Source organism: Neolewinella antarctica (genome assembly GCF_011927835.1).
Lineage (GTDB): Bacteria > Bacteroidota > Bacteroidia > Chitinophagales > Saprospiraceae > Neolewinella > Neolewinella antarctica.
The window spans coordinates 173,014-230,684 of record NZ_JAATJH010000005.1; the positions used below are offsets into that span (position 1 = coordinate 173,014).

General features: G+C 54.9%; 41 protein-coding genes (2 of these 41 only partly in view). 14 read left to right on the forward strand and 27 right to left on the reverse strand.

The window, feature by feature from the left end:
* From GGR27_RS14840 to secA, 8 genes are all read right to left on the reverse strand, one after another.
* Positions 1-831 carry the start of a SusC/RagA family TonB-linked outer membrane protein gene (locus GGR27_RS14840; RefSeq protein WP_168038694.1) on the reverse strand. It extends 2,130 nt beyond the left edge of the window, so 831 of the gene's 2,961 nt are visible here — the first part of the coding sequence; the start codon lies at positions 829-831; its stop codon lies beyond the left edge, outside the window.
* Between the two features lie 377 nt (positions 832-1,208).
* A complete protein-coding gene (locus GGR27_RS14845) occupies positions 1,209-2,375 on the reverse strand; it encodes a DUF4097 family beta strand repeat-containing protein (protein ID WP_168038696.1) in 1,167 nt (388 codons plus the stop codon).
* Complete coding sequence (locus GGR27_RS14850; protein ID WP_168038698.1) at positions 2,365-3,069, reverse strand: hypothetical protein; 705 nt, start codon at positions 3,067-3,069, stop codon at positions 2,365-2,367. Before GGR27_RS14850 ends, GGR27_RS14845 begins: the two co-directional genes overlap by 11 nt.
* 11 nt (positions 3,070-3,080) lie before the next feature.
* Positions 3,081-3,644 carry an RNA polymerase sigma factor gene (locus GGR27_RS14855; RefSeq protein WP_168038700.1) on the reverse strand — a complete coding sequence of 188 codons (564 nt, stop codon included), beginning with the start codon at positions 3,642-3,644 and terminating at the stop codon, positions 3,081-3,083.
* A gap of 217 nt (positions 3,645-3,861) precedes the next feature.
* Entirely contained in the window at positions 3,862-5,283 is a 1,422-nt protein-coding gene (rodA, locus tag GGR27_RS14860) for a rod shape-determining protein RodA (protein WP_168038702.1), read from the reverse strand.
* A gap of 139 nt (positions 5,284-5,422) precedes the next feature.
* A complete protein-coding gene (locus tag GGR27_RS14865) occupies positions 5,423-5,824 on the reverse strand; it encodes an SPOR domain-containing protein (RefSeq protein ID WP_168038704.1) in 402 nt (133 codons plus the stop codon).
* Positions 5,825-5,835: 11 nt separating this feature from the next.
* A complete protein-coding gene (deoC, locus tag GGR27_RS14870; RefSeq protein ID WP_168038706.1) occupies positions 5,836-6,471 on the reverse strand; it encodes a deoxyribose-phosphate aldolase in 636 nt (211 codons plus the stop codon).
* A 310-nt stretch (positions 6,472-6,781) separates the two neighbouring features.
* On the reverse strand, positions 6,782-10,123 hold the full coding sequence (secA, locus tag GGR27_RS14875; protein ID WP_168038708.1) for a preprotein translocase subunit SecA: 3,342 nt from the start codon (positions 10,121-10,123) through the stop codon (positions 6,782-6,784).
* Positions 10,124-10,997: 874 nt separating this feature from the next.
* On the opposite strand from secA, the gene GGR27_RS14880 reads away from it, so the two are divergent.
* Both GGR27_RS14880 and GGR27_RS14885 read left to right on the forward strand, forming a co-directional pair.
* Positions 10,998-11,825 carry an NAD-dependent epimerase/dehydratase family protein gene (locus GGR27_RS14880; RefSeq protein ID WP_168038710.1) on the forward strand — a complete coding sequence of 276 codons (828 nt, stop codon included), beginning with the start codon at positions 10,998-11,000 and terminating at the stop codon, positions 11,823-11,825.
* 257 nt (positions 11,826-12,082) lie between these two features.
* Entirely contained in the window at positions 12,083-14,293 is a 2,211-nt protein-coding gene (locus GGR27_RS14885) for a DUF5916 domain-containing protein (protein WP_168038712.1), read from the forward strand.
* A 34-nt stretch (positions 14,294-14,327) separates the two neighbouring features.
* On the opposite strand, the gene GGR27_RS14890 is transcribed toward GGR27_RS14885, so the two are convergent.
* On the reverse strand, positions 14,328-14,780 hold the full coding sequence (locus tag GGR27_RS14890) for a rhodanese-like domain-containing protein (protein ID WP_168038714.1): 453 nt from the start codon (positions 14,778-14,780) through the stop codon (positions 14,328-14,330).
* Positions 14,777-15,139 (reverse strand): rhodanese-like domain-containing protein, encoded by a 363-nt coding sequence (locus GGR27_RS14895; protein ID WP_168038716.1) that lies wholly within the window; start codon positions 15,137-15,139, stop codon positions 14,777-14,779. Before GGR27_RS14895 ends, GGR27_RS14890 begins: the two co-directional genes overlap by 4 nt.
* A 63-nt stretch (positions 15,140-15,202) precedes the next feature.
* Here GGR27_RS14895 and GGR27_RS14900 point away from each other — a divergent pair, with 63 nt between their 5' ends.
* Complete coding sequence (locus tag GGR27_RS14900; RefSeq protein WP_168038718.1) at positions 15,203-17,320, forward strand: ComEC/Rec2 family competence protein; 2,118 nt, start codon at positions 15,203-15,205, stop codon at positions 17,318-17,320.
* Between the two features lie 610 nt (positions 17,321-17,930).
* The gene (locus tag GGR27_RS14910; protein WP_168038720.1) at positions 17,931-19,046 is read left to right on the forward strand and encodes a COX15/CtaA family protein; all 1,116 of its coding nucleotides are present in this window, start codon (positions 17,931-17,933) and stop codon (positions 19,044-19,046) included.
* A gap of 88 nt (positions 19,047-19,134) precedes the next feature.
* Here the strand turns inward: GGR27_RS14910 and GGR27_RS14915 are convergent, their stop codons facing one another.
* Positions 19,135-19,512, reverse strand: coding sequence for a hypothetical protein (locus tag GGR27_RS14915; RefSeq protein WP_168038722.1), 378 nt, complete (start codon positions 19,510-19,512; stop codon positions 19,135-19,137).
* Positions 19,513-19,814: 302 nt separating this feature from the next.
* On the opposite strand from GGR27_RS14915, the gene GGR27_RS14920 reads away from it, so the two are divergent.
* The 8 genes from GGR27_RS14920 (at position 19,815) to GGR27_RS14955 (ending at position 33,472) form a co-directional block, all read left to right on the forward strand.
* Entirely contained in the window at positions 19,815-23,189 is a 3,375-nt protein-coding gene (locus tag GGR27_RS14920) for a DUF4175 family protein (protein ID WP_168038724.1), read from the forward strand.
* Positions 23,190-23,403: 214 nt separating this feature from the next.
* A complete protein-coding gene (locus tag GGR27_RS14925) occupies positions 23,404-23,826 on the forward strand; it encodes an ATP-binding protein (protein WP_245184684.1) in 423 nt (140 codons plus the stop codon).
* A 1-nt stretch (position 23,827) separates the two neighbouring features.
* Positions 23,828-24,268: an rRNA maturation RNase YbeY gene (ybeY, locus tag GGR27_RS14930; RefSeq protein WP_245184685.1), complete on the forward strand. Its 441-nt coding sequence runs from the start codon at positions 23,828-23,830 to the stop codon at positions 24,266-24,268.
* Between the two features lie 250 nt (positions 24,269-24,518).
* Positions 24,519-26,978: a bifunctional aspartate kinase/homoserine dehydrogenase I gene (gene thrA, locus GGR27_RS14935; protein ID WP_168038726.1), complete on the forward strand. Its 2,460-nt coding sequence runs from the start codon at positions 24,519-24,521 to the stop codon at positions 26,976-26,978.
* A complete protein-coding gene (locus GGR27_RS14940; protein WP_168038728.1) occupies positions 26,978-27,922 on the forward strand; it encodes a homoserine kinase in 945 nt (314 codons plus the stop codon). The genes thrA and GGR27_RS14940 overlap by 1 nt, the downstream gene beginning before the upstream one ends.
* A 23-nt stretch (positions 27,923-27,945) precedes the next feature.
* Positions 27,946-29,277 (forward strand): threonine synthase, encoded by a 1,332-nt coding sequence (gene thrC / locus GGR27_RS14945; protein WP_168038730.1) that lies wholly within the window; start codon positions 27,946-27,948, stop codon positions 29,275-29,277.
* Positions 29,278-29,764: 487 nt separating this feature from the next.
* Positions 29,765-32,101 carry a M1 family metallopeptidase gene (locus GGR27_RS14950; RefSeq protein ID WP_168038732.1) on the forward strand — a complete coding sequence of 779 codons (2,337 nt, stop codon included), beginning with the start codon at positions 29,765-29,767 and terminating at the stop codon, positions 32,099-32,101.
* A 276-nt stretch (positions 32,102-32,377) separates the two neighbouring features.
* Positions 32,378-33,472: a diphosphomevalonate/mevalonate 3,5-bisphosphate decarboxylase family protein gene (locus GGR27_RS14955; RefSeq protein WP_168038734.1), complete on the forward strand. Its 1,095-nt coding sequence runs from the start codon at positions 32,378-32,380 to the stop codon at positions 33,470-33,472.
* Positions 33,473-33,570: 98 nt separating this feature from the next.
* Here the strand turns inward: GGR27_RS14955 and GGR27_RS14960 are convergent, their stop codons facing one another.
* The gene (locus GGR27_RS14960) at positions 33,571-34,440 is read right to left on the reverse strand and encodes a glycosyltransferase (protein WP_168038736.1); all 870 of its coding nucleotides are present in this window, start codon (positions 34,438-34,440) and stop codon (positions 33,571-33,573) included.
* 124 nt (positions 34,441-34,564) lie between these two features.
* On the opposite strand from GGR27_RS14960, the gene GGR27_RS14965 reads away from it, so the two are divergent.
* Both GGR27_RS14965 and GGR27_RS14970 read left to right on the forward strand, forming a co-directional pair.
* On the forward strand, positions 34,565-35,098 hold the full coding sequence (locus tag GGR27_RS14965; RefSeq protein WP_168038738.1) for a rhodanese-like domain-containing protein: 534 nt from the start codon (positions 34,565-34,567) through the stop codon (positions 35,096-35,098).
* Between the two features lie 79 nt (positions 35,099-35,177).
* A complete protein-coding gene (locus GGR27_RS14970; protein WP_168038740.1) occupies positions 35,178-36,446 on the forward strand; it encodes an aminotransferase class I/II-fold pyridoxal phosphate-dependent enzyme in 1,269 nt (422 codons plus the stop codon).
* 101 nt (positions 36,447-36,547) lie between these two features.
* Here GGR27_RS14970 and GGR27_RS14975 read toward each other — a convergent pair whose 3' ends face one another.
* The 15 genes from GGR27_RS14975 to GGR27_RS15045 form a co-directional block, all read right to left on the reverse strand.
* A complete protein-coding gene (locus tag GGR27_RS14975) occupies positions 36,548-37,411 on the reverse strand; it encodes a DUF58 domain-containing protein (RefSeq protein ID WP_168038742.1) in 864 nt (287 codons plus the stop codon).
* 103 nt (positions 37,412-37,514) lie between these two features.
* The gene (locus tag GGR27_RS14980; protein ID WP_245184686.1) at positions 37,515-39,287 is read right to left on the reverse strand and encodes an SLC13 family permease; all 1,773 of its coding nucleotides are present in this window, start codon (positions 39,285-39,287) and stop codon (positions 37,515-37,517) included.
* Positions 39,288-39,433: 146 nt separating this feature from the next.
* A complete protein-coding gene (locus tag GGR27_RS14985; RefSeq protein WP_168038459.1) occupies positions 39,434-39,730 on the reverse strand; it encodes a P-loop NTPase family protein in 297 nt (98 codons plus the stop codon).
* Positions 39,621-40,091: an ATP-binding cassette domain-containing protein gene (locus GGR27_RS20630; protein ID WP_168038744.1), complete on the reverse strand. Its 471-nt coding sequence runs from the start codon at positions 40,089-40,091 to the stop codon at positions 39,621-39,623. The genes GGR27_RS14985 and GGR27_RS20630 overlap by 110 nt, the downstream gene beginning before the upstream one ends.
* On the reverse strand, positions 40,081-40,437 hold the full coding sequence (locus GGR27_RS14995) for a hypothetical protein (protein ID WP_168038746.1): 357 nt from the start codon (positions 40,435-40,437) through the stop codon (positions 40,081-40,083). The genes GGR27_RS20630 and GGR27_RS14995 overlap by 11 nt, the downstream gene beginning before the upstream one ends.
* Positions 40,438-40,644: 207 nt before the next feature.
* Positions 40,645-41,799: a prolipoprotein diacylglyceryl transferase gene (locus GGR27_RS15000; protein WP_168038748.1), complete on the reverse strand. Its 1,155-nt coding sequence runs from the start codon at positions 41,797-41,799 to the stop codon at positions 40,645-40,647.
* Between the two features lie 88 nt (positions 41,800-41,887).
* A complete protein-coding gene (locus GGR27_RS15005; RefSeq protein WP_168038750.1) occupies positions 41,888-43,093 on the reverse strand; it encodes a thioredoxin family protein in 1,206 nt (401 codons plus the stop codon).
* A 103-nt stretch (positions 43,094-43,196) separates the two neighbouring features.
* Positions 43,197-43,457, reverse strand: a complete 261-nt coding sequence (gene yidD, locus GGR27_RS15010; protein WP_168038752.1) for a membrane protein insertion efficiency factor YidD — start codon at positions 43,455-43,457, stop codon at positions 43,197-43,199.
* A 280-nt stretch (positions 43,458-43,737) separates the two neighbouring features.
* Complete coding sequence (locus tag GGR27_RS15015) at positions 43,738-45,933, reverse strand: S9 family peptidase (RefSeq protein WP_168038754.1); 2,196 nt, start codon at positions 45,931-45,933, stop codon at positions 43,738-43,740.
* 423 nt (positions 45,934-46,356) lie between these two features.
* The gene (gene mnmG, locus GGR27_RS15020) at positions 46,357-48,222 is read right to left on the reverse strand and encodes a tRNA uridine-5-carboxymethylaminomethyl(34) synthesis enzyme MnmG (RefSeq protein WP_168038756.1); all 1,866 of its coding nucleotides are present in this window, start codon (positions 48,220-48,222) and stop codon (positions 46,357-46,359) included.
* A gap of 685 nt (positions 48,223-48,907) precedes the next feature.
* Entirely contained in the window at positions 48,908-49,984 is a 1,077-nt protein-coding gene (gene recA / locus GGR27_RS15025; protein WP_168038758.1) for a recombinase RecA, read from the reverse strand.
* A gap of 402 nt (positions 49,985-50,386) precedes the next feature.
* A complete protein-coding gene (locus tag GGR27_RS15030) occupies positions 50,387-54,799 on the reverse strand; it encodes a T9SS type B sorting domain-containing protein (protein WP_168038760.1) in 4,413 nt (1,470 codons plus the stop codon).
* A 321-nt stretch (positions 54,800-55,120) separates the two neighbouring features.
* Positions 55,121-55,729 carry a tetratricopeptide repeat protein gene (locus tag GGR27_RS15035; RefSeq protein WP_168038762.1) on the reverse strand — a complete coding sequence of 203 codons (609 nt, stop codon included), beginning with the start codon at positions 55,727-55,729 and terminating at the stop codon, positions 55,121-55,123.
* 113 nt (positions 55,730-55,842) lie between these two features.
* Positions 55,843-56,721 (reverse strand): twin-arginine translocase subunit TatC, encoded by an 879-nt coding sequence (gene tatC, locus GGR27_RS15040; RefSeq protein WP_168038764.1) that lies wholly within the window; start codon positions 56,719-56,721, stop codon positions 55,843-55,845.
* Between the two features lie 160 nt (positions 56,722-56,881).
* Positions 56,882-57,671, reverse strand: partial view of an SDR family oxidoreductase gene (locus GGR27_RS15045; RefSeq protein ID WP_168038766.1) — the 3' portion only. 65 nt of this gene lie beyond the right edge of the window; 790 of the gene's 855 nt are visible here — the last part of the coding sequence; its start codon lies beyond the right edge, outside the window — the gene reads right to left on this strand; the stop codon is at positions 56,882-56,884.

The following is a 57,671-nucleotide window of genomic DNA, read 5'->3' on the forward strand; positions in this document are numbered from 1 at the left end:
AATGATGGTGTTGAACCCAATGTCTTGGTTAAAACTAATTTCCGTCTTTCCCCCTTTCCCCTGTTTCGTAGTAATAATAATTACCCCCGCGTTGGCTCGGGTACCGTAGATGGCAGCGGCGGAAGCGCCCTTAAGAACTTCCATAGTAGCGATATCATCCGGATTAATATCCGCCAAACGATTGGATGCCCCTTCTTCAGTCGGGTCGTTCGCTCCGGAAGCGTTACCGCTGCCATTCGAAATCTCCACGTTAGAAATATAAACCCCGTCCACAATAATCAGCGGCTGGTTGTTACCCGACAGCGAAGACACCCCGCGTAGGCGGATCGCGTAACCACCACCCGGTGCGCCGGACGTCTGGGTAATGTTCACGCCCGTCATCTTGCCGTAGAGCGCGCCGTCAACGGTCTGCTGGCTGGTCGCGCCGGTGAGTTCTTCACCGCTTACGGTAGATACGGCGTTGGCGAGGTTGGAGCGCTTGATCGAGCTGGCCAGGCCGGTAACGACGACCTCGTTGAGGTTCGTCACGTCTTCTTCCAGCACGATATTTACGGTACTCATCGTGGAGTTAACCTTTACGCGCTGGGTGGCGAAGCCGGTGTAGGAAAGGATGAGTTGCTCGGCGTTGGCCGGAACGGTCAGCGTGAACCGGCCGTCGATGTCCGTCACGGTACCACTACTCGTGCCGGCGGCCAGGATGGAAACACCAATGAGGGGCTCGCTCGTCGCATCGGTGACGGTGCCACTGAGGGAATACTGGGCCACCAGCGAGGCGGAGGCAAAAAGGGCAAAAGCTACCAGGAGGCCCGCCCGTTGCAGAAGAAAACGCATGGTAAATGATCTAGTGAGGAAAAGGTAGATGAAGAAACGTAAAAAACATCCACGCGCTGGCTTACGTTACGCGTTACCACAAATTAACGCATAAATATTTTGCCGATAGATTGCCGGTCGTTCTTTTATTTTGAACTTAATCGCAAACGCCACCCGTTCCACCCTTCCTGCATTGGTTTCGCACCTACTTTAGGCTTGCGGCATCACGCAATTTCGAAAGAACTATCTTTCCAATCGCTACTTCCCACTCCCCCAAATACCCCTTGCACCCCCGGATAGCTATCGGGGGGACCGCGTAAAAAAAGCGCTCCTCCCCATCCCAATTGAATTAGGATGGAAGGAACGCTTGAATTCTTTTCCAAAAATAACTTGAGTATTTACCGCAACACCACGTCCCCGTAAGCGGTAACTACCCGAATCGTTCCGGCCCCGGTACCGTTTACTTTGCCTTTTACCGACGCTGAAGAGCCTTCACTCGTGCGGTTCAGCGAACCTTTTCCGTTCGCCGAGATGTCGCCGTAGCGCGTACTGAGGTCGAGGTCGTAACCCCGCCCGGCGGGCATGCCGATCGTGACGTCGGCGTAGCGCGTCGTAATGTCGATTTTACTGAAATTACTACCGAGTTCATCGATATCGATGTCACCGTAACCACTGTTTCCCATGATGGATTTATTGATGCGGCGGAAGGAATAGTCCGTGTAACTACCGTCGAAATCGACTACGTCGACTTCACGGATGTCGATATCGTTATAGTTACCGCGCAGGGTCACTTCCGTTGCCTTCTCGATTTCTATTTCTTCGTAGCCGGCGTCGATTTTGATGACGTTCGCCGTGCCGATCATGCTTTCACTGTACCGGCCATCGTAGCTCAGCACGTCGGCCTTGCGAATCGTGGACTTGCCGTAGCGGAGGCGCAGGCTACTCGTCTTACCCAATTCATCAGCGCGGACGGAGCCGTAGGATACCTGGACGGTATTACTGCCGGATAATTTACCGCACACCACGTCGCCGTAAGCGACCTCCGTCGTGTTGTTACCACTCAGGTTGGGCAGGCGGACGTCGCAGTACTTGGCGACGGTTTCCAGGGTTGCCGCGGCGGGCATTTTGACGTTGTAGTGGACCTTGAAGTCGCTGGAGTTATTACTGCTGCCAAAGTTGATGACAATATCATCCCCGAAAAGCTTATTCCAGAAACCACCGCTTTCGGCGTTGCCGATGGTCGTGGTGGCCGTCGCGCGGTTGCTACTGCCGGCAAAGTTGATGGTGATCCGGTCGAACGTCTTGTTGGCTTTTTCCAGGCTCGTGGCCTCGACTTTGATGACGACGTCGATCTGTACGCGGTCGCGGTCCCAGGTTTCCACGTTGATCTCGCCGTAGCGATTTTCCAGGCGGACGGAGCCGCGGCCGTTCACGTCGAAGGACTCGGAGAATTTGCGTTCGTAATCCTGGTCCGGCGCGGGTGGGGTGAGTGGGTCGGCGCGCAGCCCCGCGCCCTGGCCGAAGATCAGCAGCAGGGGGAGCAGAAGGGTGATTTTATAATTCATGTTCGTTTGCTTGGTTGGCGGCGGCTTTTTTGCTGCCGGAGGGGAACTGGCGCTGTACGCGCAATAGGATGTCGAGCTTCGTCCGGTAGATCCGGATCATTTCTTCGACTAATTCGGCGCGCTGACTTTCCGGGACATCCAATAAGGAAGCACGAATCTCGGCGGTGGCCAAATCTATTTCTTTAAGGTCGGCAACGAGTTGGGGGTCGTTGTTGACTTGCTTTACTTTCGTGAACTGGGCTTCGATCTCGCGCTGGTAGAACTGCTCCGTTTCGAGGTAGTCTGGGCTGATGCGTTGCAGTTCGGTGGCGACGAGGTCATGCTCGGCCGTCCGGTAACCCTGGCTGTTGCCGAGGAGGAAAGCCGCCACGATCAGGACCAGTGCGGAGGCGGCCACGCCCATCATCGGCAACAATCGCTTGCGGCTGTGACTGACCCGGAGGGGTGGTGCGGTGGAGGCACCGGCGCGGGCGCCCCGGAGCTGGGCGAATATTTGCCCCTCCAGCCGGGGCGGGGGGGTGGCGTCGTCGAAGGCATCGCGGTTGGTAGCCACGAAGGTGTCAAACGCGTCCGGTTCGTCGTCTTCGGGGGCAATGGCGCCTTCGATGCGGCCCCAGAGGTTATCGGGGGGCGAGGCGTCGTCGAATTTTTCTCGGTTGTTGAGGAGGAAATCCTCTAGCTTATCGTTGGCCATGGGTAGGAGGATTATTGTTTGTTATTTAAAATCTGCGCGAGCCGTTTTTTGGCGCGGCTGAACTGTGATTTGCTCGTCCCGACGCTGATGCCGAGGATGTGGCTGATCTCTTCGTGGTCGTAGCCCTCAAAAATGTAGAGGCTCAGTACGACGCGGTAGCCTTCGCTTAGTTGCATCATGCCCTTGCGCACGCGGTCCACCGTCATGTTTTGGGCGCTGAACGCGGGTGCCGGGTCGGGTTCTTCGGAAGCAATGTCGTGTTGGCGCGCGTCGTAGTCCGTGGTGAGGAGCCGGCGCTTCTTAAGGTGATCGATGCAACGGTTGACGATGATGCGCTTGATCCAGGCACTAATCGAGGCGTCGAAGTTAAACGTATCGATCTTGCGAAAAATATCGACGAACGCCACCTGCATGACGTCCTCCGCATCGTGGGAATGCTTCAGCATGCGCAGGCAAATATTATACATCGGTTTGGCGTAGTGCCCGTAGAGCTCGCGTTGACACTTACGGTCTTTTTGCTGGCAGCCCAGCACTAGTTCGCGGTGCGTATCGCGGTAGTCGGCGGCGGTTGGCATAAGTGATTTGTGTAGAAGGAGTCCCAAAGTGTGGTTGGTGTGCTTGTTTGGGGGGAAAGACGACGCACGGTCACCGGGGTTGCACGGGAACGGTCCCGTTACTGCTATTTGCATATAAACCTTGCACCCGCGACCGCGACAAAATAGTCTGTGGTCTAGGGTCTGTGGTCTAAGGTCTAGAGTGACGACCACAGACCACAGACCATAGACCCTCTCTCTACACCACCCCCCGCATCCGGTCAAACTTAAGCACCACCGCAATCATCAGCGTAAAACTCAGCAAGGAACTACCGCCCTTCGAGATGAACGGCAGCGGAATCCCGATCACCGGCATCAGCCCCATCGTCATCCCGATGTTGACCAGCACGTGGAGGGTGATGATGCCCGCCACGCCGTAGGTAAACGCCCGCGCGAACGTTCGCGTCTGCCGCTCGGCGATCACGCTCAGCCGCCAGAGCAGAAACAAGAAGCCCAGGATGATCGAAAACGACCCCACGAACCCCTGCCCTTCGCCGATGGCGGAAAAGATGAAATCCGTTTCCTGTTCGGGCACGTAATCGTACTTCGTCATGATGCCCTCGAACATCCCCCGCCCGGAGAAGCCGCCGCCGGCGATCGCCAGTTTCGACTGGATGATGTTGTACAGCGCGCCCCGCTCATCCATCCCGTCGGGCCGCAACCAAGCGTTGATCCGATCCTGCTGGTGTGGCATGAGAACGTTGTTGAAAAAGAAATTGGCCAATGTCGCCAGCGCCCCGCCCCAGACCAGCGTCACCAAACTCGTCACCGCCACCTGCGTCCGTTGCCGCACCAGTAAATAACCGGCCAGCACCAGGAAATTCAGCGTTAAAACACCCAGTATTGGCCACCCCAAGTCAAGTTGCAGGTGGCTCCAGATTGCCAGAGCGCTCACGCCCAACGTCCCCAACACCCACCACCGCGATTTTTGCGGGACCGAAAAACTCATCGCCAACGAGAGCAGCACCAGCAGCGCGCCCGCCAGCACTTTCGGGTCCTGCACAATCCCCAACAGAAACATTGCCGCCGTGAAGAACCCGAACAGGAGTAAAATCCCCGGCAGCCCCTCCCGGTACATCACCAACAGAAAACTGGCGAACACCAGGGCCGAGCCCGGGTCGGGCTGGAGGACGATGAAGATCGCCGGGATCACCCAGATCATCGTCCCCGTCAGGATGTTCCTCACCTTTTCCATCTTACCCGTGTACTGGCTCAGGAAGGCCGCCATCGCCAGGCACGCCCCGAATTTTGCCAGCTCACTCGGCTGAAACGTAAAGCCGGCCACACTGAACCACGACCGCGCGTTGTTAATCTCCTTACCGATCAGCAGCACGAGCACGAGCAACACCACCGTCCCGATGTAGATCGGGTACGCCCCCACCACCCAGGTCTGGCGGTCGATGAACAGGTCCACCAGAAACCAGGCCCCCAACGAGATAACCAACCAGATGAACTGCTTGCCGGCGAAGGAATTGAGCAGCGACGCCACGTCACCCGCCGCGTACCCCTCCGGCGGCCGGCCAACCGCGTACAGCGTGCTGATGCCGGTCAGGACGAGGAAAAAGTAGATTACTACCGTGACCGGGTCCACCACGTGACGGTTACTAATGTTCGAGATCATACCCGCTGGATCATTACTTCGTAAATTGAAAAGTGACCACCTCCGCTTGGAAACTGGTCACCTATTCCCGGTCGGGCGTTTACCGTGGTGAGGAGATCTTTCCCTCGCTATTCTTCATAATCTATTTCATCCCGCCCCGCTAGTACATCCTCAGCAACTCCGATTTATTGACGTCCGCCTTCACCAAGTAAACGCCTTCGAACTGGCGGTTCAGCGTAAACTTCAGCCGCTCGGCCTCCTGCTTGGTCAGGAAAGCACCGGCCCGCAATTTGTAGTAGGGCTTCGTGTGGACCCAGTCCACGGGGATGTTCGGGTAGTTAACTTTAAAGTCCGTTTCGACCGTCTCCAGGCGCGCCCGGTCGGTCGTCGCGAGGATTTGCACGCGCCAGCCCGACACCTTGGTGTTGGCTTCGTTGGTGCGCACGAATAATTCGGTTAGGTCTTCCACCTTCGGGTCCACGTCGACGGTAACGCTGGTTTGGGCGCGGACGCCGGTGCCGAGGAGAACCGTAAAAGCAAGGAAAAGTAAGCTACGTAGCATGGTAAGTCATTTTAGTCCACCAGGGCGATGCCGGAGGAAGTCCCGAGGCGGTCGGCACCGGCTTCCACCAGCGCGTTGGCGAAGGCTTTGTCGCGGATGCCGCCACTAGCCTTAATCTTAATATCGGCGTGGAGGTTCGCCCGCAAATACTGAACCTGCGCCACGGAAGCCCCCTCCCGCGTGCCGGTGGATGTTTTAACGTAGGTTGGCTTGACGTCATTACAAATGCCGCAAATTTGTTGCAACTCCGTTTCGCTGAGGGTGCCCGCCTCGACGATGATCTTACAGACTTTGCCCTTCAGACGGGCCGTCGTCGTTACGGATTCCAGGTCGGACCGCACGTAAGCCCAGTCACCGGACTTCACCGCGGAGATGTTGACAACGATGTCTAATTCATCGGCTCCCTCGTCCATGGCCCGGCGGATTTCCTGCACCTTGACGGCCGTTTCCTGATAACCGTAGGGGAAGGAGATAACGGTAGCCAGCACGACGGCCGTGTCGTTCAATAATTTATGCGCGCGGGTAACGAAATAGGGGGGTATGCAGACGGCATAAAAACCGTGCTCGATCGCTTCCCGGCACACGCGGTCTACGTCATCGCCGGTGCAGTCCGCCGCTAAATAGGTATGGTCAATCAGGTCTTTCAATTATTCTTGGTCTAATGCACCCAGTAGTGGTGTAGCCGTAAGATTCAGCGCTGGAGACTACCGGTAAAAGCCAGCCATAACCAGACTAAACAAAGGTTTGTAGAGAAACAAAGCGTGAGCTCGGAAAGACGCGGTGACAAGAACTGGGAATGCCGCCACCGGGCCGGGCCACAAGATAGGTTGGAATGTAGTTAGGTAAGTCAGAAAGGGGGGATTAATCTGTGGGGCCGGGCAAACGTAAAATGGCTCCCAACCACGCGTTCGGACGGTCAGGAGCCAGCTACTTAATCATTATAACCGAGCCACGCAGTTACTTACCGTGGCACTGTTTGAACTTCTTACCGGAGCCACAGGGGCAGGGGTCGTTACGCTTCACTTTTTGGCCGTCCCGCTGAAACGTCTCTACCTTCTGCCGCTGTGCCTGCCCGGCGGATTCAGCTGCCTTCCGGGCGTTGTCGGTATTTTCCTCGTGGCGGTTCGTTTGTGTCTCGCGCTCAGCCAGGGCCTGACGCTGCGGCGCACGCGCTTCCCGAACGTCTTCCGGGCGCTGCAGGACGAGGTCGCCTTTCGCCAGGTAAGCCGTGGTGGCCTCGTTGATCTGGTGAATCAGTACTTCGAACAGCTTGTACGCCTCGATCTTGTAGATCACGAGTGGGTCTTTCTGCTCGAAGGACGCCAGGTTGGTGGACGACTTTAGTTCGTCCATCGACCGCAAGTGCTCTTTCCAGTTATCATCGATGATGGCCAGCGTGACCGTCTGCTCGATGTCGGAAATAATGCTTCGCCCGTTAGACTCGATGGCCTTATCAATATCCGCCGTGATGGAAAGCGGGTGCGTGCTACCGTCCGTAAACGGAATGACGATCCGCTTGTAACGACCCGGCTGGTCAGATTCCACTTGGCGAATGTGCGGCATCACCCGATCCACGAGCAGCAACATCTTACCGTGGTAGAAACTGCGGAACTCCTCGAGCAGGCGATCGGCCAGAGCGTTAACGTCCTTGGTTTCCCGGAAGTCAGCTCCTTCGATCTTCGTCTCGAAACCAAGCACGCGCAGTACTTCAAACCGGAAAGCGTCGTAGTCACCCGCCTGCTTGTTGACGTACACGATGTTGTCCAGCAGCCCCTCAAACATACCGTTGAGGTCGAGCTCCAGGCGCTTACCACTCAGCGCATTATCCCGTTTCCGGTAGATGGCCTCCCGCTGGATGTTCATTACGTCATCGTACTCCAGCAGGCGCTTCCGCGTTCCGAAGGCATTCTCTTCGACTTTCTTCTGGGCGTTCTCGATCGACTTCGTAACGATGCCCGCCTGGATAACGTCCCCTTCCTTGTGCCCGGCCCGGTCCATCCACTTGGCGATCCGGTCGGACTGGAAGTAGCGCATCAGCCGATCTTCGAGCGATACGTAGAATTGGCTGGACCCCGGGTCTCCCTGGCGACCGGCCCGGCCGCGCAGCTGGCGGTCGACGCGGCGCGAATCGTGGCGCTCCGTACCGATGATGGCCAGACCACCGGCCTGTTTCACCTCATCGGTAATTTTGATGTCCGTACCCCGGCCGGCCATGTTGGTCGCAATCGTCACGTTACCGGCGTACCCGGCTTCGGCAACAATGTCGGCTTCCCGCTGGTGCTGCTTGGCGTTCAGGACGTTGTGGTTCACACCACGGCCGCGTAGGTAGCGACTCAGTTTTTCACTAATCTCGACGGACGTCGTACCGACCAGCACCGGGCGCCCGGCTTCGGTCAGTTCCTGTACGTCGTTCACGACGGCGTTGAATTTTTCCCGCTCCGTCTTGTAAATCAGGTCGTTCCGGTCGGCCCGCTGGATGGGGCGGTTGGTGGGGATGACGACGACGTCGAGTTTGTAGATGTCCCAGAATTCTCCGGCTTCCGTTTCGGCCGTACCGGTCATGCCGGCGAGCTTGTGGTACATCCGGAAGAAGTTCTGGAGCGTAACCGTAGCGTAAGTCTGGGTGATTTCGCCAATTTTGACGTTCTCCTTCGATTCTAGCGCCTGGTGAAGGCCATCGCTGTAACGGCGGCCGTCCATCATCCGGCCGGTTTGCTCGTCGACGATCTTTACCTGGCCATCCATGACGACGTATTCGGTATTGTTCTCGAAAAGCGTGTAGGCCTTGAGGAGTTGGCGGATGGCGTGCAGGCGCTTGGATTTGACGCTGAAATCCTGGGCGATCTTATTCTTGCGGAGCGCTTTTTCCTCGTCGGATACGCCCGGCTCGTTGTCTACGTCGGCCATATCGGTGGCCAGGTTGGGCATGATGAAGAATTCCGGGTCCTGGTTGTAGCGGCTCAGGTACTCGATGCCCTTGGCGGTAAGGTCCACCTGGCGGTTCTTCTCGTCGATGCTGAACAGGATTTCGGCGTCGATCTCCGGCATCCGCTTATTCTTCTCGGCCATGAAGGCGTTTTCCGTTTTTTGGTAGAGGGTACGGATGCCGTCTTCGGAGAGAAATTTGATCAGGGCGCGGCTCTTTGGCATGGCGCGGTAAGCGCGTAGGAGGGGGAAACCGGCTTCGCCTTCTTCTACGCCGAGGTAACCTTCTTTGGCCAGTTTCTTGGCTTCTAGTAAGTATTTGTTGGCCAGCTTCTGCTGTTCCGCGACGAGTTTTTCGATGTGTGGCTTGAGTTCTTCGTAGTCGCGGTCGTCCGTGCTGCCGGTGACGGGCCCGGAGATGATGAGCGGCGTCCGGGCGTCATCGATCAAGACGGAGTCGACCTCATCGATCATGGCGTAGTGGTGCTTGCCCTGGACTTTGTCCGTAATGTTGCGGACCATGTTGTCGCGCAGGTAATCGAAGCCGAATTCGTTGTTCGTACCGTAAGTAATGTCGCATTCGTAAGCGGCGCGGCGTTCGGGGCTGTGTGGGCGGAAGTAGTCGATGCAACTGATGCTGAGCTGGAGAAATTCCATCAGCGGGCCAATCCACTCGGCATCCCGCCGGGCTAGGTAATCGTTGACGGTGATGACGCTGACGCCACCACCGCTGAGTCCGTTGAGGTAAGCCGGTAGGGTAGCGACGAGGGTTTTGCCCTCACCGGTCTGCATCTCGGCGATCTTACCCTCGTGGAGGGCAATGCCACCAATGAGCTGGACGTCGTAGTGGACCATTTTCCATTCAATCTCGCCACCGGCGGCCGTCCATTTGTTGCTGTACACGGCCGTATCGCCTTCGATGGTGATGTGGTCCTTTTTTTCGTTGGCGGCCAGGTCGCGGTCGGCCTGGGTGGCGGTGACGCGCAGTTCCCCCTGTTCGGTGAGGCGGCGGGCGGCTTCCTTAACGGTGGCGAAAGCTGCCGGCAGGATTTCTTTCAGGATCACTTCGAGTTCCTCGTCGCGGTTCTTACTGAGCTCATCCACCTTTTTGTACATGGCGTCCTTGCGCTGGAAGTTTTCTTCCGTGACGGCCAGGCCGTTTATGCGGTCGATCTCCCCGTCGATTTCGCTCAGGTAGTCCCCAATCTGCTTGCGGAACATGGGCGTGCGGGCGCGCAACTCGTCGTTGGATAAAGTGAGGAGGGTAGCGTGGACCTCGTTGATTTGCTCAACGACCGGTTGGTAGGTTGCGACGTCACGATCTTGTTTGGATCCGAATACTTTCTTAAAAAACTTGCCGAGCGCTCCAGCCATAACTTTGCTATTTACCCCTTTTCCTTGCACCCGCCCCGATAGCTACCGGGGCGCCAACCGGCCACTATAATGTAGACGCTGGAAAGCAAGAAAAAGACTTCTTAATAATAATAAGGCCGCGAAGATACGCCGGGGCCACCGGCAAAAGCGCACAAAACACGCCACCGGAATATACGCGACAAGTTGTCACGGGAAAACGAAAACGGCCTGACAGTCAATCAGGTTGTGTAGCACCCAATGCGCGATTTTAGTAACTGAGTTTTTTTGCCCAGTCACTAACCAGAAAGACCATCCAAAAGGCTCCAACTAACTGATCCTGCGCAAAAGGTTTGACCACACAGCACACAGAGGCCACAATGGGTGCCTCTTCTTTGTGTTCTCCGTGCCCTTTGTGGTAAAGGAAAAAAGGCACTGCGTGAGGTCAGCAACTAAGTAAAAAAAGTCACCGCTACTTACACAGCTCGTACCGACCGAAAATAGAAAACCCCACGAACGCAGTTAGCGCGGTGGGGTCTCCCTAAACGGTTGCAAAAAAAATGTTGCACCGGGGAAGCCCGCCGGAGCGGACTATAAGCTTACTTATTTGGTATCCCGGTGTAAGCTAAAATTAGAACGTAGCTGGGTAGCGATTCGTTTGTTCGAGCAAAATGCCCCCGTGGCGCGGGGTGAAAGCGGAGGGATTATTGCCTAATCCCTCCGCGCTAAACTCACTCAAAAACATAGGTCTTGTAACTAGTAATTCAGTCCTTCAAAGATACGGTCTTTCTGTATAATACAAAACTATTTTGCTTATTATTTTCCTTTATGTGCGCTTATGTAATCTTATTGATAACAGTTCCTGAATAGTTCAATCACGCCGTAGCTTTGGGGCAATATGGAAGACAAATTGGAGAAAAAAGTCGGTATTCTGGGGGTGGGTTGGCTGGGTTTCGCCCTGGCAGAAAGCTTGCTGGCCGATGGCGTTGCCGTACACGCCAGCTCGCGCCAGCCGGGTAAATTAGCCGAACTGGAAAGAGCGGGCGCGGACACCTTTTTGGTTGACCTCCCGCAGATCTTACCGGAAAGCTTTTTCACCGGTTTGACGCATCTGGTAGTTACCCTGCCGCCCGGTGGCCGTAAATTGAAGGCGGCGGCCACGGAAGACTACTTGGGTAAACTGCGGCCCCTACTTCCCTTCCTGGACGCGTCGCCCGATTTACGCCTGATTTTTTGCGGTACCACGGGTGTTTACGGCGACGCCGAGGGGGCGGTGGACGAATCCACGCCCGTCGCGCCGAATACGCATTCTACCCGAGCGGTGGTGGCGGCGGAAACCTTTTTTTTCCCCTACGCCGATCGGCTTACGGTGCTTCGTTTTGCTGGCCTGGTGGGTCCCGGCCGTCACCCGGGTAATTTCTTCGGCGGAAAAAATTTCCCCCTCAACCAATCCGATGCGCCCGTCAACCTCGTACATCAGTCAGACGCGGTGGCCGCCCTGCGATTAGCTTTAGCGACGACGGCATTTAAAGGAGTTTATAACGTATGTGCGGCCGCTCACCCGCCAAAAGGAATATTTTATGGCGCTGCCGCCGGTGCACTGGGTTTGACGATGGGAGCGGAGATCGCCGGTGGTACTACTGGAAAAAAAATAGACAGTACCCAATTACGGACCGCCGGCTGGCAACCAGAGCACGATGAGTTAATAATATTTTTGCAAAATTAGTGACCCAGCGCGCCGCGCCGAGTCTAAGAAACTATAAGAGAAATACTTGAACAACAACTTTGAAACTTTTGGATTTTTAACGAATGCCACTACTGTCCGATAACTTTTGTTAGCCATTCGCAAACACAAACTTTTACTTGAACATAACTTTAAAGCTACTCATCCCACTCGGGTGAGTAGCTTTTTTATTTATGTGCAATTCATGCGCCTCACCCGTGCCGCCCCGGGTATCTTTGCCGTTGCTCAACCAACCTTTTTTGAAATACTTACTTTTCGTCTGTTGCCTAGTGCCCCTTTGGCTCAGTGGGCAGTTTAACGCCGCAACTGCCAACCTGCCCCCCGGTGCCACGGCCGTCCGCTTTACGGAAAAAATTACGCTCGACGGGAAGCTCGACGAAACCGCCTGGTTCCGGAGCAAACCGGCTACCGACTTTTGGGAAACCTTCCCCACCGATACCATCCGCGTCAAGAACCAAACAGAAATTTACTTCGGCTTCGACGACGACAACCTCTACGTAGCCGCCAAGTGCTACTCCGCGGGCAATGACTACGTCGTGCCCAGCCTCCGCCGCGACTACCGGGCCGGCGGCAACGACAACCTTACCCTGATTTTCAACCCCTTCAAGGACAAGACCAATGCCATTGTATTCGGAATGAACCCCTACGGCGTCACCCGGGAAGCACTGATTTACAACGGTGGCGAAAACGGCGGTGACTTTCGCGAAGAATGGGATAATAAGTGGCGCGGCGAAGCCCACATCGGCGAAGGTTATTACTCCATGGAACTCATTATCCCCTTCGGTAGCCTCCGCTTTCCGGACGGCGATGATCAGTGGTACTTCAATTCCTACCGGTTCGATACCCAGTCCAACACGCGCTCCACCTGGCACCGCATTCCCCAGAACCAAAACATCACCAGCCTGGCCTACACGGGCACGCTGGATTTCGAAGGCGGCGCACCGGCCGCGCAGGGCACCAACTTTACCGTCATCCCTTACGTGGGGGGTAGTCTGGACCGCAACTACCGGGAGGGAACGCCCACCAAATACAACGGTGGTGTGGGTGGCGACGCCAAGATCGGTATCGGCTCCGGGCTCAATCTGGACCTGACCGTCAATCCAGACTTCAGCCAGGTGGAGGTCGACGAGCAGGTCATCAACACGACGCGCTTCGAAATCTTCTTCCCCGAGCGGCGGCAGTTTTTCCTGGAGAACGCCGACCTGTTCGGCAGCTTCGGTTTTTCGCGGACCAATCCTTTTTTCAGTCGCCGGATCGGCGTGACGCGGGATACGACGACCGGCGAAGCACTGCAAAACCCCATCTACTTCGGTGCCCGCCTCAGCGGAAAGGCTACGGACGACTACCGCGTTGGCCTGTTGAGCATGCAGGCGCAAGATAATTTCGACCAGGGCCTACCCAGCTACAACTACACCGTAGCGGCCGTGCAACGGGTGGTCGGCGATCGCTCCAACGTCGGGGCCATCTTCGTCAACAAGCAAAACTTCGGTAACTTCTCCGACACCACCGAAACCAACGCCAACTTCAACCGGGTCGTTGGTTTCGACTATAATCTAACGACACCCAGTAATCTCTGGACGGGCAAAACGTTCGTCCACCGTAGTTTTTCCGACGGGGCGGACGGAGACGATTACGTCCACGGGCTCAACCTGGAGTACAACGTGCGTAACTGGAACGTAGAGTACGATCACTCTTACGTGGGGGAAGACTACAACGCCGAGGTCGGCTTCGTGCCGCGCAAAGGCTTTTTTACCAGCGGCATCCGGGGGCGGCGAATCGACTACCCGGCTAATTCTAACGTCGTGGAAAAGGGGCCGTCGCTGGACTTGCGGACCTTCTTCCAACCCGGCGACGGTCTGACGGACCGGTCAGCGGAACTGAGTTACGACTGGAGCTACGTCAATACCCAACGACTGGGCGCGGAATTAGAATACCAGTACATCTACCTGTTCGACGATTTCGACCCCTCCCGGTCCGACGCAACGCCCCTGCCCGGTAACCAGGGTTACGGCTTTACCGCCGCCAGTGTTTTTTACCGGAGCGACCGGCGCAAACGCTTCAGCTCAGAATTGGAGGTTACCGGCGGCCAGTTTTTTAATGGCTATCGCTACGGCATCGGTGGTGGACTTGTTTATCGCTACCAACCCCTCGGAGCGATCGATCTGCGCTTTAATTATCAGCAGATCGACTTGCCGGGCCCGTACGCGAGCACCTCCATTCTCCTGATCGGCCCAAGAATCGACCTGACCTTCAGCAAGTCCATCTTCCTCACGACGTTCGTCCAGTACAACGAGCAGATTAAAAACGTCAACGTGAACGCTCGCCTGCAGTGGCGGTACGCACCCGTATCTGACTTCTTTCTGGTGTACACGGACAACTACGACAGTTTCGACCTGGCGGTTAAAAACCGCTCTTTAGTAGCTAAGGTCACCTACTGGTTGAATCTGTAACATCACGTATTCGGTGGCGTAGAGCTTACCGAATTTACTTGGGCCAAGCACCGTAACCACCCGCTAGATTATACACTTCAGCCGCACCATTGGCGATCAGCAGATCGGCGACCTTCGCGCTGCGGCCACCAACTGCGCAGTAAACTAAGTAGGTTTTGTCGGGGTCTAGTTGAGCGATTACTGCTTCGATGTTAGCGGCACGGTAGTCTAGTTCCAGTGCACCTTCGATCTTGCCCTGAGCTACTTCCCCGGGCGTCCGGACGTCGATCAAGACCACATTATGGTCATTCATTTTTACGGCGAATTCGCTGGGGGAGAGGTCTACGTAAGTGCCCAACCGCCCGGCTTCTTGCGTTATTTCCTCCGCACCCGCGACGCGATAGTTAGTCCCGTACTTAGTCGGGGCGTCCGCGCCAACGCCCACTTCGCTACTACACGCGGTAAAATTAAAGGAAGCAAGAACGATGAACAGACAGCGTAAAATCATATTTCGTAAGCGTTGATGCCACCGTCGAGGTGAATGAGGTTCGTGAAGCCGGCGTTACGCATGAGCGTGCAGGCGCGGACGGACCGGCGGCCACTACGGCAGTAAACGAGATACTGAGCGGTGGCGTCCAGTTCGTCCATTTCCTCCAAAAAATCAGGGCCGAGGTAGTTGAGGTTGACCGCGCCGTCGAGGTGGTAAGCAGCGTACTCCGTTGGTGCGCGGACGTCGATGAGCGTCCCCGCCGGGGCACTTTCGCGCAGGCGGTCAAACTCCTGCGGGCTGACGTTAACGAGCTCCCGTTTGAGCAATTGCCAGCGGGGAATGGGACAGGCCGGGGGGCCTACGGGCGGTTTGGGCATGAGGGGCGGTTTGGAACCCAAAGGTAACGCGTTGGCCAAGCAAAGGGATGAATATGCCGGTGATTGCCTTTCTTTGCTTACGTGGTGGAGCAGCAAGCATATCATTCGGGGCCGATCGCTTGGGGAAAATTTCCCCTGCTTTTTCCCCTGCTGGCGCTTTTAGCGGGGGTCGGTGTATCCAATTATTTGGATCGTCCCGTCGGAAATACCAGTTTAGTGGCCGCGACGATTTGCCTTTCGCTGGTGTTCGTCACCCACGCCCTGCGCGGTCGGTATTTCTGGCTGAAAGTTCCCGGCACCATTTTGTTACTGGTCGCGGTTTTTCTGGGTGGGTTCTGGCGGGCCGGGGAAACGTACGTAGTCAAAGACGCCCGGTTCTTCGCCAGTCAGTACGAAGAAGGGACTTTCGTTGGTGGACGAATAAAGCGCATCCGCCCGGGGGAGAATAGCCTGCGGGCGGAAGTCGACGTGGTATACCTATATAAGGACTCAACGAATCTACCCGTAAAGGGTAGACTACTTCTGTATTTACCGCCGGACATCAAGTCGGCGTCCGTGCGCGCCGGTGACCGGGTGGTCTTTAGGGGCAGGCTCGACACCCTGCGCGGGCCGCTAAATCCCGGCAGTTTTGATGGCAAGGCGTACTGGGCGACGCAAGGAATTTACCACCGTATTTATTTGCGGGACGCGGGCGACTGGCGCCACATCCGCGTGGCGGGGTGGGGCGTTGCCGCCCGGGCAGAAAAGGTGCGTCGGGCGTGGTTCAAAAGTTTCCAGCACTACCTTACGGGCGACGAATTAGCCGTGGCCGCCGCCCTGATCATTGGTCAAAAAGATCTGCTTACCACCGACATTCGTTCGGCTTATTCGGATACCGGGGCAATGCACGTGCTGGCGGTTTCGGGCCTGCACGTTGGTATCATTTTTTTGATCGTCCAACTGTTGTTCAAGTTCACGCCGTTGCGGACAAACCGCTACGGGCGCATCGTCGAGACCCTGATCACCATTGCCGCCATTTGGCTCTTTGCGTTCGTGAGTGGCCTGAGCCCTTCCGTGCAGCGGGCGGCGATCATGTTTACGGTCGTGGCGAGCGGGCGTATCGTTCTGCGGGATTCTTACTTGATCAACACTTTAGCGGCGGCGGCGCTGATCATGCTCTGGTGGGAGCCGGACCAGATTATGCAGGTCGGTTTTCAGCTGTCGTTCATGGCCCTGGTCGGCATCGTTTGGTTCGCCGGGCCGCTGCAACGGTGGCTGCCGGGTCGGGGGCGGGTCGTAAAAACGATCAAATCTGGCGTAGCCGCTTCGGTTGGTGCGCAGTTGGGTACGCTACCGGTCGGTCTTTACGTGTTTCGGAGCTTCCCGCTTTACTTCGTACTGAGCGGTTCGGCGGTGGTCATTTTTGCTTATTTGGCGATGTGCGTTGGGGTATTGCACGGAGTGCTGTACGCAATTGCGGGCTTCTCGTGGGCGACTGAAGTGACCGGGTGGTTGCTGGGCCGGGTAGTGGAGACGCAAAATGCGTTCATCTACTTTTTCAGCCGTTTGCCCGGCGGAGTTTACGAGTTGCGAAGCTTCCCGCTGCTGTCGTCGCTGCTGGTCGCGCTGGGTTTGGTTGCACTCGCCGCCGCGGTGCATTACCGGCGTTGGATGGCGTGGATGCTGTCCGTGCTGCTCTTCGTGGGGGCCGGTTTCTATGCGCGGTCGCGGGTGCCGGGAGATGGGCGAGCGGCAACGTTGACGGTCTACCATCTGCGCGGCAAGAGTTTAGTTGATTACCGTACGGCGTCCGCTTCCGTAGCGGTGGGGGACGAAGTAGATCCGTTGGATCTGAACTTCAACGTCGCACCGAATCGTAAAATGCTGGGGTACGATTCCGTGGCGTTAACGGCCATCGACACGAGTGCTACTTTCCAGTTCGGTAAACTCAACTGGGTAGTCCTGGACAAGGAGCGTACGACTTCCGGACCAGCAATGTCTCCCGGGACAAATCACCTGCTCGTGCGGAATGGTTTCCGACCCAAAGATTTCCCCACCGACGATTTACCCGTCGAACTTCAAATCATCGTGGACGGCTCGAACCCCGCTTACCTAAATGACGACTGGCAAGCCTTCGCCGAACAGCGGGGCTTAGCGGTCTGGATCACCGGTGTGCGGGGGGCTTACGTTTGGTTTGAGTAGTTACACTTTGCGGTAAACTGGTGCTGCTACGAGTAGCGACGGCTGCCATGGTGGCCGACGGACTGGTCTTTTACCAACCAGAAAACGGTGTCTGGCTGACGGACGCCGTTCCGACCGAGTACCTCACTTTACTTCCGTAACGGGGCAATTACGTAGGAAAGTTATTCACATGCTATATTTATCAAATACGTTAGCCCGTTGCGAGCGAGTTAGTTAGCGGAGTGCGTTTTCCCGGCACGAATGTGCATAACTGTGGAAAACTAGGCAGTTATCAACAGCCCTGCACCTGCGTCCGCGCAAAATGTCTAGTTATCCACATTTCCACACACCCGCCCGGAATTTCTGCACAGTCAACTGACACCCAACCGTCAAATCTCCCCAGCCGAAACGGAAAAAGTTATTCCGTTGACAATTCACCCGGTGAATGTGGATAATTTTGCGGAACCGCATCAATGCTAGCTTTCCACTGTTGAGAGCGTGTGCAAAACCGGGGGGCAAATGAGGAATACGGGAAAACCAAGGGTAATTGCCCCGAGTTCTCCCCGTTTCCACAGCCCTAATAACAATAAAGGTTTTTGATTTGAATAAGAATATTAATAACTATTAAGGAATGGGCGAAAGCGGAAAAATGCAGACGGGTTTGGTGGCGGAAAAGCGGTCCGGATACCCCGCCGCGGTGCGGTGGTGGTTGATCGCGGGGGTGCTGCTCGTAATCGGACAAGTTGTCATCGGCGGTATTACCCGCCTAACTGAGTCCGGCCTGTCGATCACGGAGTGGGAGGTGGTCAGTGGCTCGATCCCGCCCCTGAACGAGGCGGACTGGAACGTGGAGTTCGATAAGTACAAAGCCTCCCCCCAGTACGAAAAGATCATGGCGGGCATTTCGCTGTCGGAATTTAAGTTCATTTACTTCTGGGAGTGGTTCCACCGCCAGTGGGCGCGGATGATGGGCCTGATCTTCGCGGTGGGCTTCGTGATCTTCTGGCGCAAAGGATGGCTCGATCCGCCGCTGATGAAGCGCCTGGGCGTCGTGGTGCTCCTGGCGGCCATCACGGCTAGCTTCGGGTGGATCATGGTGGCCAGCGGCCTGCACGATCGCCCCTGGGTGAATGCGTACAAGCTGACGATGCACCTGAGTTTGGGCATTACGCTCTTTTCCTACTTATTGTGGACAACTTTTAAAGTAACCAACCCAAAGTTGCGGACTTTTCCACATTCCGCGGTGGATAAGTGGATTTGGCCGCTCAATATCGTGCTTGGTTTGCAGTTAATTCTGGGAGGCATCATGTCCGGCGCCCGCGCGGCGCTACCTTACCCCACGTGGCCAAGTTTAAACGGACATTTTATTCCACCGGTCTTACTGGATTCTGCGAGCTGGACTGTGGATAACATGGTGTACTACGAGCAAAGTCTCTTTCAACCCGCCCTCATTCAGTTCTTACACCGAATGACGGCTTACACCCTGACGGTCATTACGTTAGCTTACGTATTTATGGTATTTAAGGACCCCCTAAACCGAGTTTTACGGAAGCCTTCCCTACTGTTGGTAACCCTGTTGATAACTCAGGTAATTTTAGGAGTGGCTACGGTGGTGAGTAGCATTGGGCAGGTCCCAGTGGGGCTCGGAGTGGCCCATCAGTTCACGGCAATTGCCCTGGTGGGAGCGGTGCTTTACGTGAACTACGTGCACTCCCCAGGGAGGACTTTGAAGACTGTTGATAACTAGGTGGAGAAAGGGCGTGAAAAATTTGCGTGGTTGAAAAATGTACTTCCTGGTCTCTTTTCGTCACCAGATTCAGGAGTAAAACCAGCATTTACCCCACGCTTTTCTCCGACCAAGCCTGGCGCCTTACGTTGACGTACTGCCCCCCCATGAAGATGGCGAGTAGGAAATGCAGGAGCATTGCCCGCGCGTCGGGGTTGTGCAAACCCTGAATGATGGCCATGCCGATGTGGAAGACGGAGAGCAACCCCGTGATCGTCAGAAAAATGGGGCGGTTGGCGCGGCTGTAGTAAGCGATCAGGGACAAAGCCGCTAGGAGCGCGGCCGCCCAGCCGTACATCCGCATCAGCAGTTCAAAGCTCGCGCCCTCGCTGGTGCCGAAGCCGGGAACGAGGTCACCCGCCTGGGGGTAAAACATAAAAAGCAGGGCGATGACGCCTTCGATGAGGGTGTGCAGTAAAAGGATCATGGGCTGGTTCGTTGGGTCTCGTGCGTGGAACGTAATTAGGTACCGTACATGTTTGCCGTAGCCTCCCCGATGGAATGCAGGAATGGTTGGCGCCCCGCTAGCTATCGGGGCAGGTGCAAGGAAGGTGACTAAGGAAGGAGCAACGACCAATTTTAACGCCCGCCCGACCGTTTATTCGCAACCCGCGGGGGCTCGATCACTTTACTGTATCTTGTTGACCTCCCGGATATTACGGACCACGGATTTGTCCGTCTCCGCCGGTGTTTTACCCCCCCCGTGTGCACCTCAGAAGCTTTATACCTATGTCTTCCGTCTCCAATCATTACGACCAGCTCATTCAAAAGCTTGACCAGTTCACCCGTAAATACTACGTCAATAGTGTGATCCGGGGGCTGTTGTACACGACTGGCCTGGTCCTGGTACTTTTTCTGTTGGTCAGCTTACTGGAGTCCCAGTTCTACTTCGGTAGTGGGACGCGGAAGGCGATGTTCTACGGTTTTCTGGGGCTGAGTTTATTTGCCCTTGGTGCCTGGGTGTTGCTGCCCCTGAGCCGTTATTTTCGCCTCGGCTCGGTGATTAGCCACGACCAGGCCGCTAACATCATCGGCCAGCACTTTACGGACGTGAAGGACAAGTTGCTCAACGTACTCCAACTACGCCGGCAGGCGGGTGAAACGCCGGACTCTGCGTTGCTACTGGCGTCCATCGATCAGAAGTCCGCCGAGATTAGCCCGGTTCCATTTCGTTCGGCCATCGACCTGAGTCAGAACCGGAAGTACCTGAAATTTGCGCTGCCGCCGCTACTGCTGCTGTTTGTTATCCTGTTCGCCGCCCCCAGCTTAATCAAAGATTCCACCACGCGGTTGATTCGCAACGGGGACACGTTCGAACGGCCGGCCCCCTTTCGTTTCGTACTCGACGGGGCTAAGGAGCTGGAAGTAATTCAGTACGGGGATTACCCAATCACCGTCAAAGTTGAAGGAGACGTCCTGCCGGCGGATGCTTACATCGAGGTGGATGGCTACCGCTACCGGATGCAGGAAAAGAACGCCAATACGTTCACCTACAACTTCAGTAACGTCCAGGAAGACACGAAATTTAAGTTTTCAGCCGCCGACGAACAGAGCAAGGACTACAAGCTTGCCATCCTACCAAAACCAAACATCGCTTCGTTTACCGTCGACCTCGACTACCCCGCCTACTTAGGCCGCCAGGACGAACAGGTTGCCAACATCGGTGATTTGACCGTGCCGGCGGGAACCCAAATACAGTGGTCGTTCGATACGGAGAACACGGACAAAATCGACCTGCGCTTTGCCAGCTCCGAAGACTTAACCGATCTGCGCCGCGACGGCAGTGACCTCTATAGTTTTGATCTCCGCGCCCTGCGTAACGATCGCTATACCCTTTACGTGGGGAACGACCGGTTGCCGCTGGCTGATTCTGTCAGTTATAATTTGTCAGTCATTCCCGATCTGCACCCCCAAATCTCCGTGGAGACTTTTCGGGACAGCACGGACGAAAAACTGCTCTTCTTCGCCGGTGAAGCCTCCGACGACTACGGCCTGACGAGTATTCGCTTCGTTTACCGCATCACGGATGGCGAAACCGGGGCTACGGGGACCGAGCAGCGCGTACCCATCAGCGGCCCCGCCGGGAAAACAGCTCGCTACGATCACGTTTGGGACCTTACTAATGACCTACAACTAAAGCCGGGTGACGAGTTAGCCTACTACTTCGAGACGTTTGACAACGACGCCATCAATAATTACAAGAGTGCCCGCACTGGCGTCATGACGTTTCGCAACCCCTCCAATGAAGAAATGGAGGAGATCGCCGAGGCCAATGACAGCAAGGTCAAGGACGAACTGAAGAAGGCACTCGAAGCCACGAAAGAGCTAAAGGAAGACACCAAGGAATTACGCGAGCGCATGTTGCAGGAAGAGGAACTGGACTGGAAGATCAAAAAAGAGTTGGAGAAACTGCAGAAGCGGCAGCAGGACATCCAGCAACAAATGCAGGAAGCACAAAAAGCGTTCGAAGAAAACCAGAAAAACGAGCAATCTAAGGACGAACAAATCTTGGAGAAAGAGGAAAAACTCCAGGAGATGCTGAGTGAATCCGCTAACGAGGAGATGGAAGAATTGATGAAGCAAATCCAGGAACTCATGGAGGAGCTCAACAAAGACGAAGCACTCGAGAAATTAGAAGAGATGGAGATGGCCGACGAAAAATCGGAAGCTAAGCTCGACCGGATGCTGGAGCTCTTTAAGGAGCTCGAAGTAGAGAAAGAGATGCAGGAGACCATCGAAAAACTGGAAGAACTCGCCGAAAAGCAGGAGGAACTCGCTGAGGAAACCGCAAAGGAGGAAAAACCCCAGGAGACGCTTCAGGAGGAGCAAGAAAAGATTCAGGAAGAATTTGAAAAGCTCCAGGAGAAAATGGAGAAAACCGAGGAAAAGAACGAAGAACTTGAGCAGCCCATGGACCTCGATCTGGAAAAAGAGGCCCAGGAAGAAGTCAAAGAGGACATGGAGGGCGCTAAGGAGGACATGAAAAAGCAGGAGAATAAAGCCGCCGCTCAGAAGCAAAAAAAGGCCGGTGAGAAGATGAAAGAAATGGCCAAGAAGATGGGGGAGTCCATGGAAGCGATGGCCCAGGAAAGTGCGCAGGAAGACATAAAAGCCATGCGCCAGTTACTGGAAAATATTGTCGACCTGAGTTTCGACCAGGAAGAGACGATGAACAACCTCGGCCAAACCACCGTCAACACGCCCCGTTACGTGGAACTCGTCCAGGACCAGTTTCAAATCAACAACGACTTTGAGTTGGTGCGGGATTCCCTCAATGCGCTCGCCAAGCGGAACGAGCAAATCGCCACTTTCATCACCGAAAAAGTATTCGACATCAAACTCGATCTCAAAAATACGATTACGGAGTTGGAGGAGCGGCGCACTCCCCAGGCGGCCAACGTGCAACAGCGTGCCATGACGGGGCTGAATGACTTGGCCCTCATGATGAGTGAAGCGATGCAGAACGCCCAGCAGCAAATGGCCGGTATGATGGCCGGGGAACAGCAGTGTGAATCACCGGGCGGTAAAAAGGGAAATAAGCCCGGTAAGCCGAGTTCGAACCCCGGCTCCGAAGGGCAGAAAAGCCTGAACGATGCTATGGAAGGCATGGGGAAGGGTGAGCAAGGAAAGGAAGGGGCTGAAGGAAAAGGCGGAAAGGACGGGGCGAGAGGTGGCTCCGCCGAAGAGTTCGCAAAGATGGCCGCCCGCCAGGCCGCCCTGCGTAAAGCACTCGAAGCCAAACAGAAAGCTCGCCAGGAGGGTGGGGAGGGCACCGATCCTCAACTACAGGAACTGATCGATAAGATGAACGCCGCGGAAGAAGACCTCGTCAACAAGCGCCTCACCCGGGATATGATGACGCGGCAGCAGGAGATTCTCTCCAAAATGCTCGACCACGAAAAGGCGGAGCGGCAACAGGAGCAAGAAGAGAAGCGAAAATCCGAAACCGCCCAGCAGCAGCGCCGGGAGATGCCGCCTAGCCTGGAGGAGTACCTCAAACAACGACGTTCCGAGATTGAAATGTTCAAGCGCGTCACGCCGGAGCTCAACCCTTATTTTCAAGGCTTGGTCAATGAATACTTTCGCAGTCTGCGGGGAGAATGAGCTGATTATGAGCGGTTGGCGTTGTCTAAACCCTAAATTTTATTTGACGCACCAGCGAACCACATCCCCTTTCTGCGTTGTTTAGCTCATAAGGGTAATGTTTGGTCGTTGAACTAGCGATTACTATATTACCCAAAATTCGTTTCAGGACTCCCTCCCTCTGGCCGACTTAGTAAATTCTGCATCTTCTCCAAACAAGTTAAATTTTTTACCCTTGTCAGCAGCCAGAAAGGACAACGTTTCACTGTTTATGCTTACCATCGTATCCGATCCTTCTAACATTAGTAAGATAGAACCTTACGCCGAGCGAATTGCTAACGAGTACCAGTTGTGCCCGGAAAAGCGGATAAACCTGCTCATCAGCCTCACCGAGGCCGTCACCAACGCCATTATTCACGGCAACAAACAGGACCGATCGAAATTCGTGAAAATCCAGTGCGCGAAGACACCCCGTCACCTCGCCGTGCGTGTCTCCGATCAGGGCCCCGGTTTCAACTACGCTAGCCTCCCCGATCCCACCTCACCCGAGCGTATTTGTGAATGCGGCGGGCGCGGTGTTTATCTGATGAACCAACTCTGTGACCAACTCCAGTACAAGAACGGGGGAACAATGGTGGAAATGAGATTCCGTACCTGATTTGGAACTAATTGAGTTTCACCTGGCGGAAGGGGGGCGGGAGATGCCGCCTGAGCACAAAACAAGGTTGGCAGTTTGGGTCACTAAGATCATAGAAGCCCGTGGCGGTGAAGTAGGTCCCATCAACTATATCTTTTGTGGGGATGATTATTTGCACGCGCTCAACGTGCAGTATTTAGGGCACGACACGCTAACGGACATCATTACTTTTCCCTACGAGCAATTTCCCATCGTTTCCGGAGATCTGTTCATCTCCACCGAGCGAATTGCGGATAACGCCACGGACCTAAAAACCACGTTCAGTGAAGAACTCCACCGGGTAATCATCCACGGAGTTTTGCACCTATGTGGACAGAGTGATAAATCTGCTGACGATGCGGTGGAGATGCGGCGACAGGAAGACTGGGCGCTCGCTTTACGACCAGAGGAACTGATTGAGTAGCGCTCTTTACCCTTTTTGATATTTCTCCCCGTAGTGCGGTTAGCGTGAACCGGGGCTCCTACTTTCTTACGGTTGTAACCTTCTGGTGGCTCCAAGTTTACCCGCTGGCCAGGTCTCGTCTTAAACCCGCGCAATTCCTCCCTCCCGTTGTATAAACACCGACAATTGACCGCGAAAAACGTCTAATTAGGCACATCTTTACGGACTTTTCTGCTACCCGGCAACCCCAATGGGAGCTAAACGATACACCATGAAAGTCCTCAAATTCGGCGGTTCGTCCGTTGGTAAGCCCGAACGTATTCGGGGGATTGTTAGCATCCTGAAAAACTACTACGCATCCGGTGATCACTTTACCGTAGTATTTTCGGCTTTCGGTGGCGTGACCGATAGTTTGATCGAGATGAGTAGCCTGGCCGCCGCGGGCGATGACCGCTACGGTGAAGCTTTTCAGGCCTTCGCCAAACGGCACCAGGATGCCATTAGCGAGCTCCTACCGGAGGGCTCTTTGCGGACCGAGACCGCAACCCAAATACGAAAGTCTCACGAAGTACTCAAGAACTTACTCTACGGTGTTTTCCTCGTGCGCGAAGCAAGCGCCCGGACGATGGATTACGTCCTTAGTTTCGGGGAACGTTCCTCTAGCTACATCATCACGCAAACGCTAAAGAGCGTAGGCATACCCGCTGAATTTCTGGACGCTAGAAAAGTTATTCGGACGGATAAAAAGTTCGGCGGCGCTACGGTTAACTTCGACAAGACCTACGCCGCAGTTCGCAAATATTACTCAGAACACACTGATATTCAGATAGTTACGGGGTTTATTGCGTCGGCTAAAGGCGGCCTGACTACTACCCTCGGCCGCGGTGGTTCGGACTACACCGCCTCGCTACTGGGCGCCGGGTTAGATGCGCAGGCGATCGAAATTTGGACCGACGTGAGTGGCGTACTAACGGCCGATCCCCGGCGGGTAAAGAAAGCGTTTACGATTCCTAAAATGACCTACGCCGAGGCCATGGAGATGTCGCACTTCGGGGCAAAGGTCATCTACCCACCCACCCTCATGCCGGCGCTTCACAAACGAATCCCGCTGTACATAAAAAATACGTTTGAGCCAGATTTTCCGGGTACAAAAGTTAGTGAGGAAAGCTCCGATGGCAACACCGCCGTACGCGGTATCAGCTCAATCAATAGTGTGGCGCTCCTTACTGTTTCGGGCAGCGGACTTTTTGGTGTTCCGGGCACCTCGGCGCGTCTGTTCAATTCTCTAGCCCAGAGCGGAATCAACATTATCCTCATCACCCAGGGGTCGAGCGAACACGCTATCAGCTTTGCGGTGAAGCCAGACGATGCCGATGGTGCGCGCAGGGCGGCGGAAGAAGTTTTTGCCTACGAGATTGATCGCGGCGTGGTCAATCCAGTTAAGGTTGAGCGTGAACTGAGTATTGTCGCCATCATCGGAGAAAACATGCGGGAGCAACCCGGAATTTCCGGAAGGCTCTTTCAAGCATTGGGTAAAAATGGAATTAACGCCGTCGCCATTGCGCAGGGGTCGAGTGAACTGAACGTCTCGGTCGTAATTCCGAAGGAAGACGAAAATAAAGCACTCAACGCACTCCACGAGGCGTTTTTCCTTTCTGATTCCAAGACACTTCACCTCTTTATCGTTGGGGTGGGTCTAATTGGAAGCACGCTGTTGGAGCAGGTCAAGAAACAGAATGCTTATCTGCGGGAACGCTTGGGAATGGAGTTGAAGATTGTCGGCATGTCTAATTCCCGTAAGATGTTGGTTGACGTGGACGGCATAGACATTGAGAATTGGCAAGAAGCACTGAACAACTCCGGTACGGACGCTGACCTGGCGGTATTCGTCGGTAGAATGCGCGACGCAAACTTGAGTAACAGCATCTTTGTCGATAATACGGCCGACGATAAAATCGCTAATTATTACGAAGGGATTCTGGACGAAAGCATTTCTATTTCAACACCCAACAAAGTTTCTACCTCCAGTAGCTACGCTCAATACTTACGCCTGAAAGCACTGGCAACTAAGCGGGGCGTTCAGTTTCGGTACGAGACTAACGTTGGTGCCGGTCTACCCGTCATATCCACTTTACGCGATTTGATGGACAGTGGTGATCGTATTCGAAAAATCGAAGGGGTGCTGAGTGGTTCGCTGAGTTACATCTTCAATAATTTCGACGGAACGAAGCCATTCGATGCAATTGTCATGGATGCCAAGCAAAAAGGATTTACCGAGCCTGACCCCCGGGTCGATTTGTCCGGTAAGGACGTAGGTCGTAAAATTCTGATTTTGGCTCGGGAGACGGGTATTCCGATGGAGAGTGAAGACGTCAGTTTAGTCGGCTTTCTTCCGGAAGGTGCAATGGAAGCAGCCTCCGTGGCCGACTTCTTTTCAATACTGAAGGAGAAACGAACCTACTTTCAAGAATTATACGCAGCTGCGGCTACCGAGGGAAAAGTACTCCGGATGATTGCCACACTCGAAGGTGACCAGGCTAGCGTCGGTGTACAGGCGATTGGTCCCCAAAATCCATTCTTCGGCCTGAGTGGCAGCGACAATATGATTGTCTTTACGACGGATCGCTACGGCGAACGCCCCCTCGTAGTCCGTGGCCCGGGTGCGGGTGCGGAAGTGACGGCGGCGGGCGTCTTCGCTGAGATTATTAAAATCGGTAAATTCTTAAGCTAATGCAGGAAGTACGCGTATTTGCTCCCGCCACCGTTGCTAACGTGGCCGTAGGCTTTGACATCCTTGGCTTTGCCATCAACCGCCCGGGAGATGAGATCGTCGCCCGCTTCAATCCTGACCGAAAGGGGTTGAGAATTACGAAGATCACCGGCACGGGAGACAAAAAACTCCCCACGGAAGTAGAACAGAACACCGCCGGGGTAGCCGCGCAGCGACTGCTCGAACACCTCGGTAAGGCGGAGTTGGGAATCGATCTGGAGGTGCACAAAAGAATGCCATTCGGTAGTGGCCTGGGGTCTAGCGCGGCGAGCGCGGCCGGTGCCGTCGTAGCGGTAAATGAGTTGCTCGGTGCCCCGTTGAGCCGGGAATCGCTCCTGTATTTTTCCGTCCTGGGCGAGCAAGTGGCCGATGGGAGTTTTCACGCGGACAACGTAGCTCCATCACTCGTGGGTGGCATTACGCTGATCCGTTCGAACGAATCCCTGGACGTTCATAAACTACCCGTCCCCGACGGTCTGCGGGTAGCCGTCGTTCATCCGGAAATTGAAATCCTTACGCGGGATGCACGCGCGGTGCTGAGTAAGACAATTGAGCTAAGTCTGGCGATCCAGCAGATGGGCAGCCTTGCCAGTTTCATCACGGCGCTGCACACGAATGATCTTCCCCTGCTGGGCCGCTCCTTACACGACTACGTCATCGAACCCCAGCGTAAGCAACTCATCAAAGGCTTCGACGACGTCAAGGAAGCAGCCATGAGCCGGGGTGCGTTGGGCTGTAGTATCAGTGGCGCGGGCCCTAGCGTGTTTGCCTTGTGTGATTCCGGTTACCTGGCCCAGGCGGTTGGTCAGGGTATGCAGGATGCCTTTACCGCCCACGGCGTCAGTAGCCAACTTTACGTATCCCCCATTAATCAAACGGGTGTGACGATACTTAGTAGTAAGTAACGCCGCCCACTAGTTACGTACGCATGAAATTTTACAGTACAAATAATCCCGACCACAAAGTTGATCTCGCGGAAGCCATCTTTCGCGGCCTTCCGGCCGATAAAGGGCTGTACATGCCCGAGCGTGTGGACCGCCTACCCCAGCAGTTTTTTGACGATTTACCAGCCATGTCATTTGCCGAGATTGGTTTTCAAATTAGCAAGCACTTACTTGGTGATGACGTGCCGGAAACTGAATTGAAGGCACTCGTCTACGAGGCCATTAACTTCCCCGCGCCGGTGGTGAAACTGGATGAGCAACGGTACGTCCTGGAGCTTTTCCACGGTCCGTCGTTGGCGTTCAAGGATTTTGGTGCACGGTTTATGTCTCGGTTAATGGGGCACTTTAATAAAGAAAACAAACGGGAGCTGGTGATTCTCGTAGCCACTTCCGGGGATACGGGTGGTGCCGTTGCGGCAGGCTTTTACCAGACGCCAGGCATTGAGGTAGTAATATTATACCCCAAGGGTAAGGTCAGCTTGCTACAGGAAAAACAACTTACTACGCTGGGTCACAACATTCACGCGCTCGAAATTGACGGCACGTTCGACGACTGCCAGGCCATTGTGAAGCAAGCCTTTCTGGACGAAGATCTGCGAAAGCAGATTCGGTTGAGCTCCGCCAACAGCATAAATATATCCCGGCTGATCCCGCAGTCATTCTACTACTTTGAGGCGTACAAGCAGCTTGGCGCCGGTGCACCGGTGGCTTTCTGCATTCCGAGCGGAAACTTTGGTAACCTAACCGCTGGTTTGTTGGCGATGAAAATGGGTTTACCGGTGCGGCAATTCATCGCTGCAACTAACGGTAATGATGTCGTACCCGAGTACTTAACGACGGGTACTTACCGGCCGCGACCGTCGGTGGCTACTCTTTCCAACGCCATGGACGTAGGTTCTCCCAGCAACTTTGCCCGTATGTTGAATCTCCACGGACACGTGGACGGTAAGGATCTCCGTACTTCGTTGGCACACGCCGAGATGAGTAAGGTGGTATCCGGCTACGCATACGGCGATGCCGTCACGGAGGATGCCGTGCGGGAGGTGAAAGCGAAGTTCGATTACGTCATTGATCCCCACGGAGCGGTCGGGTATTTAGCACTTAATGATTGGCAGCGCCAGCACCCCGGAACGCGGGGCGTCATTTTGGAAACTGCCCACCCCAGTAAATTTAAACCCGACGTCGAGCGAATCCTTGGCCAGTCGATAGAAGTTCCGGAGCGGTTGGCGGAGCTTGAATTTCGGGAAAAGGTCAGTACAGAAATGGGGGTTGATTTTCAGCCAGTACGGAAATGGCTGTTAGAGCGCTATACTTGATGTAAAAGGGGCGCGTCCGCGGGTGCAAAGAAATTGGGAGAGCAAAGCTGGATGGGCCAGGGTCAACCCTCAATCAAGTTTGTAAATGGGGTGTTCCACGTGGAACATCCCATTTGCTTTGTCTCTGTGTTCCACGTGGAACAATGGCTCTTTTAGCTTTTGGGAATTACCTAAAAGCCGGTGCGTGCGGCTGGGATTAATTAGGCCTTACGAAACTGAGGTTTACCCAATGTTCCACGTGGAACACTGATCGGTACGCAGCTTGTACAGAACTATTTTGGTTCACCCCGCTCCTTAACCGAAAAACCTTTGCATCTACGGCCGCGCCCATCACTGATGAAGACCAACTCGATTAATGGAAAATGTAGACAGCACCACCATTACTGCCTAATCGGTGAATTTAGCTACTCGCGCGTCTGTGGTCTTGATATCACGATAAATAAACTCCTCCCTTCGTATCTTGTGCAACTAACCAACAATCCTTTCAATGACCAGATTTACCTGCTGGGCGTTCCTGCTGTGCTTTTCTACGACCGTGGTGGCACAGACCGAAAACGTCAACAAAAACCCTTTTCGCCAACTCTATAACGAACTACCAACTCCGAATGTCTACCGCAACGCAGCTGGTGCCCCCGGGCACGAGTACTGGCAGCAGCAAGCGGACTACGAGATGGAGATCAGACTCGACGATACCGAGCAGCGAATTTACGGCACGTCGACCATCAGCTACCACAACAACTCGCCCGATGCGCTCGATTACCTCTGGATTCAGCTCGATCAGAACGTCCGCGCACTGGATAGCGACACGTACAAAATCGGCACCAATTCCGTAAACGACCAAATGAGCCTGCGCAGCCTCTCTCAGCTAGAACCTACTTTTGAAGGTGGCTTCAACATCGATTACGTGCAGAACAGCGGTGGCCGCGCGATGGAGTACACCATCCAAAAAACCATGATGCGCGTTGAGCTACCCGAAATGTTGATGCCGGGCGCATCAACGGAACTGAAGCTAAAGTGGTGGTACAATATCAACGACCGGATGAAAGACGGCGGTGGCCGCTCCGGCTCCGAATACTTCGAAGAAGACGATAACTACCTCTATACAATCGCCCAATTCTACCCACGGATGGCGCTGTATACCGATAACGAAGGCTGGCAGAATAAGCAGTTCCTGGGTCGTGGAGAGTTCACGTTGACCTTTGGCGACTACGACGTAAAGATCACCGTCCCCGCCGACCACCTGGTTGCTTCCACCGGAACATTGGAAAACCCCAATGACGTGCTCACCAGGAAGCAACGTGCCGCGCTGGAACGTGCACGCGAGGAATTAGTCCAGCCCGTAATCATCGCCTCGCAGGAAGAAGCTACGGAGCGCGAGAAGACTAAATCTACGAAAGAGAAAACCTGGCACTTCAAAGCCGATAACGTTCGGGATTTCGCCTTCTCCAGCTCCCGTAAGTTTATCTGGGACGCAATGGCGGTAAAGCAATCTGATGGCAGTACCGTGATGGCGATGTCCATGTATCCTAAAGAAGGTAACCCACTCTGGGAGCGGTTCAGTACGAAAGCCGTAGCCCACACGCTGAAGTGGTACACGCACTATACTTTTAATTACCCCTACCCCGTCGCGTGGTCCATCAACGCCGCGAATATTGGTATGGAGTACCCGATGATTTGCTTTAACTACGGCCGTGTCGAAGAAGACGGTACCTATAGCGAGCGGACTAAATTCGGCATGATCGGCGTAATCATCCACGAGGTCGGTCACAACTACTTTCCGATGATCGTCAACTCCGACGAGCGGCAGTGGACGTGGATGGACGAAGGACTGAATACCTTTCTCCAGTACCTGACCGAGCAACAGTGGCAGCGCAACTACCCCAGCCGCCGGGGCCCCGCGGATAAGATTGTGGACTACATGAAGGGCGATAAGAAGTACATTTCCCCCATCATGACTAATTCCGAATCCGTTTGGCAGTTTGGTAACAATGCCTACGGGAAGCCCGCTACGGCGCTCAATATCCTCCGGGAAAGCGTCATGGGCCGCGAGCAGTTCGACTACGCCTTCAAGAAGTATTCTAACCGGTGGAAGTTCAAGCACCCCGCCCCCGCCGATCTTTTCCGGACGATGGAGGACGCTTCCGCCATCGACCTCGACTGGTTCTGGCGCGGCTGGTTCTTTACCACCGACAACACCGACATTGCCCTTACCAACGTAAAACCTTTCCGGGTTAACACCAAGAACCCAATGGTGGAAAATGAGATGACACGCAAACTCCAGGCGGACGAGGGGGAGAACATCAGCTCCATCCGTAACCGAGATATTAGCCAGACTTACGATGAGCAAGACCCTTCCCTGAAAGACTTTTACTCCGACTACGATCCCCTCAACGCAAATATTCTGGACAAGCAGGAGTACGAAGAGTACTACGCCGACCTGAGTGAAGCGGAGCGTGCCGTGTTGGATGCCGATAAGTATTACTACGAACTCACCTTTGAGAATATTGGTGGCTTAGTGATGCCGATCATACTTGAATTCACCTTTGCTGATGGTACGAAGGAAGTTCAGCGTATTCCCGCCGAGATCTGGAAGATGGATTATAAGGAAGTAAGCAAGGTTTTCCCTTTCACTAAGGAGGTTGTCGCCATCAACCTCGATCCATTCCTGGAGACGGCCGATACGGATCGCGATAACAACTACTACCCTTCCCGCTCGGCCGTTAACCGGTTCGACCTTTACGAAAATAGTCGCCGTGATGGTGGTGAGAATCCTATGCAGCGCGGTAAGCGGGCGCGGGAGGCTGAGGGGGCTGGTCGGAAGTAATTGGTTAGACTTAGCCTTATTTACGCATCTGATGGGCTTTCTCATTTACACATCTGATGAACGTCTGCCTGTTTTGCGAAGCAAACCAGACAGAAGATGCATCCGATGAGAAATGATGAATCTCTTCTAACGAGCTCGAAGTTTATCTTCAATATTTAGATCGAGAGACCGAATAACCGCAAGGCTATTCGGTCTTTTTTTGGTCTTATCCGTTGGTGAGTACCTGCCCTACCGCCCGCTCGGTTGTAATTTGCGGAAGAATAAAACCACCTCGTTATGACCTACGATCGTCCCGACCTTACTCTCATTACTAGTGAAGTAACGCCCGGTGCGTTGCGCTGGCGCAGCCCGTCCAACATCGCACTGGTGAAGTACTGGGGGAAGCACGGCGATCAGCTACCGCGTAATCCATCGGTAAGCTTTACGCTGGATGGTGCGGCGACGGACACTACCCTACGGTACGAAGTGCGAGAGCAGTCAGGAAGTGGCGTGGACGTAAAGCTTTCTTTGGACGGGGTTCATAATGATGCATTTAGCCAGCGAACGGCTAAGTTTTTCGAGCGGTTGTTGCCGATTTACCCGTTTTTGAAGCAGCTGAGCTTTGCCATCGAAACAAAGAATAGTTTTCCCCATTCGGCCGGTATCGCTAGTTCGGCTTCGGGAATGAGTGCATTAGCACTTTGCTTAGTTGATTTGGAAGGAAAGCTTTTTAAGCCGCTAGGCAATGCAGAATTCTTCGAGAAGGCTAGCTATTTATCTCGATTGGGGTCAGGCAGTGCTTGTCGTTCCGTCTACGGGGGCGCAGCCGTTTGGGGCAAGGTTGATGGGGTTGCGCAGAGTAATGAAGAATTTGCCGTTCCCATTACGGATAAGCTAAACCCAACGTTTCAAACTTACCACGACGATATTTTACTGATCTCTAAATCTGAAAAATCAGTTAGTAGCCGGGCGGGGCACCAATTAATGGAGAGTAACCCGTACGCAACTGCCCGATACGCGCAAGCGAAGCAGCGAACCGGTGAGATGGTGGATATCTTACGACGGGGGGACGTGGAGGCCTTTGGTGAGATGCTCGAGAGTGAAGCCCTCACCCTGCACGCTTTGATGATGAGTAGTCGGCCACCTTATCTGTTGATTCGTCCGAATACGCTGGCCGTTATTGAGCGGATACAGGAGTTTCGGCGAGAAACAAAAACCCCTTTGTACTTCACGCTGGACGCCGGGCCCAATTTGCACTTACTTTATCCGCACGCGGACGCTGAGCAGGTAAAATCGTTTATTCGGGAACAACTGCTGTTCTTTTGCGACGATGGAATGTACCTAGCCGATCGAGTTGGGAAGGGACCGGAGCGGTTAGAAGTAAACGAATAGTTAATTATTTTATACGTAAATATATAACTATCAGTATAATTGTGCTGAATATCGCGTTATTCATTAAGTTATTTGGCTAAAATGTATTTAATGAAATATTATTCTTTAGCGCCGATATTAAACCCCCTGGCCCAAATAAAGAGTAAGTACAGAATAACCGGTGTATACATGATAAATTGAAGTAAATATCTACTTCTCGCGACCCGGGAAATAATGCTCACGTAGCGAAATACAATTAATCCAAACGAAAGAATGGGGTAGTTAAATATAATCCGAGGCGGCATCCCCTGGCGCTTTCTGACGAGAGCGGAGTATCTACCCAACATCTCCAAATTACTAGCTACCCCGGCCAAATCCGTTTTATTCACGTGACGAATACGAACGTCATCGACTTTTACTATCCGACCACCCACGGCGATCAGTTTCTTACAGAATAGTATATCCTCGAACGCTCGATCATCCGTGAAATAACCCACGCGCTCGAATACCTCCCGGTTACAGGCAAAATTGCAGGTAGCAGCGCCCTCCAGTTCTACCCTTCCCTTACCCAAATCGAGAAAATGATTGAATTCTACGAGAAAAGAGCAGGTTCCGTAGACGCTGTCCGGCGTACCATTTTCTATTACGCCGGTAATAATGGTATTATCCGCGATGTTTTTGACGATGTTCTCCAGCCAGTCCTTTTCGGCGATACAATCCGCATCAATTAAGGCAATTACCGCCCCCTTTGCCCGGTGAATACCGACGTTTCTAGCAGTGCCCGGGTAAGTCTGGGTATTTAATTTAATTAATTTTATTCGTGGTTTATCGCTGAACAGCAAATCTAGTTCTAGCTGTACGTCCGCGGGGGAACTATCAACGATAATGATCTCGTACTCACCGGTGTAGGTCTGATCCAGTAGCGAGTCGACACACGCCCCGATCTTGTGGGGATGCCGGTAAGAAGGAATGATGACCGATACGTCCATTATGCTTGCTGGTTGCGATCCTTCCCGGAAAAGGTGTTGAATAGGTGCTTGATCATCCGGACAAAGCTAAGCCTTCCTCATCGGCCGAGACAACCTCCCGGCCCGGGATATTGTAATATAGATCATGCGTTACCTCTCGGCCACCACCGCTTTGCTCTTCACCCTTCTTCTTTGCACCTGCGGCCGCGCACAAGAAGTGCCGGAAAACTTACTAACCGGCTATGCTCCACTCGACGAGAAATTAGCGAGAACGGTGACGGTGGACGAATACGCCATCAGCGCGGAAGCCGCCGCTGCCCTATCCAATGCCAAATTCCTGGACGCGCGGGAACACGAAGAATTTACCGTTAGTCACTTGCCCGCCGCTACCTGGCTGGGCTACGACGACGTGGACCTCTCCCGAATAGCCGACACCGAAAAAGACCAACCGCTAGTCGTCTACTGCACCATCGGCTACCGTAGCGAGCGCGTCGCAACGAAATTGCGGGAAGCGGGTTATACCAACGTTTATAACCTCTACGGCAGCCTTTACGCCTGGAAACTAGCCGGTTTTGCGCTGGAAGACGCGCGGGGCCAACCAACAGAAAAATTACATACTTATAACCGCAAATGGTCCACTTTCGCCCCCGATTCGATCGGCGAGAAAGTGTGGAAATGACTTAAATTGGCGGGCGTTCCACATTTCCGGTGCCTCCCCCGATCTTCCGTACATTTGCGCCCGTATAACCTCAATATAGATGAAAGATCTTTTCGAAAAATTCGATCATAAAGGCCCCCTCGGCCAGTACCAGGATGTTGCCCACGGCTACTTCTCTTTCCCCAAACTCGAAGGCAAACTCGGCCCCCGCATGACGTTCCGCGGTAAGGAATGCATTATTTGGAGCATCAATTCCTACCTCGGCATTACGAACCACCCGGACGTCCGCAAGGCGGATACCGAGTCCACCGAAAAGTACGGCCTGGCCTACCCCATGGGTGCCCGGATCATGAGTGGCGAGACGGATTCTCACCTACAACTCGAAAAGGAACTAGCCGAATTCACGCAAAAAGAAGGCGCGCTGCTCCTCAACTTCGGCTACCAGGGCATCATGTCCATCGTCGACGCCTGCCTGAGCCGCCACGACGTCGTCGTTTACGACCGTGACGACCACGCCTGCATCATGGACGGTATCCGGATGCACCAAGGCCCCAAATTTGCCTTTAAGCACAACGACATCGATCACTTCCTCGTCCGCATGGAACAAGCGAAGAAAGAAGCCGAGAAGCGCGACTCCGGCATCCTCGTCATCACCGAAGGCGTTTTCGGAATGCGTGGTGAGCAAGGAATCATCAAAGAAATTTGCGAGTACAAAGAAAAATACGGTTTCCGCCTCCTCGTCGACGACGCCCACGGCTTCGGAACGATGGGCGCGACCGGTGCCGGCGCCGGTGAAGAACAGGGCGTTCAGGACCAAATCGACGTCTATTTCTCGACGTTTGCCAAGGCGATGTCCGGATTCGGTGCCTTCGTGAGTGCCGATAAGGACATCATCGACTTCTTCCGCTACAACCTCCGTAGCCAGGTGTTCGCCAAGAGTCTCTGTATGCCGATGGTACAGGGTGCGTTGACGCGCCTGCGCTTACTCCGCGAGCAACCCGAACTTCGCGAAAACTTGTGGCGCAACGTAAATATGCTCCAGAAAGGCCTACGCGACGCCGGCTTTGACATCGGTAACACCGGTGCCTGCGTCACGCCCGTTTTCATGAAGGGCACGCCCTACGAAGCCGGTGCGCTCATCTACGACATGCGCGAGACGTACGGCATCTTCTGCTCGATCGTTCTACCGCCGGTTATCCCCAAAGGACAGCTAATTCTCCGCCTCATCCCGACGGCAGAGCACACGGTTGAAGACATCGAAACTACGCTCGATGCTTTCCGCGCCGTGCGGACTAAGCTTGAAGACGGCACTTACGCTAAGATGGCGGATATGCTGCAGCAAGGTATTGTGGAAGGGGTTATTCAGTAGGCAGTATGGTAGTATTGCTTCGCAAAGTATGATAATATGGTAGTGCTTCCGCTCGATGTGACAGCACTACCATACTATGCGAGGCGCTACTACCAAACTACTCATCGACTCTTAAAAAACCGAAGCAACCCTTTAACATAATCCTCCGTAGTCTCCAAAGAAAGACTATCCGCTCCAGACTTCTGAAAAGCCTGCTTAAAGTATTCCTGGTGCCGGTCATACCACGCCTGGTAGTTACGCCGCACCTTGCTACTCCCGGTATCGACCCACTGCATTTGGCCGGATTCGGCGTCGCGGGCGTGGATGAGGCCCACGTCGGGTAGTTCTTTTTCGCGTGGGTCGTAGAGGTGTAGACCGATCACATCGTGGCGGCGGGAGGCGATGCGAAGCGGGCGTTCATAGTCCTCAGCGAGGAAGTCAGAAACGAGGAAGCAGATGCTGCGTTTCTTGACCATGTTCGTGAAATAGGTGAGGGCTTTGCCGATGTCCGTTCCGGTTCCGGTCGGGCGGGTTTCGATTAGTTCGCGGATGATGCGTAAAATGTGGCCCCGGCCTTTTTTGGGGGGTAAATACTTCTCCACGCGGTCGCTAAACAGCAGCAAACCGACCTTATCGTTGTTTTTTGTGGCGCTGAAGGCCATCACGGCGCAGATCTCGGTAATCAGGTCGTTTTTCATCTGCTTCGTCGTGCCGAAAAAGCTAGATTTACTAATGTCGACGAGCAGCATCACGGTCAGTTCGCGTTCTTCCTCGAAGACTTTTATGTAGGGTTCGCCGGAGCGGGCCGTCACGTTCCAGTCGATGTTGCGCACGTCATCGCCGTATTGGTAGCTGCGGACTTCGCTGAACGACATGCCCCGGCCTTTGAAGGCGCTCTGGTATTCGCCGGCAAAAATCTGCTTGCTGAGGCCCTTCGTCTTGATCTCGATGCGCCGGACGCGTTTGAGGAGTTCGCTGGTTTCCATAGGCTGGCTAAGGTAATAGATTTTTGGAATGAAGCGGGCGCGGGCGCGGGCGCGGGTGCAGGGTAATTTTGTAAGGACCGGGTGTTGTCGACCTACGTGAACCTTACAAACCAAAAAGGAGTGGTACCAGGACGGTCGTCACCCCCCAGCAAATTAGGTTTAAGGGCGTGCCTACTTTGACGAAGTCCATGAAAGTGTACCGCCCCGCCCCGTAAACCATAGTGTTGGTTTGGTACCCGACCGGGGTCATAAAACTAGCGCTGGCGGCAATGGCGACCGTCACCAACAAAGCTTGCGGGTCGATACCCAACTGCGCGGCGGCGGCAATGGCGACCGGGGCGAGCAGGGCGGCCGTAGCGTTGTTGCTCATCAGCTCCGTCAGGAGGTTGGTCGTTAGGTAAAGCACGGCGATGAGGGCGTAGGCGCCCCAGTTGGCGACCGTTCCCGTCAGTAGGCTGGCCATGTCCGCGTCCAATCCGGAATTTCCCATGGCTTTGCCCAGACTGAGCGCTCCGGCCAGTAGGAACACGATCTTCCAGTCGATCGCTTCGTATGCTTCCTTCATGGTGATCGTACGGCCCAACGCCAACAAACACACGCCCAGCAGCGCCGCAATACTGATGGGGAGAACGTCGAACGTCGCCAGCCCAATGAGCCCGACGATGGTGAGCAGCACGAAGTAAAAACGCCCCCGCTTGAAATCAGCAATGGAATCGCTGGAGAGCAAAATGAACGGGCTATCCTGCCGCTGCTCGATCTTCTGCAGTTCCACGAGGTAGTGACTTTTCACTTCGGCGAGGATGACGTCACCCGCCATGAGGGGCAGTTCGTACAGTTGCTCGTTGAGGGTTTCCTCCCGGTGGCGAATTGCGAGGGGTACCGCGCGGTAACTCCGGCGGAAATCTACCTGGCGGAGTGTTTTGCCCACGAATTCCGAGTTCGGCGTCACGACCATCTCGATCAGGCTGGAGTTGTCCCGTTCCAGCCCCGTCCCCATCACCTGAACGCTGCCGGAATGGTCCACGATCCTGACCCAGTCCTTCAGCAGTTTAATCTTCTCCCGGTCGCACCGCACCTTGAGCGTATCCTCGGCCGCCAGCCGAAAGTCTCCCGGCGGGAGGGTAAACCGGTCGCCGTTGCGGCGGACCTCGATGATGTCCATATCCAGTTCCCTGACGATGGGGCTATCCATGATCCGAACGCCAGCCATGTTTTGGTTGTCGAGGACTACGATCTCGGCCAGGTAATCGTGGAGGGCAAACTGCTCGGTCAGGCTTTCTTTCGCCTCCCGGTTCGGTAACAGACGCTGCCCGAAGTAGGTTAGGTAAAGGATTCCGATGACCAGCAAACTAAAGCCAATCGGTGCGAGGGTAAACATGGAAAAACCGGGTAATCCCTGAGATTCCGCAATGCCACTAACCAGGATATTCGTCGACGTGCCGATTAACGTACACATCCCCCCAAGAATACTCGCGTAGGACAGTGGTATGAGTAATTTGGAAGGCGCAATGTTCGCGGAAGCCGCAATCCTACCCACGATGGGGATGAACACGGCCACGACCGGCGTATTGTTTACGAACGCGGAGATCACCGCCACCGTCAGCATCAACAGCAAGGTAGCGTAGCGGGGCCGCCGTCGAAACCGTTCCGACATCGAGCCCGCGATGAACTGCAACGCCCCGGTTTTGAGGAGGGCTGCCGACAGCACGAACATAAAGGCGACCGTCAACGTCGCCCCATTGCTGAATCCTTCCAGGCCTTCCCCCGGTGAAATGACCCCCGTGACGACCAGCGAAACAATGATCAGCATTCCGATTAGATCAACCGTCAGCCACTCCGTCACGAAGAGGACCACCGCGCCGAGGGCAACGAGCAAGGTTATGACGGCGGGGGTGATGATGAAGCGGAGAGTTTAGCGGTCCTTAATTGAGCCCGCAAAGATACGTGAGTGACGGGCAGACTTTTGGCCTAACCCACAAGCCGCCACGGAGATGAGCTTGCCCGCCGGTCCGCCTTTCTAAGCTAGATGACCGTGCCGTCGGACAGATAATTGTAAGTAACCAATTCTTCCGGCGAGCCGAGCAGCTTGATGCTCTTATCCACGATCAGGTACAATTTATCACAGACGGAGAGCACGGTCCGGTACTGATGGTCCGATAACAGAATTCCCTTCCGGCCCTTTACCTCGTTGATCGTTTCGGTAACGATGTCATTGTGTACGGGCATGATGTTGGAGAAGGGCTCGTCCAGGACGGTGTACCGGACGTCTGCGTTCAGGGCAACCAACACCGCCAGGAGGCGCGTCGTGCCAAACGACATACTGGCTAGTTTGTCCCGTGTACATCCCTGCGAACATCGGGTATTTCGCCCGGAACGCATCTTTATCCACGCCGTATAATTCCAGCATCCGGTCGGGGGTGAGCCAGCCCGGGTGGCAGTGTTCCTGGGGTACGTAATTGATCAGGCCCGGTAGGGTGTAAGGGGCTCTCAACACCCGGCCGTCGAACGAGATAATCAGATCCCGTTGCTCGTACAGTCCGTAAATGGCTTTGAACGCGCAGGATTTACCCGTCCCGTTCCGACCGAGCAGTACCGTTACGCCCGTGGGCTCGACCCGGATGGTGCTTGCCGCGAGAACTTCCCTGTCCCCAAAAGCCACGACGATGTTTTCAAGTACCACGGGGCACGGTGTTATTTACGAGTAAAATGGTGAGGAACGAGGCTAGCAGGTATACCGCCCAGCAAATTACCAGAAATACGGCCATTAAATGACGTGGCCGCAGGTTGATGTTTTTATAAAAGACCGTCTGGATCCGTTTATTTTGGTAATTAAAATACAGTAGCAATAATAATATCAGCACGTAGGTAACGGCGGTCGACGGAACTACCCACAACCCAGCATTGTAAACCGGATATAACAGCAAGAGTAATACTGCTAATGCTGCTACCGCAATGTCCCGATTAAAGAGGTAGGACATCTCCAGAAAGTACCAAACACGCTTGCGCCCGGTTCGGTCATCAGCCATGAAGTAAGTTGTTAGATTAACATAGTTTACTCATTGATACCCTTAAACCAAAGTACAACCAGCCCCCCTCATTCATATTTTCGCTAAACGAAACTGAGACAAATTGTACGCCTTAGATGAGCGAACCCTGCCAACCGTGGCCTGAACGAATAAACCCTGCACTCCCGGTAGCTATCGGGACCGCGCACCGGCTAAATCAAAAGCGCCTTAATTAACCACTGTACCCCGCCGCCAGGCCAGATACCCGAGTAAGGCCCCGGAAACCATAAACCCAACCGCAATCAATTGCGCCTGACTCAACGCAAAACCCAGCACGTCGTACCGGTCGTTGACCCGAATAAATTCAATGAAGAAGCGTTCCACGCCGTTCAGGAATAGGTAAACGCAGAAAAGCAGCCCCGGCAAATTCGTCAGGCGCTTGCGCAACGCCCAGAGTGCTGCACCGATCGTGAAGGCCATGATGACCTCGTAGATCGACGTCGGATAAACCCCCTGCGGCAGTTCGGTGCAGAACTCAAAAGTGCACCCCGGGATCGGTACGCCCCGGTTGAGTACGTTGTGCGGGAAGGTAAAACTCCAGGCCCAGTCCGGCAAAAACCACCAGTCCGGCTGCGCGCCCGCCACGATCCCCCAGTCCCCGTCCCCACTGAACTGACACCCCATCCGCCCCACTCCGTACCCAACGATTAACCCGGGCGCCACCGCGTCCGCCAGGGGCAACACCTTTATTTTGTGACTCCGTGCGTAAAGCATCACCCCGGCGGCCCCCCCGATCAAACCGCCGTAAATCGCCAGCCCGTCTCCACTCAGCAAGACCCCGATCGGATCGTTAAAAAATCGGGGTAAGTACTCGATGATTGCAAAAAACTTGGCCCCGAGAATTCCCCCCAGCGCCGCCACCATCGTGATCGGCCCGACCCGGTCGCTGGGGTAGACCGTGTACTTTTGCATCCCACTCGCCTGCTGCTTAGTCCCCAAATAATAGTAATACCCCGCAAATAGCGCCCCGCCGAGCAGGCCAGTCCACCACCAACCGTTGGAAGTAAGCAACACGCTGCCTGCATCCTCGCGGAACCGACCGAGGTTACTAACGACGAAAGGAATTTTGTATCCAAGCACGAAGCCAAAGATTCCGTTGAACACGTAATCCCACACCGTCACCGTCCCCCCCGGCATCCGCTCCACCACCTTTCCCTTCAACTGGCCGATCCTTTCCCGGCGGCGTAAATCGTGCTTCAGTAAGGCCGCCGCCGCCAAAAATGCCAGCAACAGAAAGAAGCCGAACGTCTTAAAAACACTGAGAATGTTATCGGGCTCCGTGCCGAGCAACGCGTGGAACACGTAGGATAGATCTGGATACAAAGCGAGCGGGGTTTTGGCGAAAATGAACACGCCCGATAAAGTAGATTTACCGGGCGTGGCGCAAAGATATTAAGTACCGTGCACGGGCCTAACGGGCCGCTTCGATCTTGGCGATCAATCCGTCGATGGACCGCGCGGTTGCCTTACGCTTCCCGGCCGTCAGGTGGCTGATGGCGTTTTTGGAAGCTTGCGCGTAGGTGAGTGCCTCATTACTTTTGCCTTTGTTCAGCATAAACTCGGCGAGCCGGTAGTACTTGCGGTAGCCATCGGTGGCGTCGAGCCGCGCGGAGGCAGCTTCGGCTTCCACGGCCATGGCGAAAATCTTTTCGTCGTCGATAAATTTAGACGCACTTGCGGTCCGATAAACCTCGTGTAATCGTTTCATATCACCGTCCACCGCCTTCGCTAAGTATTTTTTGGTGGCTTTTTGGAATGATTTTAAATCATCTCCCGCAGCGGTCATTTCGAAGGCGCCCTGCAGTTCGAATGCTTCGGCGGCCACTTTGTCGATGGTCGCAAATTTCTTGACGGCGGCGGCGAGGAGCTTTTCGTCCCCGTATTCCAATGCTTTATTTTTCGTGCTCGTTACGGCGGTCTTTACCTGTCGGTCAAAGGCTTCCTGACCGGCGCGGGCAATGATGGCGGCTTTATTTTTTACCATCAGGTCAAAAATTCGACTGTCCGCGTCCGTAGCGGCAACGAGGAGAATGTCCAGGTTCTCTGGTGTAGTTAAATCCTGTTGATCACGGAGGTAGTCGTTGGTAACTTTCGCGTGGTTTTCTTGCTGACGGACCATGGCGCGCACGTAACGCAGCGCTAATTTCGGAGTACGATCCTGCTCCGCCCAGGCCAGGGCGAGGTCTTCGAGGTTATCTAATTTATTCAGCGCGTTGCCACCTTCCTGGATCAGTCCGTCTTTGGATCTGGCACCGACTACCTTGTGAACGACCTCGTTTTCCGCGTTGATGAACAGTAACGTGGGATAGGCACGCGCACTGTGATTTTGGCGAAATTCTTCGCTTTCCACCTTCTCCATATCCATTTTTACGCTGATGAAATTCCCGTTGTAGTAATCACCGACTTCCGCGGCGGGGAAAACGTCAGCCGCCATCCGTTTGCAGGGGCCGCACCACTCAGCGTAAGCGTCGACGAAGATTAGTTTATCTTCCGTAGCCGCTTTTTCGAGTGCCTCCGCCCAGGTGCCGGAGAAGAAATCTATTCCCTGGGCCTGGGCGCGGACGCAGGTGCAGAGTAATAGGGTAAAGAGCAGAGATGTACGGGCCAAGTGCGTCATTACGGGAAATAATTAAGGCGAAAAAAGGAAACGGGGCGTCTAAAAAACCAACAGGTGATCCGGAATGCGCAACCCCATGGGCTTGCGTTGCCGATCGCTTTTGCTAAGATAAGGTCTGACCTGCGTCCACATCTTCGGCCACCGGCTTTTTCGGGACGGGGTCAAACCCGTGCCCGCCCCACGGGTGGCAGCTACCGATGCGCTTAGCCGCCAGCCACGACCCTTTGACCGGCCCCCACGTCTCGATCGCCTCGATGGCGTAGTGAGAGCAAGTCGGTTGGTACCGGCACTTATTCGCACCGAGCAGCGGGGAGATGGCTAGTTGATAGAAATGAATTGGGAGGGTAAGCAGCTTACGCAACATGTGACTTAAAACGGGCGACGCCTGATTTCAGTTGCTCATCGACGAGCACATTCTTTTGGTTCGGCCGTGGCGTGGTTTTAATTATCCTGAACGAGCCAGGGAAACACGCCGCTCTTTTGCAGGAATCTTACCGTGCAGACAAAAACGACGCCCCTTCCGACTTCAGAAAGGGCGTCATTATCGTGACTTATGCGACAGTCGGACCAAAATTAATATCTACCGGGTGTCCTGGAGTAGCTAGCACTGGTGGTGTGTACGTCAATGCTTTTGCGTTGAATGACTACCGCGCTTTCGTACCCAGGCTACTGAGCAAAAAGTTCGTCATCTTGGTGTAGAGGTGAAGACGGGTGGGGCCACCGTAAATGCCGTGGTTCCGGTTCGGGTAGAAGTAGGTATCGAACTGCTTATTATTCATAATCAGCGCATTGGCCATTTCGGCGGTGTGCTGGAAGTGGACGTTGTCATCCCCCATGCCGTGGACGAGCAGCAGGTCACCCTTCAGCCGGTCGGCGTAGTGGATCGGGCTATTTTCGTCGTAGCCGGCCGTGTTCTCTTTGTAGGTCCGCATGTAGCGTTCGGTGTAGATGGAGTCGTACCATTTCCAGTTCGTCACCGGTGCGACCGAGATGGCCGCCGCGAAAGTCTCGTTCCCCTGCAGGATACAGTGCAGCGACATGAAACCGCCGTAGGACCACCCAAAAATACCGATCCGGTCGGCGTCGACGTACGCTTGCTCGCCCAAATACTTTGCCGCCGCGATCTGATCTTCCGTCTCCTGCTTACCGAGCGTGAGGTAAGTCTGCTTCTTCATCAGTTCGCCGCGCGCACCGGTGCCCCGGTTGTCGACTACGGCAATTACGAAGCCTTTTTGCGCCATCATCTGGAACCAGGCCATATTCGCGCCCCGCCAGTTGTTCAGTACCTGCTGACTACCCGGGCCGCCGTAGACGTGCATTAGTAAGGGATGTTCTTCGTCCTCGTCCATACCGTTTGGCTTGATCATGTAGCCGTTCAACGTCGTTCCTTCCTCGGTGGTAAAGCGGAAAAATTCTACCGGCTGGTAACCGTATTCCCGTGATTTCGCCAGTAGATCGTCGTTACCGATGATGCGCCGCACGGATTCCCCGTCGCCGTCCATGACCGAGACGACGGCGGGCTGGTTGATCGTCTGGTGGTCCAGCACGAAGTAATCGAAGGTGCTGGAGAACTGGGCGGAGTTGGTACCCGGCTCCGCGGCCAGTGGGCGGGGCAAGTCGCGGCCGCGCAGGCTTTTTACGTACACTTCCCGATCTATCGGACCGTTCCTCGCCGCCTGAAAGTAGACTTTGCCCTCGTGCAGTCCGTAGAAGTCCGTTACTTCCCACTTTCCGCTGGTGATCTGCTGCTGCTCCTTCGCGTTGTTGAGGCCGTGCAAATAGATGTGGTTGAAACCATCGATCTCGCTCGTCCAGATGAATTGCTTGCCATCGGGCAAAAAGGTCAGGTTGTCGTGGACGTCAATGTAGAACTTGCTGGCTTCTTTCAGGATCGTCCGCTCTTCGCCCGTCTGTAGGTCGAAGAGTTGTAGTTGCGTCTGGTTCTGGTAGCGGTTCATTACCTGGGCGACGACCTGGTCACCACGGGTCGTCCAGTCGACGCGGGGCAGGTAGTGCCACCGATCCAGTTTGTCCTTGTTGACGGTGATCAGGTCTTTGGTGTTCCCGGTAGCTACATTGAAAGCGTGGAGCGAAACCGTGCTGTTGTTCTCACCTACTTTGGGGTATTTGAACGTGTTGTACTCGGGGTACATACCGTCCTTGAAGTCCGTGTAGGTAAATTCCGGAACCTCGGATTCGTCAAATTTCAGGTAAGCCAGGTGGCTCCCGTCCGGGCTCCAGTAGATCGCGGAGGAGAAAGCAAATTCTTCTTCGTACACCCAGTCGGCCGCGCCGTTGATGATGGCGTTCACTTGCCCATCTTCCGTCACCTGCGTCAGCGCCCCCGCTGTTAAATCCTTGATCCAAATATTATTATCGACCACGAAGGCGACGCGCGCGCCGGTGGGATCGAGCGAAGCTAAACGGTGCTTTTTTTCTGGGTAAACGGCGGTAAGCTCCTTCGTGTCCAAGTCATAAACGTGGAAGAACTCCTGCGAGCTACGCCGGAACAGTTGCTCCGTTTCGCTACTCAACACCAACTTCGTTTCGTCGGCGCTGAACGTATAATCGTCGATTCTACCGTTGAAGCCCGCCTGACCTTTGAGGCTTTCTCCGTCCAGAATAACGGCCTTCTCCTTGCCGCTCTTCAGGTCGTACGTTATCACTTTGTTCCCTTCTAGGCGTACGTTCGTCTTGCCGTCGCGTAAGAAATTGAACCCACTAACCCGCTCGGGGCTAAAAATGTAATCCTGCCAAATGTCTTCGAGAGAAATCTGCTTGGTCTGGCCAAACGCAGCCGCGCTCAGAGTAAGCGCGCAAAGGAACAATAGGTAACGCATAAAGAATAGTTGATTTGGGTCGGTAAAATAAAGGCTAGCTTGGTAAATAGGTTGTTGGCGTGGCGATTTGTTAACGCGCCATTTTGGGTGGTTTACTTTTTGTGGTGTTGGAATTAATAATGGGGCCAACGAAATTGTGGGGAAGGGTCAAATATCTAACGGACAAAAACGTGGGGTGGTGGACGTAACGTAACGACAAAATGTGGTGCGGCATCAAACGTTCTATAATGGACACCTGGGGCAGCGGGCGTGGTGCATTGACGAAAATGTAGGGACATCAAACATATCATAAACGAAAACGTGGGGCTGCACCCCACGCTACGAGAGACGACCCTACGGGCCTAAGCAACAGAGAACGGTCTTTTCTTCCTCTACATCCTCTCCCGACTAAGTCGGGACCGGAGGCAAATACCAAGAGCACTCCTACCGCCCCAAATGCACCAACAAAACAGAAACATCCGCCGGGCTAACCCCACTAATCCGGCTAGCCTGCCCGATCGTCCGCGGCTTAAGCTTGTTCAACTTCTGCCGCGCTTCTTTGGAAAGCGTATTCAAGGTTTCGTAGTCAAAAGCCGACCCCAGTTTGATTCCCTCCAGACGATTAACCTTAGCGACGGCAGCTTTCTCGCGTTCGATGTACCCTTCGTACTTCATGGTCACCTCGGCGAGGTTGATTGTCTCGGCGTCGTGCTGGTCGAGGAAAGCCTGAAATTCGGGGACGGCCTCGCCTAAACCAAGCAAACTCACTTCGTGGCGACCAAGTAGCGACATCATTTTGACGCCCTGGTTCAGTTCCGCGGTGCCCACTTTCGTCAACCAACCGTTCATCTGGTCCGGCGTGACGCTGCGGTGCGTCATCTCGTAGCGGATGGCCTCGACGGCTTCTTTCTTCGCTTCCACCCGTTCCATTCGCGCGTCCATGTTCCGGACACCAAGCTCGGCGGCCAGTGGGCTCAGGCGCAAATCGGCGTCGTCCTGCCGCAGTAAGATCCGGTATTCCGCCCGGCTGGTAAACATCCGGTAAGGCTCTTCCGTGCCCTTGTTGATCAGGTCGTCGATCAGGACACCGATGTAGGCGTCACTGCGTTTGAGCACGAACGCGTCGCGCTCCTGTACCTTTAACGCCGCATTCATGCCCGCCATCAAGCCCTGACAAGCTGCTTCTTCGTAACCCGTCGTGCCGTTGATCTGGCCGGCGAAGTAGAGCCCGGAAACGAGGTGGGTTTCCAGCGTCGCCTGGAGCTGCGTAGGTTGGAAAAAGTCATATTCAATCGCGTAGCCGGGTCGGAACATCTTGGCGTCTTCGAACCCGACGATCTTGCGTAAGGCTTTGTACTGTACGTCCTCCGGCAAGCTGGAACTAAAACCGTTCACGTAAATTTCGCAGGTATTCCGACCTTCCGGCTCCACGAAAAGCTGGTGGCGGTCGCGGCCGGCGAACCGGTCGATCTTATCCTCGATGCTCGGGCAGTAGCGTGGGCCGATGCCCCGGATGCGGCCGTTGAACATCGGGCTGCGGTCGAACCCTTCGCGGAGCGTATCGTGCACCGCCGGGCTCGTGTAAGTGATGTGGCAGGGCATTTGGTCGACGAGCGGCGGTGTATTCGTGTAGCTGAACCGGCCGGGGTTTTCGTCGCCAGGTTGAAGTTCCATCCGGTCCCAGTGTAGGCTGCGGCCGTCGAGGCGCGCGGGCGTGCCCGTTTTCATGCGGCCGGCTTCGAAACCGAGCTCGGTGAGTTGGGCGGTCAGGCCCGTAGAGGCGCGTTCGCCAGCGCGGCCACCACCGAACTGCTTTTCGCCGATGTGGATGGTGCCGTTCAGAAAGGTGCCGTTGGTGAGCACGACGGATTTCGCGGGGATTTCCAGCCCGAGGGAAGTGTGGATGCCCTCGATCCGGCCGTCTTTCACGATGACGCCGGTCACCATCTCCTGCCAGAAATCGACGTTTTCGTGCGCCTCTAACTTTTCGCGCCAGTTGAGGGCGAAAGCCATCCGGTCGGACTGCGCGCGCGGGCTCCACATTGCGGGGCCTTTACTACGGTTGAGCAGGCGGAACTGCACCATCGTCTCGTCGGTAATGATGCCGGAATAACCACCGAGGGCGTCGATTTCGCGGACGATCTGTCCCTTACCCACGCCACCCATGGCCGGGTTGCAACTCATCTGGGCGATGGTTTGCAGGTTCATCGTGGCCATTAACACTTTAGCGCCAAGATTGGCCGCGGCAATGGCGGCTTCACAGCCGGCGTGGCCGGCGCCTACTACAATTACGTCGTACGTGGGGAACATGGGTAGAGTTGATGGTTGTCAGAACGGCCAATCCCTAATACAGCGGCCGCTGGAGCAGTCGCACCGAAAACGATTGGGCGCAAACCAGTTAACGATCAGTGCGGCCACAAAGTTACGGTGCGCCCGATTGTGCCACCACACGGTAACGTCACGTGTTTTTTCGTTGGTAGTTGCTACGCTGCTGGTTGTTAAGCTGTTTAAATTTCTGACTATTGTTTCTACCCTGCGACGCCTATCTACGCAACCACAATGGTTATGCACTTACGATACGGCAGCTGTTTTTCCCATAAATTTTTTTTTGTGAAGTTGCGACCGCGCGAAAACTATGTGACACGAAGACCGACAAAATTTGGAATGATGACTACAAAATCAACCTCCGATAGAATTAACAGATAACGATTCACACTTTGCGGCGGTGCGCACTTACGAAATCGATCAAGAGCTAGTGCGCGCTAATTTGGCGAAAGAACTACGCCCTGGAGCCATCAAGGGTAGGGCGCGGCAGGATTTCACAGCCATTCACGCTCACCTATAAGTACCGTCAGATCACTCGTGTCGGCAAGCGAGTGTAGTGGGATCAGTATCCATACGACCACGAAGCAAAACGCCCCCGACCAGTTAAGGTCGAAGGCGTATGTGCCTTCTCGAATTGCTTCTGAAAAGTCTGTTGACCAAACGGGAGGTCTTACGCCTCCGCATCAGCCTTTTTGCCCTTACCGTTCTTCTCGGCCGGGGCGACCTCTTCTTCTTCGGTTCCCATCAGGCGCGCCATGATCTTAGCTTCGATCTCATCGGCGACTTCCGGATTGTCGAGCATGAAAATTTTCGCAGCTTCGCGACCCTGAGCGATTTTGGTATCTCCGTAGCCGTACCAGGCACCGGATTTGCTGATGATGTCCTGATCCACGCCGAGGTCAACGATCTCACCGACTTTGGAGATACCGTGGCCGTACATGATGTCGAATTCGGCAATGCGGAAGGGGGGAGCAAGCTTGTTCTTTGCCACTTTCACCTTCACGTGGTTGCCAACGACGTTACCTTCCTTATCCTTGATCGCGGCGCCGGAGCGGCGGATGTCGATCCGCATGGAAGCGTAGAATTTGAGGGCGTTACCACCGGTAGTCGTTTCGGGGTTACCGAACATGACGCCGATTTTCTCACGGAGCTGGTTGATGAAAATACAGCAACATCCAGTTTTACCGATCGTACCGGTCAGTTTCCGCATGGCCTGGCTCATCAGACGTGCCTGAAGGCCCATCTTGGAGTCACCCATCTCGCCTTCGATCTCCGCGCGCGGCACGAGGGCGGCTACGGAGTCGACGACGAGAATGTCGACGGCACCGGAGCGAATGAGGTTCTCTGCGATCTCGAGCGCCTGCTCACCGTTATCGGGTTGAGAAATCAGGAGGTTGTCGGTATCTACGCCGAGGGCCTCCGCGTAAAAACGGTCGAAGGCATGCTCCGCATCGATGATGGCGGCGATACCACCACGCTTCTGACACTCAGCGATGGCGTGAATTGCTAGGGTCGTCTTACCGGAAGATTCCGGACCGTAAATCTCGATGATCCGGCCTTTGGGGAAACCGCCGATGCCAACGGCGACGTCGAGACCGAGAGAACCCGTGGGGATGGCCTCCACGTTAGCGGTCTCGGACTCACCAAGGCGCATAATGGTGCCTTTGCCGTAAGCTTTGTCCAAACGATCGATCGTCATCTGAAGGGCCTTAAGTTTGTTGGCGGTGTCTTTACTATTATCTGCCATAATACTGCTGTTAAAATAACTTGTTTTGTTGTGCTACAAATATAAACACGATTCAAACAACCTGCAACACAAAAGTGACCTTTCTCACAAAATAATTCCCTTTTTAGTGGATTATTTCGCTAGTTTAAGCTATTTGGTTACGGAAAATGTTTGAAAAGTGACGGTGCATAGTGTTCCAGTGAATTTATTCTGCATCCCACGCTTATGTATGCAGAAGTGTACGCAAATGTTGCGTACGGGGCTCGCCTGCTCGCATCAGTACTAATTTGACGGGTAACCGTGCGTTGAAAAACAGGAAGTCTCCGCTCCATCATGGAACGGAGATTTCCGGTATCGAAGCAAGCCAATTTCTCTTGCTCCTGAACCTACAAACTTTTCATCCCGCGTCCGCGCCCCATTGAACTAGCGAAGCAGCGTGAATTCACCCCGGTAAGGGAGCGTTATATTGTCCAAGAACTCAACTTCAACTACGTACACGAAGACGCCCGGATTAACGAGTTTGCCGTTCGGCATTTCGCCGTTCCAAAGCTGAATGCCGGACAGGCAATCCGGCGGCAGGTCCTCACCTTCGAACACCAGCCCGCCCCACCGATTAAAAATTTGCACGCTGGATACCCGGCGAACACCCTGGCAGGCAAACACGCGAAAATCATCATTTCGCCCGTCCTGGTTGGGGCTAAAGGCAGTCGGAATATAAATGTTACGGTTGGCGTCGACGTTGACGAAAATATCCGCGAATGCCTGACAATTGTTCCCGTCGGTCACTTCGAGCGTGTACGCGACGTCGACAAAGCTGAAAATACGGGGGTCACGGATGCTGTCGTTACTCAAGGAATCCGCCGGCGTCCAGCGATAATTATAGAGGCCACCCGGGGGGCTCACGACGGGGTTGAGGCGGGTAAGTGTGTCGCCCAACTCGATGGTAATCTCGTCTTCCAGGTCAATGACGATCTGCTCCGGTTGGCCGATGCTGTCGGTTTGCTCGGAAGAACAACCCACGGCATCAAAAATGGCAATAGTTATGGGGCCGGCAAAGGCTTCCCCGGGTGTATCCGCGCGGATGCGGAAGCCATCATTGTTGATGGTAAAAGTGTAGTCGCTAAAACTGGCGGCGGTACCGCCGAAAGCGGTGTCAATAATGATCTGGGTCGTCTCGCCGAAGCAGGCAATGTCCTCGATGGGTAGGTAAGAAAACGTAATCGAGTCTGGCTCGCTGATGGCGTAACTAATGCTATCCTGGCAACCGTTCACGTCCGTAAGCGTAACGCCGTAGGTGCCCGGCGCAAGGTCCGTCGCAATGGTGGTGGCGGAATCCGCTACCCCGGCGGACCAGGTGTAGGGCATCGGTCCAAAATCATTATTGTTCGCGCTGTTTACGAAAACGGAGATCAGGCCGTTACTGTCGCCGATGCACGCGACGCTCGGCGTGGTGAGGCTACTGTCGATCGCCAAGTCCAGCACGTCCGGCTCGGTGATTCCAGAAGAAATGGTGTCGGGGCTACAACCGTTAGCGTCCGTCAGTACGGCCCGATAGATGCCCGCGGTAAGGTCGGTCAGTGTTTCATCCGTTTCGGTCGGGAAGTCGAGCCACTCGTAGGCGTACGCGCCCGTCCCGCCGGTGGCGTTCAGCGTGACCGAACCGTTTGCATCACCGTTGCAACTGACGGAGGTGACGAGGGGCTCAACTACAAAGTTCTCCGGGCTGGTAATGCTGTCTTCGAAAACGCGTTCGCACAGGCCGTCGGTGACGGTAACGGAGACGGGTCCGCGGGTCAAATTAGCAATGGTGCTGGAGGTGCCGCTGCCGCTGGTGCCGTCTGACCACGTAAAAGCAAAGTTGCCCGGCGTGCCATCCCCAAAGATCGCGGCGAAGGTCGCGGTACCGTTCGCGGTAGAATCATCGGGGCAACTTACGGGGGTGATTGTAAACTCGCCCGTGATGGCGGGCGGGGCGGCAATGGTAAAGGTCGTGTCGAACGCTGGCTGACAGTTGTTCGCGTCCGTGATGGTGACGGAGTAATCTCCTTCCGTCAGATTACTTAAGATGGGGTTGGTGGAAGATACGCCGTTGCTCCAACTGTAGTTATAGCTACCATCCGCGTTCGGCGTGCCACCGCCGGGCGTGACGCTAATGGTGCCATTATCGTTACCCGGCCCACTGGCACAGTCGGGGTTGATTACCGTAAAGTTTTGCAGAAATACTTCCTCGGGGCTGGTTATGAAGGCCAGCTGAGTGCTGGGGCACTGGTTGGATACGATGACCTCAATGGCGTAGGGGCCGGGAGTTAAATTGGCCGCGGTTGCCGCCGTAATGGCAACCGTATCGACTATGGTCGTATCCGCTGGATTGAGTCGGAACCAGAAGATGGAGACAATCGTCTCCCCCGGGGGAGGGGTGATGGTTGCGGAGAGTTGGCCATTTTCGTCACCGGGGCAATCAACGGAGCCATTATTGACCAATATCTGCGCGTTCGGTAGAGAATTGATCCGAAACGTATCGATTACCGTACAGCCCCGCGCGTCAGTAACGGTGACGACGTAATTGCTGTCGGCCACCTGTCCGCCAAGTAGCGGGCCGGGAGTAATGGTATCGAGCGGAGTTTCGAGACTGTCGTTAACCCAGCGGTATTCGTAGGGCGCGGTGCCGCCGGTAACGCTCGCCGTAGCGGAGCCGTCCGTGCCGAATTCACACGTTTCGTCCTCGGTCATGAAGTCCTCGTCGAGCACGAGCAAGTCGGGCTGACCGATGTCGAAGGTATCCGTAGTGGCGCACATGGCGGGGTCCTCGTCGCGGAGCGTGATGACGTAGCGGCCGACGTCCAGCCCGGAAAACAGCGTCGGTATGGCGTCATCGATTATTTCTATCTCGGGGACCGTGATTCCGGTCGTGAGGTTTTCAATACTTACGAAAAAGTTGCCGACTCTTGCCGCCCCCGCCTGGCCCGTTACTTCGCCGGTGATGCTGATGGTCGCATTGGCATCACCGAAGCAGGCGATGGGGACGACGGTTGCGTTTATTACGAGCAGTTTGGCGGCGGTGACGGTAAATTCTTCTTCCGCGAAGCAACCATTAAGGTCGGTCACGGATACGATATAGTCTCCCGGATCGAGGTTCGGTCGCGTCGACTGGGAGGGATCACTATTGTCCGGAATGGGGTCTGGCCAGTCGAAAGTATAGGGCCCGCTACCACCTTCGACGAGGACGGTGATGGAACCGTCTCCAGAACCGCTACAGGTGGCGGGATCCGTTGAAGAAACGGGGCCACCAGCCATGGATGAAGTGATGATATTGACCGGTGGGGATTGATCCAGGCCGCCGCTGGCAGGTTCCGTACAGACGCCACGGGGGCCGGTTACGGTCACGGCGTAAGAGCCCGCGGGTAAATTGAACAGGGTGTCATTCGTGCTGGTCGTTCCCGCCCAGGAGAACGTGTAGCCAGCGGATTCAGGGTTCGTCAGTCTGACGCCGTTGACGGAGACCGTCGCGCGGACGGAACCGTCCGCGTCACCATTACAGGTGGGTTGTGCGAAGGCATCGAGCGTTACGGCAAATTTGAGGCCCGGATCAACCGTAACCGTAGTTACGTTTGAAAATGACCCGTCTGGATACACGGCCCTCACCGCATAATCACCCGGTGCCAGTGGGCTGATCACGGCCGTGTTGGGCAAAGACGTCAGCTCCCGGTCACCACCAAAAGAGGTTGCCGAGGCTAAACGGAACTGTACGGTGGCCGAGGACTGACCGGCGGGAACGCTAACCACAATGCTGCCGTCATCATTCCCGTCACAAGTTTCGTCCTGGGCCGTCGCCGTGATATCCGTATTACAAACGCCGGAGTGCGTAACGATTCGGGAGACGAGTTGGCACGACTTCTCGTCCGTTCCCGTAATCCGGTATTCGCCCGGGGAGGGCACCCGGTAATTGACGGTGGAGTTGTGCCTGATACTGGACTGGGGCGCCAGGATGAGTGCCCGCTCGGACGTTACCGTGTTTTCGATGACGAACGTGTACCCTTCGCCCTGCCGCAACTCGGGTGCGCCGCCACGGATCCTGAAGGAGCCCTGGCAACCGCTAATCACCGAGGTCGTCACCGTGATTGGGTTCATGAAGGCGACGGTAAAATTCTGATCGACTGAGACATCGACACACTTGTAGGGAGGCGTCTGTGTAGGATCATCTTCATAAATGCCCGCAAAATTCTCATCAACAGCATCAAAAGTGATGGGTGCGTAAGTGAACACTTGTGGAGAGCCGCCCGGGAAAAAATCGTTTATGGGGGTTACCCCAGTTATGAAGTTATCAATGAATATATCATAGTTGGGCGTAGCGTCAGCGTAGTTGCGCGAAATAGCAATCGTAAAATCGTCAAAAGGGTCGGTGCCATCATTAACGATGCAATCGTCATACACATTCTCTGCAATGGGGCCGGTAACGGTAGGTATGCACCGGTAGTAAGCAAAACCAATTCCGCCGGGCGTGGACTTATCGGGGTCTCCACTGATGTCAAAAGGGGCACTCAAATCGAAATTCACTACGAAGCTATCATTTGGACAAAGAAAGATGGTGTCCGGCCGGTCGGCAAAGGCCACCAATCCACCGGATTGAGCGATGCCTGTAAAACTGTTACTCGCTAAGTTCAAGTCAGAAAACCCGAGTATCTCCCCGGCATCATTGCATTCCATCTTTTCAACTACGGTACTCTTTAGCCCTCTATTGTTGATTTTAGCCGTCTGCCCCCGCTGCGCAAGAGCGACCGTGGATAGCGACAAAAACAGGAATAGTAGACACAGACGGGAAGTAAAACCTGGTAGCATACGAAAGTTATTCAGTTGTTGTTGGGGGCTCGGCGTCCGCGAGAAAACTAAAGGCGAACCTCCGCGCGGGAAAGTTCGCCTCGTGGCGGGGCTCGCACCCGCTAGATCACAAAGGCCCGCGAAGGTACCGCCTTGGTAACGACGGTGCGCGGGTACGTAGTCTGTTAATCTGGTCGGGGCGGTGGCCTTAACGTTAGTTTGTTTACCCCCGTAAAGGACCCGTTGGCGTTACTAAATTCCTCTGCACCCGCGACCGCGCAGAATTAGGCGGTAGGCAATTAAAAGAAACAATGCCTACCGCCTAAAACCCTACCGCCTAATCTACCGCGTCCGGGGCCGCCGCCGCTTTCCCCCGTACCCCCCGGAGTTCTGCGCCCCGCCACCCCGGCGTTGCGCGGCTTTGACCTGGCCGGACTGCTTCAGCGCCTGGTCCATCATCGCGATCTGTTCTTTGAACTGGGGAATGTTGATCTTAGCCTCCTTGACCTTTTTCAGGTACTTCTTAGCGACATTGAAGTTTTTGCGGCGGTACTCGAATTGACACAGTTGCAGGTTCACCATCGCGCCCTCGGTGGCACCGAGCTCCATCTGCTCCGCCTTACGGATCCACGCCTCGGCGGTCGGTAAATCCTCGCGCGACATGGCGATGTTGCCCCGCAGGATGTAGTAATTGCCCCGGTTAGGTCCGTAGAGCCAATCCGGCTTGAGGGTCAGGTTGAGGAGCTTCTCCGCCCCGTCGATGTCCTGCGCCTGAAAAGCCTCCGCCGCCGGTGCGATAGTACCGAGGAAGATGTAGCCCGCCAGCAAAAGCAGGCCGGTCAGCACGAAAAAGATACCGTACCAAATGCCGAGGCTGACCCACAGCGCAATACCGCCGATCAAGCAGACGGCGATGATGGCGAAACGGACGTAGGGGGGGATGACAAACATAATTCTTGATTTGGGGGACGCAAAGGTAAGGGGTGGAGTAGCGAGTTTCGAACGGGCGAGCGGCTACCCGACGGTGTTAAGGCCGCGTGGTGGCTACTTTTGGCTAAGCCTGACTACCGCGCCGTCGAATCAAGCGGGGCATCGAGGTCTGCTTCGTACTTCCGTTGCGCCCGCTTGGCGACGAAAATCGAGATCTCGTACAGGGAATAAAGGGGCACGGCAATCAGGACTTGCGTCACCACGTCCGGCGGTGTCATGACGCTCGCCAGGATGAGGATGCCTATGAGGCTGTGTTTGCGGTACTTTCGCATCGCTTCCGCCGTCACCAACCCGAAACTGGCCAGAAAGTGAACCACGATCGGCAGCTCGAAAATAAGTGCCGCGGGTAGCGTAAACATGGTCATGTAGCCAATCACGGAGTCCATCGTGGGGATGTTTTCCGCGCCACCCACCGTGAAGTTGGTCAGGAAATAAGTACCGAAGGGCGCCACCACCAGGAAGCCGAAGCTGATGCCGATGAAGAACAACAGCGAACTAATGAGGATAACCCACCGCGTCGCTTGCTGCTCTTTTGCGTAGAGCCCCGGGCGGATGAAGGACCAAAATTCGTAAAAAACGTAGGGGAAAGCAATGACGAAACCGCCCACGAAAGCCATTTTCACCGACGTGATGAACTGCTCCCCCATGCCGATCGCCTGCACGGTGATCGACTCCGGCGGGGCCAGGCAGAGGCTGCCGCCCGTCCACTTACAGATGTACTCGTAACTGATAAAATCCGCCTGCATCGGCCCGAAGAGGATCCGCTCGAAGTACCAGTCCCGAAAAATAAACAGGCCGATGCCACCGATGAGAATCGCCACCAGGCTCCGCACGACGTGCCAACGCAACTCCTCCAGGTGGTCGATGAAGGACATCTCTTTTTCCACGGGCGGCAGGGGGCGGCCGTGCTCGTCCATCTCCCAATCATCAACGTTCATCTGGTCCAGGGGCATGCTGTTGCTTTAGTCCTTTTGGGGGTTGGCGCTGTCGCGGGTGTAGGGTAAGTACACAAAGAGCAAAGCGAGCGTGGCCCCTCACGGGAGGGCAAAAATACGATCAAACAACGACCCGGTGGCGGGGATGGATGTCGGCAAAGCGTAAAATGAAAGTTTGTTACAGCCGAAAGTCCGCCACGGCCTGCTCGCTGTATTCCCACAGCCGCCGCGCGAGTTGCTCGTTGCGGGCGATCGCGGAAGGCTTCTGCAAGCACTGACGCTCGTCGAAGTAGCGCCCGGAAACGTCCCGTACCTCCGGGTTCGTAGCCAGGTAGACTGAGGTTGCCGCCCCCTGCTCGGGTCTGGTAGCGAATGGTTTGTACATCGACCAGACGGCGCTCGTCAGGGCTCCGGCCTTCTTGTTAGCCAGCCGCGTACCAACAAGGCCGGGGTGGAGGCAGTTCGTCGTCATGTCCTGTCCGTAGCGCCGGTCGAGCTCCATCGTGAAGAGCACGTTGGCGAGTTTACTCTGGGCGTAGGCCTCCGTGCCGTTGTAGCTTTTCTTCTCCCCCCGCAGGTTCGTAAAGTCCAGGACGCCCTTCTTGTGTATCGCGCTGGCCACGTTGATAACCCGCGTACAGTGGCGGCAGCACTGGATGGCGGGCAGCAAGTTGAGGGTAAGCAGAAAATGGCCGAGGTGGTTGACACCGAACTGGAGTTCGTAACCATCCGTGGTCAGCTCCAGCCGGTCCGTATAAACGCCGGCGTTGTTGATGAGCACGTCTAGTTTGGGGTGCTCGGCGAGGAATTCTTCGCTGGCGGCCTTTACGGAGGCGAAATCAGCTAGGTCGAGCGGAAGCGTATCCACGTTGTGATTGCCCGTAGTTTCCATAATTTCCTTGGCGACGCGCTGGCCCTTGGTGTCGTCGCGGCAGGCCAAAACGAGGTGTGCCCCACGCCCGGCCAGT

What these genes read in the sequence shown, in the direction of transcription:
- GGR27_RS14845 (WP_168038696.1), bottom strand. Translation starts at nt 2,375, where the DNA reads ATGAATTATAAAATCACCCTTCTGCTCCCCCTGCTGCTGATCTTCGGC.
- GGR27_RS14850 (WP_168038698.1), bottom strand. Translation starts at nt 3,069, where the DNA reads ATGGCCAACGATAAGCTAGAGGATTTCCTCCTCAACAACCGAGAAAAA.
- GGR27_RS14855 (WP_168038700.1), bottom strand. Translation starts at nt 3,644, where the DNA reads ATGCCAACCGCCGCCGACTACCGCGATACGCACCGCGAACTAGTGCTG.
- rodA (WP_168038702.1), bottom strand. Translation starts at nt 5,283, where the DNA reads ATGATCTCGAACATTAGTAACCGTCACGTGGTGGACCCGGTCACGGTA.
- GGR27_RS14865 (WP_168038704.1), bottom strand. Translation starts at nt 5,824, where the DNA reads ATGCTACGTAGCTTACTTTTCCTTGCTTTTACGGTTCTCCTCGGCACC.
- secA (WP_168038708.1), bottom strand. Translation starts at nt 10,123, where the DNA reads ATGGCTGGAGCGCTCGGCAAGTTTTTTAAGAAAGTATTCGGATCCAAA.
- GGR27_RS14880 (WP_168038710.1), top strand. Translation starts at nt 10,998, where the DNA reads ATGGAAGACAAATTGGAGAAAAAAGTCGGTATTCTGGGGGTGGGTTGG.
- GGR27_RS14890 (WP_168038714.1), bottom strand. Translation starts at nt 14,780, where the DNA reads ATGATTTTACGCTGTCTGTTCATCGTTCTTGCTTCCTTTAATTTTACC.
- GGR27_RS14895 (WP_168038716.1), bottom strand. Translation starts at nt 15,139, where the DNA reads ATGCCCAAACCGCCCGTAGGCCCCCCGGCCTGTCCCATTCCCCGCTGG.
- GGR27_RS14910 (WP_168038720.1), top strand. Translation starts at nt 17,931, where the DNA reads ATGGGCGAAAGCGGAAAAATGCAGACGGGTTTGGTGGCGGAAAAGCGG.
- GGR27_RS14915 (WP_168038722.1), bottom strand. Translation starts at nt 19,512, where the DNA reads ATGATCCTTTTACTGCACACCCTCATCGAAGGCGTCATCGCCCTGCTT.
- GGR27_RS14920 (WP_168038724.1), top strand. Translation starts at nt 19,815, where the DNA reads ATGTCTTCCGTCTCCAATCATTACGACCAGCTCATTCAAAAGCTTGAC.
- thrA (WP_168038726.1), top strand. Translation starts at nt 24,519, where the DNA reads ATGAAAGTCCTCAAATTCGGCGGTTCGTCCGTTGGTAAGCCCGAACGT.
- GGR27_RS14940 (WP_168038728.1), top strand. Translation starts at nt 26,978, where the DNA reads ATGCAGGAAGTACGCGTATTTGCTCCCGCCACCGTTGCTAACGTGGCC.
- thrC (WP_168038730.1), top strand. Translation starts at nt 27,946, where the DNA reads ATGAAATTTTACAGTACAAATAATCCCGACCACAAAGTTGATCTCGCG.
- GGR27_RS14950 (WP_168038732.1), top strand. Translation starts at nt 29,765, where the DNA reads ATGACCAGATTTACCTGCTGGGCGTTCCTGCTGTGCTTTTCTACGACC.
- GGR27_RS14955 (WP_168038734.1), top strand. Translation starts at nt 32,378, where the DNA reads ATGACCTACGATCGTCCCGACCTTACTCTCATTACTAGTGAAGTAACG.
- GGR27_RS14960 (WP_168038736.1), bottom strand. Translation starts at nt 34,440, where the DNA reads ATGGACGTATCGGTCATCATTCCTTCTTACCGGCATCCCCACAAGATC.
- GGR27_RS14965 (WP_168038738.1), top strand. Translation starts at nt 34,565, where the DNA reads ATGCGTTACCTCTCGGCCACCACCGCTTTGCTCTTCACCCTTCTTCTT.
- GGR27_RS14970 (WP_168038740.1), top strand. Translation starts at nt 35,178, where the DNA reads ATGAAAGATCTTTTCGAAAAATTCGATCATAAAGGCCCCCTCGGCCAG.
- GGR27_RS14975 (WP_168038742.1), bottom strand. Translation starts at nt 37,411, where the DNA reads ATGGAAACCAGCGAACTCCTCAAACGCGTCCGGCGCATCGAGATCAAG.
- GGR27_RS14985 (WP_168038459.1), bottom strand. Translation starts at nt 39,730, where the DNA reads ATGTCGTTTGGCACGACGCGCCTCCTGGCGGTGTTGGTTGCCCTGAAC.
- GGR27_RS14995 (WP_168038746.1), bottom strand. Translation starts at nt 40,437, where the DNA reads ATGGCTGATGACCGAACCGGGCGCAAGCGTGTTTGGTACTTTCTGGAG.
- GGR27_RS15005 (WP_168038750.1), bottom strand. Translation starts at nt 43,093, where the DNA reads ATGACGCACTTGGCCCGTACATCTCTGCTCTTTACCCTATTACTCTGC.
- yidD (WP_168038752.1), bottom strand. Translation starts at nt 43,457, where the DNA reads ATGTTGCGTAAGCTGCTTACCCTCCCAATTCATTTCTATCAACTAGCC.
- GGR27_RS15015 (WP_168038754.1), bottom strand. Translation starts at nt 45,933, where the DNA reads ATGCGTTACCTATTGTTCCTTTGCGCGCTTACTCTGAGCGCGGCTGCG.
- mnmG (WP_168038756.1), bottom strand. Translation starts at nt 48,222, where the DNA reads ATGTTCCCCACGTACGACGTAATTGTAGTAGGCGCCGGCCACGCCGGC.
- recA (WP_168038758.1), bottom strand. Translation starts at nt 49,984, where the DNA reads ATGGCAGATAATAGTAAAGACACCGCCAACAAACTTAAGGCCCTTCAG.
- GGR27_RS15030 (WP_168038760.1), bottom strand. Translation starts at nt 54,799, where the DNA reads ATGCTACCAGGTTTTACTTCCCGTCTGTGTCTACTATTCCTGTTTTTG.
- GGR27_RS15035 (WP_168038762.1), bottom strand. Translation starts at nt 55,729, where the DNA reads ATGTTTGTCATCCCCCCCTACGTCCGTTTCGCCATCATCGCCGTCTGC.
- tatC (WP_168038764.1), bottom strand. Translation starts at nt 56,721, where the DNA reads ATGCCCCTGGACCAGATGAACGTTGATGATTGGGAGATGGACGAGCAC.